This is a genomic window from Kribbella sp. NPDC054772 (assembly GCF_053611945.1).
In genome coordinates this window covers 37,084-92,456 of sequence record NZ_JBSHBJ010000010.1, presented here as the reverse complement: position 1 = coordinate 92,456, position 55,373 = coordinate 37,084, and the positions used below count along the sequence as shown (strand labels likewise).

Sequence of the window (55,373 nt, the reverse complement as noted above, 5' to 3'; positions counted from 1 at the left end):
GGTGTTCCCCCGGCCGCGGGCGGCGCCGCCCCCCCCCCGCCCCCCCCCCCCCCCGCGCCCCCCCCGCCCCCCCCCCGCCCCCCCCCCGGGCCCCCCCTCGACGGGGTCGTCGTACGGCTGCTGGACGCCGCGCTGCGGCCGGTTCCGATCGGTGCAGTCGGCGAGATCCACCTCGGTGGTGCCGCCGTTGCGCAGGGTTACATCGGGCGGCCGGACGAGACCGAGCACGCGTTCGTCGCGGACCCGGGACACCCGGGCGCACGGCTGTACCGCAGCCGGGACCTCGGTCGCTGGCGCGCCGATGGCACCTTGGAGTACCTCGGCCGCGCGGACGACCAGGTGAAGATTCGCGGTCACCGGGTGGAGCCCGGCGAGACCGAGCACGTGCTCGCGGACCAGGCCGGTGTGGTCGACGCGGTCGTGGTGGCCTGCTCTGACCCGGCCGGTGACACCTGCCTGATCGGGTACGTCGTTCTGGAGGACAGCGATCCCGCCGTACTGGCGCGGCTGATGCTCGACCTGGGCAAGGAACTGCCGATCTACCTGGTGCCGGCGGACCTGATCCCGATCGAGGAACTCCCGCTCGACGACAACGGCCGGCTCGATCGTGCCCGGCTGCCCGAGCCGGAGTGGCTCAGGCCTTGACCGGCTGGGCAGGGTCCGGGCCCAGATCATCCGATCTGCACCGTGGGCGGGGATCACGCCGGTAGCAGCCCCCCTGCGACCACCTCCGCCGTCCACGATGCAGAGCTCGCTCGATCCCATCCCTCCGAGAGATCGAACGCTGCCGAGTCGATCGGACGGCGCCGGATGTGTTCTGGTTCCTGCCTGGTGCGGACCTGCGGGTTCACACGATTGCGGCGGGAGAGTGCCCTCGCCCGCCGCTCACGTGTGCCGGTTGATCCGAAGCCCCCTCCGATCAACCATTGCCGACCGTTCCGAGCCCCCCTCGACCGGTCGGGGATGACGGTGCCCCCACCCCATCCATCCGTTGCATCGCGTGGAATGCGGCAGTCGTTACACAGATTCCTGAGATTCGTAAAAATTGAGCAAAGATGCGCGAGAGTGCGCTTTCCCTGCCACAAGACCAGGCAAAAGATCAGGCAGGCCTGTCCAAGGATCTGAACAGGCCTGCCCGAGGGTCTGAAGAGTCGAGCTCAGGCGAGGGCGGCCCAGGCCTGGTGGGCGGCGCCGAGCAGGCCGGCGTTGTCCAGCTGCGCGGGTTCCACGGTCAGCTCGGTCACGAACGGCAGCTGCGCCAGCCGCTTGACCCACGCCTGCACCGGGTCGAAGAGCACCGGCCCGGCCTTCGCAACACCGCCGCCGATCACGACCGTCGTCAGGTCGACGGTCACCGCGGTAGCGACGATCCCGGCGGCCAGCGCCTGCGCGCCGTCGTCGAACGCCGCCAGGGCGAGCTCGTCCCCGGCCGCCGCGTCCGCCGCCAGCACTTCGGCGTCCACGTCCTCGTCCGCCCGCCAGCCGTTGCGCTGCGCGCGGGCGACCATCCGCGGGCCGCTCGCGTACGCCTCGACACAGCCGTACGACCCGCAGGCGCACGCCTCGCCGTCCTGGTCGACCACGACGTGACCGATGTGCGCGGCGTTGCCGGACTGCCCGATCAACGGCCTGCCGTCGACCACCAGACCGCCGCCGACGCCGGTCGACACCACGATCCCGAGGAGGGTCTTCGCGTCCCGCCCGGCGCCGCTCCAGTACTCACCGAGCGCGAAACAGTGCCCGTCGAGCCCGAGCGCCACCGGTACGTCGCCGGTCAGTTCGCGGACCCGGTCGATCAGCGGGAAGTTGCGCCAGCCGACGATGTTCACCGGTGACACCAGGCCGTGCTGCTGGTCGAGCGGACCGGCGGAGCCGATCCCGACGGCGAGGGGAGTGGCGTCGCCGCGGACGCGGGTGATCAGCTCACCGAGCGCGGCGAACACCTGGTCGGCGCCGCCGGGTGGGGTGCGGATCCGGTCACCGGTGAGAATCGTGCCGTCGGCAGACACCAGAGCGGCGGCCATCTTCGTGCCGCCGATGTCGATTCCCAGCACGGTTTCCCGCGCGGTCGTTGCGTCGTCGCTCATCATCCCCCCGTCAGGGCGGTCAAGGTCGGGAGACAACGTTATCCGTAGTCGGCCAGAACAGACAGGGGTCATCCAAAGTAATCCGGGCAAACCCGCAGGAAGACGGCAGTTAACTGCCATGACAGCCCTTGACAACGATACCCCTCAAGGCCGTATGAGGCGGCTAATTATTAGCTGTCCGTGAGGGCCGTCACGGGTGGCGCACGAACCCGGGGTCGCGAGAGGCTTGGGGGATGAGTGATCAACTGGATCGTGACGCGGCCGGCTCCCTGGTGGTCGGCTTCACCGGGACCACCGCACCGGACGACCTGCGGCGGGCCGTCGCCGGCGGTCTCGGCGCCGTCATCCTGTTCACCCGGAACGTGGCGGACGCTGACCAGGTCGAGGCCCTGACCGCGACCCTGCGGGCCGAGCGGCCGGACCTGATCGTCGCGATCGACCACGAGGGCGGCGAGTTCAGCCACCTGGCGCCGGCCAACCCGTGGCCGCTCGCCTCACCGCGGCTGCTCGGCGACCTGGACGACGTGGAGCTGACCCGGGCGGCGGCGCGCGACGCGGCCGCCACGCTCGGTGCGCTCGGCATCGACCTGATGCTCGCCCCGTCGGTCGACGTGAACAGCAACCCCGGCAACCCGATCATCTCGACCCGCTCCTTCGGCCGGACGGCGGACGTCGTCTCGCGCCACGGCGTCGCGTTCATCAAGGGCGTACACGACGCCGGGATCGCGGCCTGCCCGAAGCACTTCCCTGGCCACGGCGACGTCGCCGTCGACTCGCACACCGACCTGCCGCGGGTCGACCGTTCGATCGAGGAGGTCAGGGATGTCGAGCTGGCCCCGTTCCGGGCGACGATCGCGGCGGGCGCGGACGTCGTGATGAGCGCGCACATCGTGTTCTCGGCGTACGACGACCAGCCGGCCACGCTGTCGCACCGGGTACTGACCGGACTGCTCCGCGAGGAGCTCGGCTTCGGCGGCGTGATCACCACCGACGCGCTCGAGATGCAGGCGATCACCAGGCACCGCTCGATCGAGGACGCCGCGGTCGCGTCGATCGGAGCGGGTGCCGACCTCGCGATGATTGCGGTCGGTACGGCGGACCCGCAGGCGCTGACCGCCCGGGTGGTCGACGCGGTCCGCACCGGGACGCTCCCCGCCGAGCGCGTCGCCGACGCCGCTGCCCGGGTCCGTGCGCTCGCGGCGAGTCTCGGCCGGCGCAGCCGTCAGCCGGGTCTCGACGGCGCGCCGATCCGTGAGGTCGCCGCCCGCGTGGTGGCGCGGCAGTCGTTCCCCGCGCTCGGCGCCACGCCGTACGTCATCGACCTGACGCAGGGCCTGCACCCGGCGTGGAACCCGTACTTCTCCGGCCTCCCGGAGATCTTCACCCGCGTCGCCCCGGGCGCGGACGGCGTCGTACTGCGCGGCGAACACCACCTCACCCAGTCGGGCGAACCGCAGAACGACGCGATCGCCCAGGCCGCTCAGGCAGCGCAGGGCCGACCGTTGGTAGTCGCGATCCAGGACGCCATCCGTACGCCGTGGATGCGCGAAGCCCTCACGCACCTCGTCAAGGTCCACCCCGACGACGTCTTCGTGCTCTGTACCGGGATCCCCGAGGACCAGGCCCTCGTCCCCGAAGGCATCCCGTCCGCCACGACCTCGGGCCGCAACGTCGTCGTGCTCGAGACGATTGCGAAAGAGCTGACCCGCTAGCGGCGGACCGCCAGGCCATCACAATCGGCCGCGAGGGTCGCGTTCCAGCGCGACACCCTGCGGCCTGAGGCGATTGTGATGGCCTGGGCGTCCGCGTGTCAGCTCAGGCGGCAGCCGAGCTCCAGGTCGAGGGCGTGTTGCTCGACGTAGTTGAGGGCGTGCCGGACCGCGCCGACCGACACGATCGCGTCGCCTAGTGACGACACGGCGACGCGTGGCGGGGTTGTGGTGTAGCCGGCCAGCTGTTGCTCGAGGTCGGGGAGGAGCGCGGCGGCGCCCTCGGCGACCGCGCCGCCGAGCACCACCAGCTCCGGGTTGAACAGGATGCCGAGCGTCGCGACCACGCGGGCGGTCCGGCAGGTGATGTCCTGAAGGATGTCCCGGGCGACTTCGTCACCCTCGCCGGCCGCGTTGAACACCTGCTCGGCGGTCACCGCTCCGTCCGTCGCGACCTTCCGCAAGGACGTCTCCACGGCCGGGTCGGCGACGGCCGCCGTGCCGTTCTCACGAGCGATGCGGGCGATGCCGTGGGTGTCGCCAACGCCCTCGACGAGTTTCAGGAACACCATCTCGCCGGCGCCGCCGCGGCTGCCGTGCAGCAACCGGCCGGAGTCCATCAGGCCCGATCCGAAGCGCTCACCGGCCAGCAGTACGACGAGGTCGTCGACGTTGCGCGCCTCACCCCGCCAGTGCTCGCCGAGGGCGGCCAGGTTGGCGTCGTTCTCCAGCAGTACCGGCCAGCCGTGCAGGTCGGTCAGCCGCTGGGAGAGGCCCGCGTCGAAGCGCCGCCAGAACTCGTCGTCGACCAGGATGTTGCCCTCCCGGTCGACCGGAGCGGCGACTCCGGCACCGGCAGCGAGGATCTGCGCGTCCGACACCCCCGCGGACGCCAGGGCCTCGACCACCGTCTCGTGCACGATCGCGGTCCGGTCGCCGGGGGTCTTCACCTCGGCCGCCGACCGGCCGGCCTTGGCGACCGTCTCGCCGCGCAGGTCGGAGACCAGCACCGTCGTCTTGGCCGCCCCGATGTCGATGCCGAGCACGTACCCCGCGTGGCCGTTGAACTCGAACCGTCGCGACGGGCGGCCGACCGACGTCCGGCCGGGGTCGAGCTCGACCACCCAGCCCATCGAGATCAGGTCGTTGCAGACCGCGTGCACGGTCGCCCGGGTGAGGCCGGTGGCCTCGATCAGGCCGGTTCCTGTCATCACCCGTGCGCGGTTGAGCACGCCGAGTACCTTGCCCGCGTTCACCCGGCGCAGCATCGTCGGCGTGGCCGTGGGCGGGGTAGTCGGTGGTTTCGCCATGAAAGCCCCTTGACCTCGTCGTCGTACCCACCGCAGAATACATGCAGATTCTAAATTTAGAGCCTATATATAAACTCCGGGTACCAACCAGACTCACAGTGAGGCGATCGTGACGACCCCGCAGACGACCGATCCCGACTGGTGGCGGCAGGCCGTCGTCTACCAGATCTATCCGCGCAGCTTCGCCGATGCCAACGGCGACGGCGTCGGCGACCTGGCCGGCATCATCGATCGAGTCCCGTACCTGGTGGCGCTGGGCATCGACGCGGTCTGGCTGAGCCCGTTCTACCCCTCCGCGCTGGCCGACGGCGGGTACGACGTCGACGACTACCGGAACGTCGATCCCCGGCTCGGCACCCTCGAGGACTTCGACCAGCTGGTCGCGTCGCTGCACACCGAGGGCATCAAGCTGATCGTCGACATCGTCCCGAACCACACCTCGAACCGGCACGAATGGTTCGTCGAGGCGCTGGAGGCCGCCAAGGGGCACCCGGCTCGGGACCGCTACATCTTCCGCGACGGTCCCGACGGTGCGCCCGACCAGCCGCCGTCCGACTGGGACTCGGTGTTCGGTGGGTCCGCGTGGGCGCAGACCGACGACGGCCAGTGGTACCTGCACCTGTTCGCGGCCGAGCAGCCCGACCTGAACTGGCAGCACCCGGAGGTCCGCGAGGACTTCCTGGAGACGCTGAAGTTCTGGTCCGACCGCGGCGTCGACGGCTTCCGCGTCGACGTGGCGCACGCGCTCGTGAAGGACCTGTCCGAGCCGTTCCCGTCGAAGACCACGCTGCCGCGGCAGTCGGAGTCCAACGGGAAGCACCCGCTCTGGGACCAGGACGGCGTCCACGAGATCTACAAGGACTGGCGCACGCTGCTGAACACCTACGACCCGCCGCGGTCCGCGGTCGCCGAGGCGTTCGTGCCGGCCGCGCGCCGGGCGCGGTACGCGAGTGCCGACGGGCTCGGGCAGGCGTTCAACTTCGACCTGCTGCAGGCCGACTTCGAGTACGAGAAGTTCCGCAAGGTGATCGAGGAGAACCTCGCGCTGGCCGCGGAGAACGGCTCCTCGTCGACCTGGGTGTTCTCGAACCACGACGTGGTCCGGCATGCCACGCGGTACGGCCTGCCGAAGAACCCGAAGGGCGGCTGGCAGGACGGTAAGGACTGGCTGCTCAGCAACGGCACCGAGCCGACCGTCGACGTCGCGCTCGGCCTGCGCCGGGCCCGCGCCGCGACGCTGCTGATGCTCGCGCTGCCCGGGTCGGCGTACCTGTACCAGGGTGAGGAGCTCGGTCTGCAGGAGGTCGGCGAGCTGCCGGCCGCGAATCTGCAGGACCCGGCGTACTTCCGGTCGAAGGGTGCCGAGAAGGGCCGCGACGGCTGCCGGGTGCCGCTGCCGTGGACCGTGGGCGGGCTGTCGTTCGGCTTCGGTACGGGCGGTTCGCACCTGCTGCAGCCGAAGTGGTTCGGCGCGTACTCGGTCGAGGCGCAGCAGGACGACGTGGAGTCGACGCTGAGCCTGTACCGCAAGGCGCTCGCCGTACGGCGGGGGCTGCGCACCGGTAGCTCGCTCACCTGGGTCGACACCACCGAGGATGTCCTGCACTTCGTCCGCTCCGGCGGCTGGCAGTGCGTGACGAACTTCGGTGCGGCTCCGATTGAGCTGCCCGATGCCGCGGTCGTGCTGTCCAGCGGCCCGCTCGAGGGCGACAAGCTCCCGAGCGACACGACGGCCTGGCTGATCTAGACACGAGCCAGGCCCTTCCAGACTCGCTCCGGTCAAGCCGTCCCGAGACGGCCCTCCCCCTGTGGCCGGGGCGATCCCGCCGGAGCGGGTGCTGTGGTGGATGCGGCGGGGCGGTCGCACCACCACGTCGGCATCCGATCCGGCGGACATGGTTGTGGCGGGGGCACCGGGCGGTTGCCCCCGTCACAATCCATGAGACCCGTCACGATCCATGACACCTGCAGGGAACTGTCAGGATAGGCCCGTGACGACGCTCGCGGATGTGCTCGCAGTACTCGACCGGCTCTACAACCCCGCATGGGCGGAGTCCTGGGACGCGGTCGGTCTGGTGACCGGCGACCCGGACCAGGAGGTACGGCGGGTCCTGTTCGCGGTGGACCCGATGCGCGAAGTGATCGACGAAGCGATCGACGGTGAGTTCGATCTGCTCGTCACGCACCACCCGCTGTTGCTGCGCGGGGTGAACAGTGTCGCCGCGACGACACCGAAGGGCCGGGTCATTCACGACCTGATCCGCCACAACGTCGCGCTGCACGTCTGCCACACGAACGCCGACAACGCGAACCCTGGCGTGAGTGACGCGCTCGCCGCCGCCATCGGACTGCGGGACACGCGCCCGTTGAAGGCGATGCCGGACGAGCCGATGGACAAGGTCGTCGTGTTCGTCCCGGTCGCGGAGACGCAGGCGATGCTCGACGCACTGGCGAAGGCCGGTGCCGGCCGGATCGGCGACTACGAACGGGCCGCATGGAGCGGGGCCGGCGAGGGCACCTTCCGTCCGCTCGACGGCGCGAACCCGACGATCGGCAGCGTAGGCGACATCGAGGTCGTCCCGGAGAACCGGATCGAGATGATCCTGCCGCGCCGCAAACGCCGCGCGGTCCTCGAGGCGCTGATCGCCACGCACTCCTACGAGGAGCCCGCGTACGACGTCTACGAGCTGGTGCAACTCCCGAGCGAACGTGGTGGCGGGCGGGTCGGCGTGCTCGCGGAGCCGTTGCCGTTGGCCGACTTCGCGCGGCTGGTCGCGGAGAGTCTGCCGCGGACCGAGCACGGGGTTCGCGTCTCCGGCGACCTGGGCCGGATGATCGAGACCGTCGCGGTGGTCGGGGGAGCGGGCGATTCCGAGTTCGACCGGGTCCGCGCGGCCGGCGTCGACGCCTACCTGACCGCGGACCTGCGGCACCACCCCGCGACCGAGGCCCGCGCGTACGGCGATCCCGCGCTGGTCGACGTCGCGCACTGGGCCAGTGAGTGGCCCTGGCTCGCGGACGCGGACCGCCTCCTGCGCAACGGACTGGCGGAGCGAGGCAGTACCGTGGACACTCACATCTCAACGCTCTGCACGGACGCATGGACCCTGCGGATCTGAGCGCGCCGACACGATCTAAGGAGCCGACTCTGAACGCCGAGCCCGCCGTCCAACGCCGGTTGCTGGACCTGCAGGATCTTGACCTGCAGCTGGATGTGGTCGCGCACAAGCGCGCGTCGCTGCCCGAGCACCAGGCGCTCAAGGACCTGGCCGCCGAGAAGTCCGTGGTCGACCGTGAGCTGGTCACCGCCGACACCGAGGTCAGCGATCTGCAGCGTGAGCAGAAGAAGGCCGACAGTGACGTCGAGCAGGTCCGGCAGCGCCGGGCCCGCAACCAGCAGCGGCTCGACTCGGGTCAGGTCACCTCGCCGCGCGACCTGGAGAACCTGCAGCACGAGATCGGTTCCCTGGACCGGCGGATCTCCGACCTGGAGGACGCCGAGCTCGAGGTGATGGAGAAGCTCGAGGCCGCCGAGGTGGTGCAGACCGATCTGCGCGGCCGATCCGTGACGTTCACCGGCCGGCAGTCCGAGCTCGAGACCACGCGGGATGCCGCGCTCAAGGAGCTCGACGACCAGCGCGCCGAGGTCGGCGAGAAGCGCACCGCGGTGGCCGCCGAGCTGCCGACGGCGCTGATCGCGCAGTACCAGCGGCTCCGTGAGCACAACGGCGGGATCGGCGCCGCGGCGCTGGTCGGCAAGCGCTGCATGGGTTGCCGGATGGAGCTTGCGCCGTCGGACATCAACGCGATCAAGGCCGCCCCGCCGGACGCCGTACTGCGCTGTGAGGAGTGCGGCCGCATTCTCGTGCGGACGTCGGAGAGCGTGGCATGAGTTATTCGCACGTCATCGTCGAGGCTGACGGTGGATCGCGCGGGAACCCGGGACCGGCGTCGTACGGCGCACTCGTTCGCGACCCCGTGTCCGGCAAGGTGATCGTTCAGCAGGGCAAGACGATCGGGATCGCGACCAACAACGTCGCGGAGTACTCCGGCCTGATCGCGGGTCTCGAGCTCGCCGCGGAGTACACGCCGAATGCGTCGATCGAGGTCCGGATGGACTCGAAGCTGGTCATCGAGCAGATGGCCGGCCGGTGGAAGATCAAGCACCAGGACCTGAAACCGCTGGCGATCAAGGCGCAGAGCCTGGCGCCGTTCGGGACCGAGTGGACGTGGGTGCCGCGGGCGAAGAACGCTGCGGCGGATGCGCTCGCGAACAACGCGCTCGACGGCGTACCGATCCCGTTGCAGCCGGCCGAGGCTCCGGTGGCAGCGGCCAAGCCGGCCGCGCAACCGACCGATCAGCAGAAGGCGATGCGTGGTTGGGGCGCGGAGGCGGAGCCGCCGACGCACCTCATCTTCTTGCGGCACGGCGAGACCCCGCACACGGCGGAGAAGCGGTTCTCCGGTTCCGGTGGTGACGATCCGGCGCTGAGCGAGAACGGTCGCGCGCAGGCGGCGGCCGCGGCGGCGTACCTGGCTCGGCTCGGTGGGATCGACGCGGTGGTGACGTCGCCGATGCGGCGGGCGCGCGAGACCGCGGACGTGGTCGGCGAGGAGCTCGGGCTGAACGTCGCGGTCGACGACGGGTGGGTCGAGTGCTCGTTCGGCGACTGGGACGGGCACACGTTCGCCGAGGTCCAGGAGAAGTGGCCGGACGCGCTGAACGCGTGGCTGGAGTCGACGACGGTCGCGCCGCCCGGTGGCGAGTCGTTCGACACCTGCGCGCGGCGGGCCCGCTCGGCACGCGACGGTCTGCTGACCCGGTACCCGGGCAAAACGGTCGTCGTGGTCACCCACGTGACACCGATCAAGCTGATGGTCCGATCGGTGCTACAGGCCCCGATGGCCTCCATCTTCCGAATGGAACTCCGCCCGGCGACGATCACCGAAGCCCACTGGTACGCCGACGGCCTGGCGTCCTTGCGCTCATTCAATGTGGAGCCCCCGCTACTCTGAGCCCATGCCGCTGCAGAGGGTCTACTTCGCTGAAGCTGTGCCGGAGGTGTTCCGGGCGTCGTTGCAGGACATTCGCCGGGAGCAGGAGGTGCCGGCGGAGTTCCCGCCCGAGGTGACTGCCGCAGCGGTGGCCGCGGCGGCGAATGCTCGGCTGCCGGAGCTGGACCGGACCGACATCGAGTTCGTCACGATCGACCCGCCGGACTCGATGGACCTCGACCAGGCATTGCACATCGAACGCAGCAGCGACGGCTTCACGGTGTACTACGCGATCGCCGACGTCGCCGCGTTTGTGCAGCCCGGCGACCCGATCGACGCTGAGGCCCGGCGCCGCGGCGAGACGCTCTACGCGCCGGACAAGCGGACCCCGCTGCACCCGCCGGAGCTGTCCGAGGGCGCGGCGTCGCTGCTGCCCGACCAGGTCAGTCCCGCGTTGCTGTGGACAATCACCGTCGATGCCACTGGCGACGGAACGGGCGTCACCTGCGAGCGCGCGCTGGTGAAGTCGCGGGCCAAGCTCAACTACGCCGGCGTGCAGAAGGACCTGGACGCGGGTACGGCGTCGGAGTCGCTGCAACTGTTGCGTGAGGTCGGCAAGCTCCGCGAGCAGCGCGAACTGGCCCGCGGCGGCGTGAACCTGCCGATCCCGGACCAGGAGGTCGTCACCTCCAATCACGGCTGGGGTCTGGAGTTCCGCGCGCCGCTGCCGGTCGAGGGCTGGAACGCGCAGATCTCGCTGCTCACCGGGATGGCGGCCGCGCAGCTGATGACGAAGGGCAAGATCGGCATCCTGCGGACGCTGCCGGAGTCCCACGACGACCTGCGCCGCAAGCTCGGCAACACCGCCAAGGCGCTCGGGCTCGATTGGCCCGCGGAGACGACGTACGCCGAGTTCATCCACGGGCTGGACCCGAAGGTGCCGGCGCACGCGGCGATGCTCGCGGCCTGCACGGTGCTGTTCCGCGGGGCCGGGTACACGGCCTTCGACGGGAGCGTGCCGGAGCAGCCGCTGCATGCCGCGATGAAGGCGGAGTACGCCCATGTCACGGCGCCGCTGCGGCGGCTCGTCGACCGGTGGACCGGTGAGATCTGCGTCGCGCTGTCGGCGGGTGCCGAGGTGCCGGCCTGGGTGCGCGAGTCGATGGACGAGATCCCGAAGATCATGGACGACGCGGACCGGCGCGCGCACGCCTACGAGCGGTCGATCGTCAGCATGGTGGAGGCCGGGCTGGTCGCCGATCAGATCGGCGCCGAGTTCGACGGCGTGATCACCGACGTCGACGAGAAGGACAACGGTCGCGGCATCGTCGCGCTGACCACGGTCGCGATCGAAGGCCGCGTCACCGGTACGTCGCTTCCGCTAGGCCAGCAGGTCCGCGTGAAACTCGTCGACGCCGACATCGCCAAGCGCACGGTGGCCTTCGAGCTAGTCGGTTAGTGTCCTGAGTTGGATGTTCGGCGGCGCTTTCGGCGCCCAGGCACGCACCTCACGGCACGTGCCCAGCGCCCACGATGCTCCGCATCGAGGCCACTGACCACGCACCGCGATGCACGCACCTGACCACCGAAATCTCTCGCCGAACCTCCGACTCAGGACACTAGGTACCCCTCGACCGCGGCCGTCGTCCGGGCGAGGTCGCCGGTCGCGAGGAGGTCGATCAGGGCGCCGCGGAGCATCGCCAGCACCGCGGTACGCCGGGTCTCGGGCTGTTCCGGCTCACTCGCCTTGAGCAGCTCGAGCCAGTCGTCGACCGTCGACCGCGCGAAATCCGCCCACGGCCCGTCGGGTGCGACGAGCGAGCGCCCGTACGCCTCGACCCAGAACGTCATCAGCGGCCGGCGTTCCGGGGCGGCGAGCCAGGTCCACAGTTCGCGCGCGATCACGGTCAGGCCGGGCGGTTCGTCGTACCGCTGCTCGGTGCGGCGCAGCAGTTCGAGCTCGTCGGCGCGGGCGCGGGCGAGCAGGGCTCGGATCAGGCCGTCCTTGCTGCCGAACAGGAACAGCAGCACCCGAGGGCTGGAACCGATCGCGGTCGCCAGCGGGCGCAGCGACAGGTCGGCCAGCCCGTGGGTGAGCGAGTAGGCGTACGCGCGCTCGAGCAGTTCCTGTTCGCGGGCGGACGGAGCTTCCTTCGTGGTCGGCACCGGGCTAGTATCTCTTACTGAAACAGTCGTGTCAGTAGATCGGGTGGATGGATGACGAAACTGATCAGGAAGCTGGGCCGGCCCGGAGACCTCGGCTGGGTGATCCAGTCGCACGCGGAGATCTACGCCGCGGAGTACGGGTGGGCGGCGGCGTACGAGACGTTGATCGCGCGGATCGTGGCGGAGTTCGCGTCCGACCATGACGACGCGCGCGAGGCCGCGTGGATCGCGGAGGTGGACGGTGAACGGGCCGGCAGCATCTTCTGCGTGCGCGGGCCGGACGAGACGACCGCGCAGTTGCGGTTGTTGCTGGTGACACCCGCGGCGCGCGGCCTGAAGCTCGGCGCGGAGCTGGTGGACACCTGCCTGGAGTTCGCGCGGAGCGCCGGTTACAAGCGGATGGTGTTGTGGACGAACGATCCGCTGGTCGCGGCCAGGCACATCTACCTGTCACGCGGCTTCCGGCTCACGGCGACCGAGACCCACGACATGTGGGGCGATGAACTCGTGGGGCAGACCTACGAACTGGATCTCTAGGACTTGCAGGCGGGCGCGCCCGGCGTCGCTGTCTTGTAGATCGCGTGCGAGAGGAACGTGGTGACGTAGCCGTTCTGGACGGTCAATGCGTGCCGGGGGCCGACGCTGCCGAGCGGCAGGAACCTGCGCAGCGGATACGCGAGGTAGTAGACGCCGTAGTCGGTGAAGTTGAAGTGCCGGCTGCCCGGGATCGTCGCGCACCACGAGGCGCCGCTGCTCGCCTTGAGCAACGAGAGCGCGCGGTTCCGGTCCGTGTCGTTCTTGGCGTCCGGGCCGCAAACGCTGGTGATGCAGGAGTCGTCGGCCCCGAGCAGCATGATCGGCGCCTTCACGCCCTTCGTCACCACGTCGCCGAACTGGCTGCCGTCCAGGTCGACCGCCGCCGCGCACCGCTGGTCGAGCCGGCAGGCCTCGAGCGAGGCCGCGCCGCCGAACGAGTGGCCGACGTACGACGGTCCAACGCCGCCCTCGACCGAGTTCGGGAGTTGCTTCGCGACCATGCCGGCGGCGAACCGCGCGTCCGCGGCCCAGACCGAGACGAGGTGATCGCCGACCTGCTGCGAGCTCTCGGTGCTGTCGCCGAGGTTCGGCGGGTTGGCCTCCGGCTTGCTGTCCACGACCTGCCCGCCGAGCACCGTGAGGTTCGCGCTGTACGTCGGCGTGACGCCGGCGACCAGGTAGCCGTGACTGGCGAGATCCTCCGCGAGGGCGGCGTACATCGGGGCGGACAGGCCCATGCCGGGCATCAGTACGACGACCGGGAAGCGGCCGGGGGCAACGGCGACGCGGTCGAGGGCGCGGTCCTGCAGGGTGTCGAACGGGCCCTGGAACACCGAGACCGGGGACTTGAGGTGCAGGCCGCTCCACAGGCCCGGCGCGTACTCGGCGTGCCGGCCGGTGGTGTCCTTCGCGACCGGGTACCAGAGCCAGACCGCGAGTCGGCGCGGGCCGTTGGAGTACGGGTCGCGGCGCGGGGTGTCCGTCCACTCGAACGTGCGGCGGCCGACCTGGAAGTTTCCGGTCGGCTCCGGCAGCGAGACCGGTTCGGATCGTTGCACCAGCACCCAGCCGACGTACCCGGCGCCGCCGAGCAGGACGACCAGGAGCAGGATCACGATCCCGGTACGCACCCGTCTCCGCATACCTTCAAGTTTCGCACCTTCACTGGGTCGAATCCCGTTCCGACCCACAGGCGCCTAGCATCTGCGCATGCCTCTGCTCGTGGATCCGGCCTTACCCGAGGGAACACTGCGGGACGCCTCGCAGCCGCGTCTGGCGACCGCCGACGGATTGGTACTGCGGCCTTGGCGGGGGAGCGATGCCGTGATGGTGCAAGGGGCGTTCGCCGGTGCTGACATCCAGCGCTGGCACGTTCGGCGGCTCGACACGCTCGACGAGGCGGGTGAGTGGGTCCGGCAGTGGGTCGATCGCTGGGACGCCGAGACCGCCGCGAGTTGGGCTGTCGTCGACGAGTACGACCAGCCGCTCGGTCAGGTCGGACTGCGTGACGTGTCGCTCGCCGAGGGATCAGCTGGGTTGTCCTACTGGGTGGTGCCTGAGGCTCGCGGTAAGGCAGTTGCCGCGCGGTCCGTGGATGCATTGTCGGCCTGGGCCTTCGGACTGATCGGGTTCAACCGGCTGAGCATCCACCACTCCACGGCCAACACCGCGTCCTGCCGGGTCGCCGAGCGGACCGGATACCGGCTCGAAGGAACGCTGCGGGGGGCGATCAAGCACGCCGACGGCTGGCACGACTGGCACCTTCACGGCCGCCTGCACTCGGATATCTGAGCCTGATGTCGAATTGTGGGTACCGGCTCCGACGTCCCTGCTGATCGGTGCCGATCGCCGTTGACAGAGGAGTAGCGATGAACTTGCCGGACGTCGTGTCCCGGGACGAGTGGCTGGAGGCCCGCCGGGCGTTGCTGGCGGAGGAGAAGGCGTTCACGAAGCAGTACGACGCGCTCAACACGCGCCGTCGGGAACTGCCGATGGTGCTGGTGGACAAACCGTACGTGTTCGCCGGCCCTGACCGCGCGGACGGATCGGCCAGTCTGCTGGAGCTTTTCGAGGGGCGTGACCAGTTGGTCGTGTACCACTTCATGTTCCAGCCCGAGTGGGAGGCGGGCTGCCCGAACTGCACCGGGTTCGTCGACGAGATCGGGTCGGTGGACGCGATGCACGGGGTGAACACCACGTTCGCGATGGTCTCGCGGGCGCCGTACGACAAGCTCGCGGCGTACCGGACGGAGCGGGGGTGGAGCTACCCGTGGTACTCGTCGCACGGGAACGACTTCAACTACGACTACCACGTGACACTCGACGAGTCGGTGCAGCCGTTCGAGTACAACTACCGCTCGAAGGCCGAGTGGGACGTGCTGCCGAACAACGGCCACACCCAGGGGCAGCAGCCGTTCGACCTGCACGGTCTGAGCTGCTTCCTTCGCGTCGGGACGGACGTCTTCCATACGTACTCGACGTACGGTCGCGGGCCGGACTCGATGACCTTCACCGTCACGGCCCTCGACCGCACCGCCCTCGGCCGGCAGGAGCCCTGGGAGAAGCCCGCGGGCCGCATCCCAGGGCCGCCGGCCGAGGAGCACTGTCACTAGCTACATCAGGTACCGCGGGCGAAGTCGCCGATCAGACCCGGGACCGCGCTGTCGAACCCGGAGACGTCGAGCATGCCCGGATCGGACGGGTCGGCGATCGTGCTGCCGTTCGCGGTCATCGCGACCACGACCAGGCGAGCGTCGATCCCCATCCGCTGCCGGTACTGCTGCAGGGCCTGGTGCGGGTGGATCTGCCCGTGCCAGGTCTCGTTGTCGGTGTAGATCACGAACGTGTCGATCGCGAGCTTCCGCTGCAGCGCGTACTGCATCGGCAGCGAGCAGTCCGTCCCGCCGAACGGCAGGCGCGACACCGCCCGGATCGCCGTCTCGAGCCGCAGCCGCGGTGAGATCGGCAGCGACGTCAGCGCGGTCTTCCGGTAGTCGCCCTTGCTGGTGAAGCCGACGATCTCGTACGACGACTCGGTCGCGGCCGTGACGAGAGCCAGCGCGGCCGACGCCTCGCGGCAACTGATCGGCAGCCCCGACACCTGCGCCGCCATCGACCCCGACACGTCGAGGGAGAGCAGCATCCGCTTGCCGGTCGGCTCGACCGCGTCGTACGCGAGGTAGAACGCGGCGTCGAGCGCGTCGACGATCGGCTGTGACGGCGTCCACTGCCCACCGCCGCGGACACCGTGCCCGGACGAATAGGTGCGCTGGGCAACGAGTACGTTGACCGGGTGCACCCGTGCCTTCCGCAGCCGGGTCGCGTCCGCGAGCTGGTCCGCGACGACCCGCGCCCACGAACCGAGCGGCTCGAGCAGTCCCAGCCGGGTGAGGCGGGGGAGCTGCCGGAGCAGTGCGGTCTGCGGGAGTCCGTTCGCGAGCAGGGCCTCCCAGACCCGCGGCTCGTTCAGGAACCGGTCCGGGATCATCTCCCACGACAGTCCACGGTTGAGGGCGATGACGTCGGCCACCTCGGTGACGTCGGTCGCGGCCTGGAGCCGCTCGAAGGCGGTCAGCAGTGGCAGTCCCGACAGATCCGCCGGCCGACCGTGGATCCAGTCGAACAGCTCCCGACGTACCGGCTCTGTCGTCTTCGGGTGCGACAGGCGGAGCAGGTCCGCGTGCGACCAGCCGTTGCGCTGACGGTACTTGAGCACCTGGAACGCGACCGAGTCCACGGTGCGATCCGGGTCGACGTACCAGTTGCCGATCGCTCGTCGCGTGCCACGGCCCCAGCCACCGAACTGCTCCAGGTAACCGGCGAGGCGGAACAGGTGCGTGCCGGTCCGCGCCACCAGCGGTACGGCGGCCAGCGCGGCGCGACGTCCGTCGTCGTCACCGAGCTTCGCCGCGGCCGCGAGTGCGAACAGCGCCGGGTCCTGCTTCGGTGCGCGACCGGCGAGGGAGATGTCCAGTACGGCGGCCACGACCTCGGCCGAGCGCTTCGTCGCGAGCTCCAGGACCAGTCCGGCGTTCTCCCTCGTCAGTTCGCGTTCGGAGGCGTAGTAGGTGCCTCCGGTCGTCCCGAGCGTGAGGAACCGGTGCAGCCGGGCGAGGTCGTCCTGGACGAAGGTGTACCCACCGGCGCGGTTCTTCTGCTGCCGCGGGTCGGCGTGCTCGTCCTGTCGTGTCTCCCGAGTGCTGATCAGAGCCAGCGGGTCTGTGGACATGTCCTTTCTCTCCTGACGTTTTCGGGCATGGAAAAGACAGGCCTGAGCGGACGTGGTGCGTCGACCGGCGTTTAGCTGCTCTGCCATCTGAGCTACGTCGGGCTCTCACCCGGCGGCCGGACTCGAACCGGCGACCCGCCCATGAGAAGTGGTAACCGATCGACTCCGGCCCACTCAGGTCTGTCTTGCTCTCGACTGTAAGGCGTCGCAGTCGCCGGCCACCAACGAATTACGCCCGCGCGACGGCGGGCGGGTTGGGGGGAACGGGCCGGTCCGTAAGCCGGATTCTGTTGTGGCGATCATCCATCTACGGTGACCGTTGCCGGCCACCTCCAGCAGCCTACCCGCGAGCTCGGGCGGGCAGCCCTCGAACGCTCGCGCGGGCAGTGGTCTCCCGCCGCCCTTCTTGGCCTTGCTCCACGTGGGGTTTACCGAGCCTCCGCAGTCACCTGCGGAGCTGGTGGTCTCTTACACCACCGTTTCACCCTCACCCGCACTCCTCAGAACCACGGGGTTCGTCGGAGCCGCTGGCGGTCTGTTCTCTGTGGCACTGTCCCGCGGGTTGCCCCGGGTGGGCGTTACCCACCACGCTGCCCTGTGGAGTCCGGACTTTCCTCGGCGCCCGCTGACGCGGACGACGCGATCGCCCGACCGACCCGTTCCGTCACCTCAGGATACGGCCTCGGCGGTCGCATCACGAACGGAGCGAGTGATCGGCCGGTACCTCCGGCCAGAGCCCGTCGGCACCGCGCCGGTACGGGCGTACCTCGACCACCGCGTCCAGGTTCAGCGGACCGTAGATGTGCGGGAAGCTGATCCCGGTGCCCTCCAGGTCCTCGTCGCACAGCGCGGACACCAGTCGCGCGGGGTCGATCACCAGCAGGCACAGCGGCACGTCCACGTCGTCGTACGCGAAGTTCGCCACCATCGCGACCTGCTCGGGGCGGGAGGCGTGGATGAACGTGGCGCCGTCGTCGAGGCTCTTGCCGCGGGTCGACCACCGGTAGCAGCCGGCCTCGACCGCCGCCTCCCACTGGTCCACGAACGCGATGTGCAGAATCGTCGCCATAACCCAAAGCTAGCCGCTGCCGGGGTGGATTAAGGTGCTCGACATGGCGAACGACGAGCACACCGAATCGAAGCCGGGGTCCGAAGCGAAGACCGAGGCGGGCGCGACTACCGAGACGAAGCCGGCTGCGCCGGTCGACGATCTGGTGACGACTCAGCACACGGTGACCGTCGACGGGCAGGAGCTGCGGTACACGGCGACCACGGGACGGATCGTGCTCCGCCAGGAGGTTGTCACCGACGGTACGTTCGACGGGCTGAAGCCGAAGGCGGAGGTGTTCCTGACCGCGTACACGCTGGACGGTGCGGATGCCAAGGACCGTCCGGTGACGTTCGCGTTCAACGGTGGTCCGGGCTCGTCGAGCATCTGGTTGCACCTCGGTCTGCTCGGTCCGCGCCGCGTCGTGTCCGGTGACGTCGGCGACCTCGCGCCGCCGCCGTACGCGATCGTCGACAACGCCGAGACGTTGCTGAAGTACAGCGACGTGGTGTTCATCGACCCGGTGTCGACCGGGTTCTCGCGGGCCGCCGAGGGGGAGAAGCCGGGGGACTACCACGGGTTCACCCGCGACCTGGAGTCCGTCGGCGAGGTGATCCGGCTGTGGACGTCGCGGAACGGGCGGTGGATGTCGCCGAAGTTCCTGGCCGGCGAGTCGTACGGTACGACGCGGGCGGCGGGGCTCGCCGCGCACCTGCAGGAGCGGTACGGGATGTACCTGAACGGCATCATACTGATCTCGATGGTGCTGGAATTCGGCACCCTCGACTTCTCGCCCGGCAACGACCTGCCGTACACGCTGTTCCTGCCGACGTACGCCGCGATCGCGCACTACCACGGCCTGATCCCGGACCGGTCGCTCGAGGACGTGCTCGCGGACGCCGAACGGTTCGCGGCCGGGCGGTACCCGAATGCGCTTGCCCAGGGCAACCGGATCCCGGCGGACTACCGCGCCGAGGTGGTCACCCGGCTGGCGGCGCTGACCGGGCTGAGCGAGGACTACATCGACCGGGTCAACCTGCGGATCGAGCACGAGCGGTTCTACGGCGAACTGCTGCGCTCGCGCCGGCAGACCGTCGGGCGGCTCGACGGGCGGTTCACCGGATGGAACGCGGACTACGGCTCGGAGAAGCCGGAGCGGGACCCGTCGATGAACGCGATCACCGGTCCGTACTCCGCGGCGCTCAACCACTACGTGCGCGTCGAGCTCGGGTACGAGAACGACCTGCCGTACGAGATCCTCAACATGGACGCCGCGCGCGGCTGGTCCTTCAAGGAGTTCGAAGGCCAGCAGATCACCGTCGCGGACAAACTCGCCGAGGCGATGCGCGTCAACCCACACCTCAAGGTCCACGTCGCCTCCGGCCACTACGACGGCGCCACGCCGTACTTCGCCACCGAACACACGCTGGCTCGCCTGCAGATCCCGTCCGAACTCACAACCAACATCGAGACGAAGTACTACCCGGCCGGCCACATGATGTACATCCACGAACAGTCCCGCATCCAGCAGTCCGCCGACCTCGGCACCTTCATCACCGCGTCTTCCAACCGATGATCCTCATCCGCCACCCCGGCGCGACGGAGCCGATCGCCGTACCAGTTCTTGCTCGCCTGCTGTGCTGCGACAACCGTTGCTTTGCGAGTCGATGACGACAACGTGCCCGCACTCTCACTGTACCGTGATCTGGGCTTCCGCGACGGATGATCTTTCCATCTGTTGACAACCGAATCTCCTTCAAAACAAGAGGATTCTGGTTCGAGAACTGTCGGTGGCTATGTCTATCGTTGTGGGCATGGAACCTCTGGGCGAGCGGCCGGTGTGGTCGATGGGCGACAGCGAGCTGCTGCCGACTCTCGACCAGGTCGACGCTGCCGTCGCCTGGTTGCTCACCTACCGCCTGCAGTTGGTTGCCCGCATCGACGAGACCGGTCTTGCCGAAGAACTTGGCGCTCGCGACACTGCCGAGTTGCTTGCCATGCGCCACCGCATCGACCGCCGCGAGGCCCACCGCGACCTGAAGCTCGCCCGGAGACTGCCGAAGTACGGCGCCGTGTCGAAAGCCCTGACCGACGAGACCCGGCCGCTGCGTCCGGCCCAGGCGAACGCGATCGTCACCGCGCTGGAGCGGGTTCGGTCCAGAGTCCCGGTAGCAGACCTCGACGTCGCAGAGGAACAGTTGGTCAACCTCGCCGGACACCTGTGCCCAGGCGAGCTTGCCAAGGCCGCCAAAGAGATCTGTGACCTGCTGGACTCCGACGGCCCCGAGCCCGACGAGAACGCGGCGTACGAGCGCGAGTCACTGACCCTGATCGAGGCCGAGAACGGCGTGAAGTTTCGCGGCTACCTGGCCAACGAGCACGCCGAGCTACTCCGATCCCGCGTCCACGCGGTGGCTCGACCGCACAAGACCGTCGACGGTGAGCTCGACCCGCGATCCCGCGAGAAGCGCCAAGCGGACGCGCTCACGTCCACCCTGACGATCGCCGCGGCAGCCACCGACACTGACTTCAAAGCCCGCGCCGGCATGGGCCTCCAGCCACCCACCGCCGATACGCGTCCCACGGGTGCCGAGGTCCTTCCCTTCGATGGTGTAGCCGATGACCGGGCCGCATCCGACCTGGAAAGGTGGGTGCCCGGATTCGGTGCGAAGGCGAACATCACCGTCACCATCGATTTCGAGGACCTGAAGTCTGCCGCCGCCGGCGCGACCGGCGACCTGGTGTACGGCGATGGTCTTTCAGCCGCGGCGATCCGTCGAATGGCCTGCGACGCGAAGATCATCCCGCTGGTGCTCGGCTCGAACTCCGAACCTCTCGACGTCGGGCGGGCCGAACGCCTGGTGACACGGGCGATGCGCCGCGCCTTGAACGTCCGCGACAAGGGCTGCGTGGTCTGCGGTGCGCCGCCGATCCACTGCGACGCGCACCATCTCAGGTCGTGGATCGACGGCGGCGAGACTGCGATCCACAACCTGGTTCTCCTCTGCCGCGGACACCATAGGTCCCTCCACGACGGCCACTGGATCATCACCATCATCGATGGACACGTCCAGGTGTCCCGGCCGAGCTGGGCCGACCCACCACCCCAACCGAGACCAACAGTGTCAGCTCTCCTCGCGGCAACCGCTGCCCCGCGGCCAGCTGCCAATGCCGCCACGGGACCTGCTGTGCGCGGTCGGCGTTCGGGTCGGTGGTCCGCAGACGAAGCCACGATGCAGGAAGCCGCCCGCTTCGCAGTCCGGGGCGATCCCTCGACTGATCCACCACCCACCCAGGATTCTCTGATATCCGAGGACCTCCCCGTTGGGCTCCGGTGAGGGGTACGGCGCTATGCGCTGCCGATGGCGAGGTCGGCGCGCAACATCTAGCCCCCCCACGATCTCGCCCTGGCCGTAGCTTGGCGGCGCGGGAACGGCTACGGATAGATACGGAAGCCCGAGAGGGTTCGGTGCTCGAAGGATGCGTAGAAGTCTTCCGCGGTGTCGGTGACGAGGCTTGGCCAACCCTCAGCGTCGGACAGTGCGATCACGCCGGCCAGGCGGGCGCGGTCGTACTGCGTGACGGTCACGGGAGGGTGAGGATCTCGGCGCCGGTGTCGGTGACTACCAGGGTGTGTTCGAACTGGGCGGTGCGGGACTTGTCCTTCGTGGTGGCGGTCCAGCCGTCGTCCCACAGGTCGTACTCGTAGGTGCCCAGTGTCAGCATCGGCTCGATGGTGAACGTCATCCCGGGCTCGATCAGGTCGTCGAAGCGCTCGTCGTCGTAGTGCGGGATGATCAGCCCGGAGTGGAACGACGTGGAGATGCCGTGACCGGTGAAGTCGCGCACCACGCCGTACCCGAAGCGCTTCGCGTAGGACTCGATTACCCGGCCGATGATGCTCACCCGGCGACCGGGCTTGACCGCCTTGATGCCGCGGCTCAGCGCCTCGTGGGTGCGCTCGACCAGCAGCCGGCTCTCCTCGTCGACGTCGCCGACCAGGAACGTCCCGTTGGTGTCACCGTGCACACCGTCCAGGTACGCCGTGATGTCGACGTTCACGATGTCGCCGTCCTCGAGCGGACGGTCGTCGGGGATGCCGTGGCAGATCACCTCGTTCACCGACGTGCACAGCGACTTCGGGTATCCGCGGTAGCCGAGCGTCGACGGGTACGCGTCCCGCTCGATCAGGTACTGATGCCCGACCGCGTCCAGCTCGTCGGTCGTCACGCCCGGCTTCGCGGCCGCACCGACGGCCTGCAACGCCTGCGCGGCGAGCTTGCTCGCGACCCGCATCTTGTCGATCAACTCCGGCGGCGTCACGTACGACCCGTCGAACGGCGTCGGCGCCGGCTTGTCGACGTACTCCGGTCGCGGGATGGATGCAGGTACGTCGCGGCGCGGCGAAATGACGCCAGCAGTAAGGACAGACATGGTGGCATCATTCTAGTGAGCTGCGACAAGACTCCCAGGAGGTGGTCATCCAGATGAGTGACGATCACAGCAACGAGTGGTACTACAACACGAAGACAGGCAAGGTCGAGCCGTACCAAGGTGCGAAGTCCGGCGACCGGCTCGGGCCGTACAGCTCGCCGGAAGAAGCCGCGCGCGCGATGGACAAGGTCCAGGAACGCAACGAGAACTGGGACAACGACCCGAAATGGGACGACGACTGAGTCCGGCTGCAGTGACGAACCGAGGGGCACCACCGAAGCCGGTGGTGCCCCTCAGGTTTGGTACGCCGTGACGTCGCGCGGACAGACGCCCGGATCAACGAGCGACGCGCTTGGCCGCGGTCTTGCGGGCCGGGGCCTTACGCGCCGGTGCCTTCTTCGCGGCGGTCTTGCGGACCGCCGTCTTCTTCGCAGCGACGCGCTTCGCGGGCGCCTTCTTCGCGGCGGTCCGCGCCGGTGACTTCTTGGCGGCGACCTTCTTCGCCGGCGCCTTCTTGGCAACGGTCTTCTTCGCCGGAGCCTTCTTCGCCGCGACCTTCTTGGCTGCGGTGGCGCGCTTCGCCGGTGCCTTCTTGGCGACGGTCTTCTTCGCGGCCGTCGTCTTCTTGGCGGCGGTGGTCCGCTTCGCGGTCGTCGTCTTCTTCGCGGCGGTCTTCGTGGCCGTGGTCTTCTTGGCCGCGGTCGTGCGCTTCGCCGGGGCCTTCTTGGCAACGGTCTTCTTCGCCGCGACCCTCTTGGCGGGGGCCTTCTTCGCGACGGTCTTCTTCGCGGTCGCCTTCTTGGCCGGCGCCTTCTTCGCCACCGTCTTCGTGGCGGCGGTCTTCTTGGCCGCACTCACCTTCTTCGTCGCTGTCTTCTTTGCTGCGCTGACCTTGCGCGCGGTCGTCGTCTTCGCGGCGCTGGTCTTCTTCGCGACAGTCTTCTTGGCGGGAGAAGCCTTTTTGGCTGTCGCCTTCCCTGCGGCTGCCTTCTTGGCTGGCACTCTGCCTCCTTGGTGCGGCTGAGGAAAACCACGGTGGATTCCTCGTCGTCATGATGATGACAACAGTTGTGGCCCACGTAAAGCACCCGAAACGTTCGCAGGTTAAGGCGAACTGGCGGCAAAGCGGCGGGCAAATGCCGAGAATCCTTGTGCAGAAGGGATTCCGCCGAGGCCCGAGCATGCCGGATACTCTTCAGAAATTCTTGGCGACACGCGCTCAATCCGGCGTCGAACTGCCCCGATCGGCGAGTGTTGTCCTCGGCAACGTCCTGCGAACAGGAGGTGCGAAGAGCCGATGAAGAGCGCGTACGACGACCTCCACAGCGTCGTCGAACTACCCGACGAAGTGCATCGCGTGGTGAGCATCGTGCCGTCGTTGACGGAGTCGATCGCTGTCACGCATCCGGCGAAAATCGTTGGTGCGACCGACTGGTGTACGCATCCCGCGGACCTCGATGTGACGCGTGTTCGCGGTACCAAGAACCCGGACATCGAGCGCATCCGTGAAATGCTGCCGGACGTCGTCGTCGCGAACGCCGAAGAGAATCGCGCGGTCGATCTCGACACGTTGCGGCGTAGTGGAATCGCGGTCTGGGTGACGGCGCCGACGACGGTGCCCGAATCACTCGACTCACTCGGTCGCATGCTGTCCGCGATCATCGGCACCGAACCGTCCTGGCTGACCGATGCGCGCGAGGTGTGGAGCACGCCGTACGCCGGAATGCGGCGGCGGGCCGTGATACCGATCTGGCGACGGCCGTGGATGACGTTGGGACGGGACACGTTCGCCGGCGATCTGCTGTCCCGGATCGGCATCGACAACGTGTTCCAAGAATCCGGCGAACGTTATCCGCGATTCGATCCCGACGCGTTACCGGAGTACGACGTGGTGGTGTTGCCGGACGAGCCTTATGCGTTTTCTCCCGATGACGGCCCGGAGGCGTTCGGTAAACCCGCGCGCTGTGTATCGGGCCGGCACCTCACCTGGTACGGCCCGTCACTGGTCGAAGCGCGGGAACTGCTGACCGGACAGCTGGAGTGACGTCCGCCACGATCGCTGCCGTGTCATCTAGACGGTTAGGTATGCCTCACCTACTCTTGCCGGGTGCCGTCGATGACCGCGAAGAAGAAGTGCTGCAAGGACAAGCCGAGGTGCAAGAAGTGCCCGGTGGTCCTGCTGCGCCTGTCCAAGGCCGGGTGCGCCGAGCGGATCGATCGCGTGCACTACGAGGTCGACAAGAAGGTGCCGAAGAAGGTGCTCAAAGAAGCGCGAGCGCGCTGACTCAGGAGGCCCGGCGCAGCGTGATCGCGTCGGCGGCCTGACGGAGCAGACCGGGGATCGTCACGTGCGCGGCCTGACCGGTCGCCTCGAGATCGTCGCCGTACCACCAGCCGTGCGCGCTGATCGTCTGCTGCTCGAGCTCCTCCTGGTTCGCGAACGTCACGTCGACGCGGTCCACCGCGACCGCGAAGAACGTCTGGCGCTGGATGATCTGGCATCCGCCCCACTCGAACTCGATCGTGTTCGTCGCGACCGGTGTACCGAGAGCTTCCGTCGGCAACACGATGCCGACCTCTTCACGCAGCTCACGGGTCGCGGCTTCGAGAACCGTCTCGCCGGCTTCGACGCCACCGCCGATCGTGAACCAGTACGGCGTCTGCGGTTTCAGCGGGTCCCAGCCGTGCAGCAGCAGCACCCTGCCGTCCGGACGCACCGGCAGCACGCGGGCCGTCGTACGGTGCCGGACCGTTCCTGGTGGTGGCAACTGGGATTCGCTCACACCACAAAACGCTAAGGGACAGAGCCGTCGCTGTGTCGAGTCGTGCGGCGAGTCTCACTCTGTCGGACATGGTTGCTGAGGACATCTACGATCGATGGCATGGCACGTATTGGTCTCGGATTGGCCGCGGTCGGGCGGCCCGGTTACATCAACCTCGGGCACGACGAGGACCTACCGGCCGGGCGCGCGGTCGAGGATCTGCGGGTGCGGACCCATGAGCTGCTGGAGCAGGCCTGGCAGGCCGGTGTTCGGTACTTCGACGCCGCACGTTCGTACGGGCTTGCCGAGAAGTTCCTCGGCGAGTGGGTGACCCCGGAGCGACGTACCGAACTGACCATCGGCTCCAAGTGGGGCTACACGTACGTCGCCGACTGGCGGCACGACGTCGACACGCACGAGGTGAAGGACCACAGCCTCGAAACCTTCGAACGGCAGTGGCCCGAGACCTTGGAGGCGCTCGGGGGACCGCCGGACTTCTACCTGGTGCACAGCCTCACCGCCGACAGCCCCGCCCTCGCGGACAAGCGCTTGCTCGACCGACTGCGTGAGCTCGCTGATTCGGGTGTCCGCGTCGGCCTGTCCACCAGCGGACCGCGCCAGGCCGAGACGCTCCGCAAGGCGCTGTCCGGCAGTACGCCGTTCTCCGCCGTACAGGCCACGTGGAACGTCCTCGACCCGTCGGCCGGCCCGGCGCTCGCGGAAGCGCACGACGCCGGGTGGTTCGTCGTCGTCAAGGAAGCGGTCGCCAACGGTCGCCTGACGGCCCGTGCTGGTGAGACCCCGTTCAACGAGTTTGCTCACCAGCACGGCGTCGCTCCCGACGCCTTGGCCATCGGCGCCGCGGTGGCTCAGCCCTGGACCGACATCGTCCTCAGCGGAGCCACCACCGCCGCTCAACTGTCCAGCAACCTCGCGTATCGGGTGGACGGCCCGCTCAGCGAGTTCGCCCAGCAACCCGAGGAGTACTGGACCGAGCGCTCAGCCCTGCCGTGGATTTGACAGGCCGAGCGCCTTCCGCGCCGCTGCCTTGGTACTGCCGGAAGAAGTCGCCGCCGCGGCTGCACTCGGCGGCTGCGGAGCAGGAACCGGCGGGCACTGTACGTCGGAGCGGTTCCCCGGCCGCCGCGGTGGCAGTGCACCGGTCTGCAGGTACGCCGCGATGCGGTTGTCGGTGCACGCCACGCCGGACAGCGATCCCGCGTGCGTGGTTCCGTCGACACCTTCGATCAGCACCGAGTTCGGGAACGTCTTACGGGTCTGCAGAGCACCGGAGTACGGCGTCGCCGCGTCCAGCGTCTCGTTGATCAGCAAGAGGCTCTTGACCCGGCTGCCGTTGACCTTCACCGGGTGACTCGCCTTCGCGGGCCAGTACTGGCACGGTGCGTTGAACCAGGCGTTCGCCCAGGTCAGGAACGGCGCCTTGAAGTAGACCTGCCAGTTCTGGCGGCGCACTGCCGGCCAGTTGGTCGGCCACTGGGTGTCGGTGCACTGCACGCCGAGGTAGATGGCGTACCCGTTGTCGTCGAACGGCGGCGTACCGTACAGCGCGATCAGTCCGGCCGCGTCCTTCTTGTGAACCCACGCCGCGAACGCGTCCGCGATGTCGACCCAGCCGTAGACGTAGTACCCCGCACCCGTGAAGATGTCGGTCCACTCGGCCGGTCCGATCTTGCCGCCGGCCGGATGACCGTTGAGCTTGTGCAGCTGCGCGTAGTAGAGCCGCTCGACCGCGGCCTCGGTGGTGCCGAGGTGCCACGTCGAGTTGTGCGCGGCGACGTACGCGAAGAAGACCTTGACGCTCTTGTTGAAGGCGAAGTCCTGGTCGATGTTGGCCTGGTACCAGATGCGCTTCGCGTCCACGACGCCGTCGAACACTGCGCGGCGCAGACGGTTCGGGTACAGCGTGCCGTACACCTGGCCGATGTACGTGCCGTAGGAGAACCCGTAGTAGTTGATCTGCGGGGCGCGGAGCGCCTTCCGGATGCTTTCCATGTCGCGCACGGTGTCGAGACTGGTGAGGTGCTTGAGCAACGCGGGCTGGGCCTTGCCACACGCCTTGGCGTACGCCTTGGAGCGCTGCAGCCAGACCTTCTCGATCTGCCGCGTCACCGGGACGTACGGCGGACGGTTGTACCCGGCGTAGTCCGGGATGCAGCTCAGCGACGGCTTGCTCGAGCCGACACCGCGCGGGTCGAAACCGATCCAGTCGTACGCGTCGCCGGCGTGGTTGGGCACGAACTCACCGAGGACCGCGAGCGTCAGACCGGACCCACCCGGTCCACCCGGGTTCACCAGCATCGGACCCTGCGGCTTGACCCCGGCCTTGTGCGCGATCCGCGACACCGCCAGCTGGATCTTCTGGCCACCCGGCCGGCTGTAGTCGAGTGGCACTTCGACGAACCCACATTGAGCCTTACGCTTCACCAGGCTCGGCGCCGTACACGGACCCCACTTGATCGGATGTGGGGTGTAGCTCGCCGGCTGTGGAGCAGCTGGTGCCGCGGTAGCGGTCGGGAACGTAGTCAACGCTCCGGCGACCAGCGCGAACGAAACCCCTGTGGCAACAACGAATCGACGGATCATCAGTGGCCTCCCCTTGCCGCCAACATCGTGAACCCACGACATCGGTCGGACAAGGGGTCGGCGCGTTGCCCCGGAACAGTTCTCGGACAGCTACCGGGGCGGTACGGGGAGTCGTGTCAGAAGGTGTGCTCGTCTCCCGGGAAAGCACCCGAGGCCACCTCGGCGGCGTACGTCGCGGCCGCGCTGGTGAGGATTCCGCGCAGATCGGCGTACTGCTTGACGAAGCGCGGCATGGTGCCGGATCGCAGGCCGGCCATGTCCTGCCAGACCAGCACCTGGGCGTCGGTGTCGCGTCCCGCGCCGATACCGATCGTCGGGATCGGGACCCGCTTGGTGATCTCGGCGGCCACGTCCCCAGGGACCATCTCGAGCACGACGGAGAACGCACCGGCCTCGGCGAGCGCGACGGCATCGTCGATCAGAGCCGCGGCCTGATCGCCACGCCCCTGGACCCGGTATCCGCCGAGACTGTGCTCACTCTGCGGCGTGAAGCCGATGTGCGCCATCACCGGGATACCGGACTGCGTCAGCTTCTCCACCATCGGTACGACGGTGCGCCCGCCTTCCAGCTTCACCGCGTGCACGCCGGCTTCCTTCATGAACCGCACCGCGGTGTGGAAGGCCTGCTCGGGCGACGCCTGGTACGAACCGAACGGCAGATCCGCGACGACGAGCGCCCGGTCGACCGCACCGGCCACAGCCCGCGCCAACGGAATGAGCTCGTCGACGGTGACCCGCAGCGTCGTGTCGTACCCGTACACGTTGTTGGCGGCGGAGTCGCCGACCAGCAGCACCGGAATACCGGCCTGGTCGAAGATCTCGGCGGAGTACTGGTCGTACGCCGTCAGCATCGCCCACTTCTCGCCACGGTTCTTGAAGTCCCGCAAATGATGAACCCGATACCGCCGCGGCCGCTTCGGCCCCTCACCCGCAGCACCCTGACCAGCACTCGGCCCGGCAACGGGTGCGGTTGTCCCGGCAGCGGTCGCGCCCTGAACGACGGGTGCGCTCGGTCCGGCAGCGGGTGCGCTCGGAGTGCTGGCGGCAGGTCCGCCTGGGGTGCCGGCGGCTGCGGTTGGAACCTCGGCGGCTGTCTCAGCCGCGGGGTTCGTGGACGCTTGGGCCCGTCGGGCCGCGCGATGCGAGGTGACCTGCTCGGTCGGTACCTGACTCGGCGCATCCTGCTGCACGCCCGCGCGCCGACGAGCACCCACCGAGCGCCTCGGCGTACCGGCTCCTTCGGTCATCGGCGCGTTGCTCTCGTACTCCGCACTCGGGTCGGACGGATACCCGCTGTCCTGCCCCGGCGCCTGCTGATACGCGTCGATCATGTCCGGCAGGTACGCCGTAATCGTCGGCGACTCGACCGGCCCAGCCGGCGCCTCCCCACCTTCATGGGCCGACCGCCCCTCAGCCCCAACCTCCTGCCGCCGAGCCTCTTCCCGCCGCCGCAAATCCCCCTGCCGCTGCGCTTCTTCCTGCCGCACACCATCACGCCCCAGCGCCTCGTCGCGCGGCTGCACACCGTCCCGCCGCTGCACGCCGTCGCCCCGCTGCGCTTCTTCGTGCCGCTGCAGCTCTTCGCGCCGCTGTCCATCCGCGCGCTGCTGCGCGCCGTCCTGCCGCCCGGCATCGTCCCGCTGCTGCAGGTCGTCTCGACCCTGGACGTTGCCGCGCCACTGTCCGTCCTCAAGCCGCTGTCCCTCATCGCGGCGCGGTGCATCCTCGCGGCGAAGCAGCTCTTCGCGGCGCTGAGCGTCCTCGCGGGCCTGCCGTTCGTCCCGCGCCCGACCGCTCTCGTGCGCCCGTGCAGTCTCCTGCCCACGGTCCGGTTCGTGGCCCCAGACGGGCTCGGGGCCTGGGCCTGGCTCGTGCCGGCGTACGGGGTCCTGCCCGCGCCCCGGCTCTTGCTCGCGTCCCGCATCGTGGCCGTGGGTGGCGTTCGGGGGCTGCAGGCGCTGTGGCGGCCGCGGCGGCTGCTGCGAGCTCAAGCCGTTGCTCACCCCGTGACCCAACCCATTACTCAGCCCGTTGCTCGACCCGCCACTCATCCCATTGCTCAGGCCGTTACTCGACCCACCGGTCAACCCCTTGCTCGACCCGCTGCTCGACCCAGCACCCAGCCCATTGTTCGAACCACTACCGAGCCCGTTGCTCGAGCTCTTGCCCAGCCCGTTGCTCGACCCGTGGCTCAGGCCATTGCTGGAGCCGCTGCCCAGCCCGTTGCTCGAACCGCTGCCCAACCCGTTGCTCGAGCTATTGCCGAGCCCGTTGCTCGAACCACTGCCCAGACCGTTGCTGGAGCTATTGCCGGGCCCGTTGCTCGACCCATGGCTCAAGCCGTTGCTGTGTTCGTGGCTTAGCCCGTTGCTCGACGACGACTGCGACGGCGAGGACGGCGACGGCGAGGACGGCGATGGCGACGGGGGTTGTGACGGCGGCTGGCTGCCTGCCTGGGAAGGCGTGCCGGACTGTGGTGCCGGGCTGCCCCAGTTGGTGCTGCCGTTCGACGACTGTTGCGGCCGCTGAGTCACGCCGTTGCTCGACGGCGGCGCCGGCGGCCGAAGCGGCGGCTGACCGGGCGACTGCTGCCCAGGCTGAGAACCACCTTGCGAACCACCCTGCGGCCGACCGTCAACCTGACCGCCCTGCCGACCCTCAGCCTGACCGCCTACCTGTCCGGCCTGCTGACTCCCTTGCTGGCCGCCCTGCTGGCTGCTCTGTTGACCGGGCGGCTGCTGCCGCCCACCCGGCGCACCATTGCTCCCCGACCCAGGACCGAACGGACTCGGCCGACCCTGCTGCGGCGGCTGCGACCCTGGTGCGGGCTGCTGCGCCGGCGGCTGGGGCCGGAACGGGCTCTGCTCCTGGTACCCGTACGACTCCTCGCGCGACTCTCCGTAGTACTCCGGCCGCTCACTCCGCGCCGGCGGTTGTCCCGGCGGCGGTGGTGCGCTCGGCAGGAACGGTGGCTTCGGGACATACGGCTGCTGCGGTACCGGCCCGCGCTCGTACGTGCGGGGTGCGTTCGGCAGCGACGGCGACGGGTCGAGGCCTAGACCGGAGCCGCGCTCGTGCCAGGGGTCGTTGTCGTAGTCCGAGCGGCGGTGCTCCTCGGTTGCCCGGTTCTTCGGTCCGGTCCCGTACGGCGACGGCAGCTCCTCGTCATCACCCTGGGTACCGGCCGACGTGAAGTTGTCAACCATGTCTTCATCGTCCCACCGATGCGGAGGGTGAGCGCCACCGCCTGTAGGTGAGCGATCGCTCACATCCTCCCGGTAACTGTCGCCATAACTGTCCCGGTAACCGTCACCGCGACTGTCCCGGTAACTGTCACCGCGACTCTCGCCGTAACTTTCTTTGGGCAGGCCGGAACGGTCGTGCAGGTCCTCGGGGGAACCCCACGCGGATTCTTGGACCCCATTGTCGGGTTGGGTTGGGCGGTACCGCCAGGAGTCGCTCAGTGCTCGGCTGCCTTCCGTGCGTCCTCACGCCATGCATTGGTGATCGGCAACCGGCGGTCCCGTCCGAAGGCCTTGTGCGTGATCTTCGGGCCCGGTGGGTACTGCCGGCGCTTGTACTCCGCTCGGTCGACGAGCTGGATCACCTTGGTGACCAGCTCGGTATCGAATCCGGCCGCGACCAGTTCGGCGCTGCCGCGGTCCTGCTCGACGTAGTCGTCCAGCATGTCGTCGAGCAGGTCGTACGGCGGCAGCGAGTCGGTGTCCTGCTGCCCCGGGCGAAGCTCGGCCGACGGGGGTTTGGCGATCGAGTTCTCCGGGATCGGGGGCTGCTGCCCCTTCTCCTTGGCGTCCGCGTTGCGCCACTTCGCGAGCCGCCAGACCAGGGTCTTCGGGACGTCCTTCAACGGTGCGTAGCCGCCGACCGCGTCGCCGTAGATCGTCGAGTACCCGACCGACAGCTCCGACTTGTTGCCGCAAGCAAGTACCAGGTGACCGTCGGCGTTCGACAATCCCATCCACACCACGGCGCGGACCCGGGCCTGCAGGTTCTCCTCGGCCAGCCCGGTCAACCCGAGTGTGTCGAGGAACGGCTGCACCATCGGCTGGATCGGTATGACGCGGTAGTTCAGGCCGGTGCGCGCGGCGAGTTCGGCGGCGTCGTCCTTGGAGTGGTCGCTGGAGTAGACGCTCGGGTTGGAGATCCCGAAGACGTTCTCGCGGCCGACCGCGTCGCAGGCGATCGCGGCGACCAGCGAGGAGTCGATGCCGCCGGACAGTCCGAGCAGGACGGACTTGAAGCCGTTCTTCTGCACATAGTCGCGCAGGCCGGTGACGATCGCGCCGTACATCTCGGCCTCGTCGCTGAGTCGCGGCGCGATGTTCGGCGGCATCGCGTCGTACTCCGGGAGTGGTTCCTCCTGCAGGACGGTGTGCACGATCTCGATGCCTTCGTGCGTACCGGACGGAGTACCTGATGCGGCAGGGAGATCGAGGTCGACGATCATGCTGCCCTGCTCGAACTGCGGAGCCCGCGCGAACACGGTGCCTTCGGCGTCAGCGATCAGCGAGTCGCCGTCGAAGACCAGTTCGTCCTGGCCGCCGACGAGGTTGACGTAGGCGAGCGCGCAGCCGGCCTCGCGGGCGCGGCGGCGTACGAGGTCTCCGCGGACGTCGTCCTTGTTGGCCTCGTACGGCGAACTGTTGACGACCATGAGCAGACCGGCGCCTGCCGCGCGGGTGACCGCGACCGGGCCGCCGTCCTGCCAGAGGTCCTCGCAGATCACGAGCGCGACGTCGACGCCGTGGATCCGGACGACCTGCAGGGTGTTGCCGGGGACGAAGTGCCGGAACTCGTCGAACACGCCGTAGTTCGGCAGGTGGTGCTTGACGGCACTCGTCACCACGCGGCCCTGGTGGATGACGGCCGCGGAGTTGGTGGGGGAGCCCTTCGGGCGGCCGAGGCGGTCGATACCCATCGCCGTACCGCTGGCGCGATCGAGGTACCCGCAGATCACCACGATGTCGCCGAGTCCTTCGTCGGCGAGTCGCTTCGCGAGGCTGTGGATCCGGGTCTGCGAGGCGTCCACGAACGAGGCCCGCAGCGCCAGGTCCTCCACCGGGTAACCGGTCAGCCCGAGCTCCGGGAACGCGACCACGTGCGCGCCTCGCTCGACCGCGTTCCGGGTCCACGCGACGATCTTGTCGGTGTTCCCGTCGATATCACCCACGGTCACATTGAGCTGAGCAAGAGCTACCCGAAGCTGAGGCACGGGAGCACATTACTGGTTCCAGCCCCGCGACCCCACGCCCCTCACCAACGTCTTACGTACGCCGAATGAACTCGCCCACCCGCGAGACGTTCGCAACTACGGTTTCATGGGGTTGGGGTTGTTGCGGTTCGGGCTACCAGTAGGGGGGTGATGGTGGTCCAGCCGAGGGACTCGTAGAGGGGGCGGCCTTCGGGGGAGGCTGCTAGGTGGGCTTGCGGGACGCCGTGGGTGATGGCGGTTTCGGCGAGGGCTGTCATGACGGCGCGGGCGAGGCCGCGGCGGCGGTGGGCCGGGTCGGTCTGGATCATGTCGGCGACGGCGCCGGTGTGGAGGAGCGACATCCTGCCAGTGGCCGCGAGTTCGCCGTACCCGTACACGTGGACGTCGATGATCGACGGCGCCGTGGTGATCTCGAGTTTGTACGGCGCGGGCACCGGCGCGCTCGCGTGCTCGGACAGCGCGACCGACATCAGCCACTCGGTGCGGACGAACTCCAGCGGCACCAGATCACCCGCCACCCGCTGCGGATCGTCGGTCGCGATCGTGAGCCACGACGTACCGGGCGGGTTGCAATCGGTCAACGCGAGGCGCGCCGCGGCGCGCGCGTTCGACTCGGTGGCGATGTATTCGACCCGTCGTTGCGGTTCGCCGATCCGTACGACGATGACGTCGTCGACGTGCTGGTAGTCGGTCCACCCACGCGACGCCGACCACCCCCGCTGCCACTGGGTCAGGACTTCGTCGTACATGCGCCTATCGAACAGCGACGAAGGTTCACCGGTCAGGCACTTTCGTCGGATGAACGTCCGCGCCGCAGTCGGTTGAATGACACCATGAGCACCCCCAGCGGACCGACCGGCCTGAGCGAACGCGCCCTGGGTCCGGATCTCGCCCGCGGCTTCATGCTGCTGTTCATTGCCTTCGCCAACTCGCATTACTTCATCGACAGCGACCACGTGCTCGGCGGCTTCCCGACCGACGGCTCGGTCGTCGACCGCGTAGTCGCCACGGTGATTGCCACGTTCGTCGACGGTCGCGCCTTCCCGATGTTCGGTGTGCTCTTCGGGTACGGCGTCGCGCAGATCGTCCGCCGCCAACGCGAGGCCGGCCGCGACTGGGGTCAGATCCGCAAACTCCTCTGGCGCCGCTCGCTGTTCCTCGTCGTACTCGGCTTCCTGCACGCGATGCTGCTCTACGTCGGCGACATCCTCGCGGCGTACGGCGTCCTGCTGTTCCTCGGTGTCTGCGTGCTGCGTTGGGAGGACCGCTGGCTCTTCGTCGTCGCCGGGTTCGTCCTGATCATGACCGCGCTGCCGACCGATGACGCGTTGGCGGTGTCCGCCGACCGCCCCGATCCGTCGATGCTCCCGACGGACCTCCTCGGTCAGTTCGCGGACCGCATCACCGTGCAGCCGTTCATCGCCGGCCTCGGCTGGATCGGCTTCGTCACACCGTTCATGGTCGGACTGTGGGCCGGCCGCCGCCGCATCCTCGAGCGCCCGGCGCAGTACCTCACCCTGCTCCGTACGACGGCCCTCCTCGGACTCACGGTCGCGATCGCCGGCGCCCTCCCGGTCTCCCTGGTCATCGGCGGCGTACTGAACCGGCCGAGCGATCACGCACTCACGATCCTCGGTCCACTGCACGACGCGACCGGGGTCCTCGGGGGTTTCGGGTACGCCGCCTTGATCGTGCTGATCGCACACCGACTGGGCGACCGCCGAGGTCCGATCACCTTGGCGGTCGCCGCGGTCGGGCAACGATCGCTGACCTGCTACCTGTCCCAGTCGGTGGTGTGGGCCGTCGCGTTCACGCCATACCTGCTCGACCTGTCGCGCGCCCTCACCACGACCACGACGGCGCTGCTGGCCGTCGCGACCTGGCTGGCGACTGTCGTGCTTGCGGACCAGATGCGCCGGGCCGACTACCGCGGGCCGTTCGAGCTCCTGATCCGCAAGGTCACGTATCAGCCGAAGAGGACCGCCGCGACGCGGTCACGCAGCTCCGGCAGTCTCGCGTAGAACACGTCACCCGGGCACTGCGTGGTGTTGTAGTCGCGGTGCCCGACGATCGCCGCGTGCGGATCGAGCCCGTACTTCGTGCACAGCCAGGCGCAGGTCAGCACGGACATGTCGAACAGGGCGGTCGTCACGTTCTCGGTGACGTAGATGCCCTCGTGCTCGATGCCGATGGTGTGACTGTTCTGGTTGGCGGTCTGCGCACCGAGCACGTTCTGCCCGTTGTTGATCGCCGACAACGATTTGCTGCGGCCCTCCATCAGGTAGCCGCCGCGGCTGATCGTGAGCTGGTTGCCCATGTCGATCCAGCCGTTGGTGTCCATGTGCAGGTCCTGGATCCAGTGCTGGACCTTGTACGCCGCGGCGAGCGAGTAGTCGGTGACGTTCGCGCTCGCGGTGTGGTGGATGACGATGTGGTCGGGCTTGCCGATCACCTGGGTGGCGGACTTGGGCGGGCGCGCCGACCACTCGGTGCGCGTGTAGCAGCGCGGCGCGGGGGCCGCATGGGCTGCTGTGGGCAGTGCGAGTCCCCCGAGCAGTACGCCGCCGGCGCTCGCGCCGAGCAGGGTACGCCGGGACACCCGGGTACGTTGGATATTTTCTGGGGCGGTCATACTTGAGAAAATTCCCTACCGTCAAGACCGTCAAACCAGAATGATGTAATGGCGGGCGTGACTGAAGGTGAGCGGCCGGGGGCCGTCCGGCTGGGACGGGTCGGCAAGGGGATACGGGTCCTCGTCGCGGTCGCGGGCATCGCGCTGCTGATCAACGGATCGGTCCGGGCCTCCGACGACGCCTGGCCGTTCGGGCCGATGTCGCAGTACGCGATGTCGGTGCCGGACGACGCCTCGATCGACTACACCCGGATCAGTGCCGTGACCGACGCCGGTACGACGGTCGACGTACCGCTGAACATCGAGGGCGCCGGCGTGGCGCGGGCCGAGATCGAGGCGCGGGCGGGGGAGATCACCAAGGACCCGTCGCTGCTCCAGCAGGTCGCGGACGGGTGGGCGCGCAAGCACCCCGACCAGCCGAAGTACGTGAAGCTCCAACTGATCCGGGACACCACTCAACTGGTGAAGGGGCGCGTCGAAGGACCGCCCACGTCCCAGGTGCTGGCGACCTGGGAGGTCCGTCGATGAAGGTCGCGAACTGGTTCACCCCCACGATCGCTTTGGCGCGGATCGCGTGGTTGCGCACGATTCTGTATCTGTTCGTCATCCTCGACATGCACGCGTTCGTCCGGGACACCCGCGACAAGGGCGAGCACCCGGGGCTGTACCAGCCGTTGCTGCTGGCCCGGCTCCTCGACCTCCCGAAGCCGACGGTCGCGAACACCACCGCGCTCTACATCGTGCTGATCGTCGCCTGCCTGATCGGTGCGACGAACTACTTCCCGCGGATCGCCGGCTGGATCGTCGCGCCGGCATTCACCTGGTGGGTGCTGATCGGGATGAGCGACGGGAAGGTTGACCACGACCATCTCGCCCTCGTCATCGCGCTCTGGGTGCTGCCGACCGTCGCGGCGGGTCGTCGCGGACCGTCGTCGTACGGCGATCAGACCGCGTCGGAGGCGGCCGGGTGGGCGATCCGGTGCATCCAGATCTGCGTGATCGCGACGTACTTCCTGTCCGCGGTCGCGAAACTGCGCAGTGCCGGATGGGCGCTGACCTGGCCCGGGAGCGCCGTACTGACGTGGGCGATCGTACGGCGGCCGCACCCGGTCGGGGAGTGGCTGCTCAACTACCCGTGGGTGCTGCACGTGATGCAGTGGGTCGGCATCATCGGGGAGTTCTGCTCGCCGGTGATCCTCTGGCTGAAGGGCCGCTGGCAGTTGCTCGGGGCGCTGTTCTTCCTCGGGTTCCACGCCGCGAACACGGCGATCCTGCTGATCCATTTCCTGCCGACCGTGGTCTGCTGGCTGGCGTTCGCTCCGCTGGAGCGGATCGTGCCCTGGTTCCGTGCGCGCCGGGCCGCGAAGTCGGCGAGCTCGGACCGCTCAGACCGCGATGCCCGAGAGGCCGAAGACCAGGCCGAACACGGCCGGCAGACCGAGCAGCAGGCCGGCGCGTAGCTTGAACCGGCGGCCACCGGGTCCCGGCGTCCGGACGACCCGGGACAGCACGGCACCGGCGTACCCGAAGACCAGCGCGGCGAGCAGGATCTGGACGGTCGGCAGATCGTGGGCGTTCTGATGCCTCAGCCCGAGCGTGACGAGCCCCGGGCAGCAGAACGCGCACATGCCGAACCCGAGCTCCGGGATCGGCAGCCAGCGGCGCCCGAGGACGTCCCGCTCGGCCGGTCGCCGGTGCCGCAGTGACTGCACGAATCGCGCCGTACTGACGATCAGGTCGCTGAGGCAGAGGACCGCCGCCACGATCAGGGCGGCATGGAAGATCGTCTGCACAAAGGGACACGCTAGGCCCTGATCGCCACGATGTCCGCCCTGGCACGTAACGTCTGCTTAACAAGGGCGGGGCACACTGTGAGAAGTTCCGAAGACTCGGGTGAGAGGTGGACCGGATGGACAAGCAGCAGGAATTCGTGCTGCGCGCGCTGGAGGAGCGCGATGTGCGCTTCGTGCGGCTCTGGTTCACCGACGTGCTCGGGTTCCTGAAGTCGGTCGCGGTGGCGCCGGCGGAGCTGGAGAGCGCGTTCGCGGAGGGCCTCGGGTTCGACGGCTCGGCGATCGAGGGATTCGCCCGGGTGACCGAGGCGGACATGCTCGCCAAGCCGGACCCGTCGACGTTCCAGATCCTGCCGTGGCGCGGCGAGACCATGGGCACCGCGCGGATGTTCTGCGACATCAACATGCCCGACGGGTCCTCGTCGTTCGCCGACCCGCGGCACGTGCTGAAGCGGACGCTGTCGAAGGCCGCCGACCTCGGGTTCACCTTCTACACCCATCCCGAGATCGAGTTCTACCTGTTCAGGTCGCTCACCGGCGCGCCCGGGACGTATCCGGAGCCGGTCGACTCCTCCGGGTACTTCGACCACACGCCGCAGGGCATCGGCAACGACTTCCGCCGCGAGGCGATCACGATGCTCGAGTCGATGGGGATCTCGGTCGAGTTCAGCCACCACGAGGGCGGCCCCGGCCAGCAGGAGATCGACCTGCGGTACGCCGACGCGCTGTCGACAGCCGACAACATCATGACGTTCCGCGTCGTGGTGAAGGAGGTGGCGCTGTCGCAGGGCATCTACGCGTCGTTCATGCCGAAGCCGTTGTCGGACCACCCCGGTTCCGGGATGCACACCCACATGTCGCTGTTCGAGGGTGACCGGAACGCGTTCTTCGAGGGCGGGGCGCAGTACCAGCTGTCGAAGACCGGGCGGGCGTTCATCGCCGGGCTGCTGCAGCACGCGGCGGAGATCACCGCGGTCACCAACCAGTGGGTGAACTCCTACAAGCGGCTGGCCGTCGGCGACGAAGCGCCGTCGTTCATCTCGTGGGGTCACAACAACCGGTCCGCGCTGGTGCGGGTGCCGATGTACAAGCCGCACAAGGGGCAGTCGAGCCGCGTCGAGTTCCGGTCGCTGGACTCGGCCGCCAACCCGTACCTCGCCTTCGCGCTGATGCTCGCCGCCGGTCTCAAGGGGATCGAGGAAGGCTACGAGCTGCCGGCCGAGGTCGAGGAGGACATCTGGTCGCTCACCGCCCGCGAACGCAAGGCCCTCGGCATCAAGCCGCTCCCCGGCAGCCTCGCCGAAGCCATCAGCGCGATGGAGGACAGCGAACTCGTCGCCGAAACCCTCGGCGAACACGTCTTCGACTTCTTCCTCCGCAACAAACGCGCCGAATGGCAGGACTACCGCCGCCAGGTCACCCCCTTCGAACTCAACAAACTCCTCCCGGTCCTGTAGCCCGCGCCCAAACCCAAGCCAACCGCGGCCCGGGTCGGGACCCGGGGCGGACGGTCGTCGGGCAAGGTGTGCGCCCGCGCAGCGTTCTCCCGGCGTGCTGACGCAGGGCTGCGGTGCAGCGGTGGTTGTCCGCCGGGTCGTGGGTTGGGGTTGGTGAAACGCCGCCGTTCTTCACGAGTCGCGGTACGAGGGGCGGACCTTTTGGCACGAGTGGATGGGGATCTTGGTGGTTGATAGTCAGGTCGTCGCGTTGGGTGGTGGTGGGTTCTCGATGGAGCCGGAGAACCTGTTGCTTGACGACTATGTGCTCTCGTTGGTGCCGAAGGGGCGTAAGCCGCGGGTTTGCTTTGTTCCGACTGCGAGTGGTGACTCCGAGGGGTACAGCGATCGGTTCCTGGCGGCGTTCGGGCCGGAGCGGGCGGAGGCGACGGTGTTGTCGCTGTTCAAGCGGTCGGTGGGTGATCTGGACGCCTTCGTGCTGGAACAAGATGTTGTGTACGTCGGTGGCGGGAACACCGCGAACCTGCTGGCGATCTGGCGACTGCACGGGCTCGACGTCGCGTTGGAGAAGGCCTACCGCGCAGGTGTGGTCATGGCTGGGATCAGCGCTGGGATGAACTGCTGGTTCGAGGCCTCGGTGACGGACTCGTTCGACACCAACGGCTGTGGTCCGCTGGACGACGGGCTTGGGCTCTTGCCGGGTAGCGCGTGTCCGCACTACGACGGCGAGGCGTTGCGGCGTGACACCTTCCTCGGTCTGGTCGAGTCCGGCTTCCCGGAAGGTTATGCCGCCGAGGACGGCGTGGCCTTGCACTTCACGAACGGCCGCCTCGCGAACGTCGTCAGCTCCCGTCCCGACACGGCCGCCTACTCGGTACGCCGTAGCGACGCCGGCGTGTCCGAGGAACGCCTGCCTGCCAGGTACCTCGGCGCTCCCCGGTGACCCGCGTCAGCTGTCGACTCTGAAGGGGTCGTGGTCGGTGAGGAGTTTGTCGAGGCGGGCCTGGTCCACGCGGCTGGTGACCTCGGTGATTTCCTGGCGGTCGCGGACGACCTTGCACAGGACGACGGTCGACGTGACGACGTAGAGCAGGCCGAGCGCGAGGAACGCCCGTACCCAAGGTTGGGCCGGTAGGTAGACCAGGGCGATCGACATCGCCGTGATCGAGATGCCGAAGGATGCGACGGCTTGCGCGTAGAAGGCGGCGGTTTGTTGCGGCTGGATCTTCTTCGTCATGCCGAGATCTTCAGGCCGCCGCCACCTCGCCCGCATGAGCAAAACCACTCAATCAGCCGACGAAGACTTCCAGGAGCGTGGCGGGCGCGGAGGTGGTGAGCCGGTCCAGCACCGGTTGGCCGGTGGTGACTCGACCCAGCACCGTCGACGTGGGGGAGAGCGGCGCATCCGCAGGCGTGATGAAGAACTCGCTGGAGTTGCCGCGTCCCGGGGTGTTGCTGAGGGCAATCGCGTTGGCGCGGTCGAGGGTCAGCACCAGGTCGCCCCGGTTCGTGCGGAGGGTGACCTTGACCAGCCCGAGCGTCGGCGCCAGCGAGTACGGCGGTTGCCCGTGCTCGCCCGCGGTCCGGGTGTAGGTGCAGTTCTTGAACAGCGTCGGCGTGGCCTGGGCGCGGGCCACCCAGCCTTCGACGACGAGTGCTACCGCGGCGACGGCGAGGACTGCGACAACCCGTTTCCAGTGACGCATGCTTCTGAAGGTAACACTGGGTAGCCGGATTACAACAGGCTGTGTTCAGACGTTGGCTGGCTCGGCTGGCGTGCTGTCAGAGCCGTGCTTGGAGGCCCACCGAGCAGCAGCCGTCGAGTGCCGGTACGGCGGAACCTCCAGCGCGACCGGCGCCTCGACCACCGAAGCCGCCGACTCGACTGATGGAGCCGGCGCGACCACCGGCGTACCGTCGTCCGCCAGCGCGTGTACCTCGTCGACGGTGAACAGCCCGACCGGGCGGACCCCTTCGGTGACGATCACGATGCACCCGGGGATCACCTGCTGGGCCCGATGACCCTTGGGAGGAACGAGAATCCCCTCGGCGGGCGTGCGCCAGGCGCCGGGGGCGAACCGGCTCAGCGCGAGCCCGGCCTGGCCGTCCTCCGGGGTGCGTGGTGGGAGGTAAGCGGTCGCCGTGTAGTCGTAGTCGTAGTCCGGTTCCGGCGGTCCGGACACTCGCCCGCCCTGCTGGGGTGTCAACCAGACAACCGTGCCTCGCACGGCGAGCGACCCCGTCATCATGACCATGGAACGCCATCATGCCGACTACTGAGCGAATCCGCTACACGACACCGTGTATTCCCCGCAATCCAGTTGAGACTTTGCGGACGCACCGGCCGCTGCTCGGTCCGCGGCCCGGGTTGGATAGCCTTCTGAGGTGGCTGAGGGTCGGAGAGGGTCGTGGGAGGGACGCCTGGTTCGGCTCGGGTTCGAGGACCCGCAGCGGGCGGCGGGGAGGCTCGAGGAGCTGGACGCGCTGGACTCGCACAGTCCGATGGCGACCGAGCAGCTGATCACGACGCTGTCGGAGTCGGCCGACCCGGATCTCGCGCTGCACAGCCTGTGCGGGATGGCGGAGGCGCTGCACAAACACGGGTACGACGTGGCCGCGTTCGCCCGCACGCTCGAGATGGATGCCGACTTCCGGCGCCGGCTGGTGTTCGTGCTCGGCGCGAGCGAGGCGTTCGGGCGGCACCTCTGCCTGCACCCGCGGCACTGGTACGACCTGGCCGACCCGTCGCTGACCGGGAACCGGCCGTCGGTCGAGGACGTGGCGCTCAAGCTCGCCGGCGCGGTGAACGCGGACAACCCGGTCGACGCGCTGCGGGTCGAGTACCGGCGGCTGCTGCTCCGGCTGGCCGCTCGGGACCTGGCCGAGGGGCTGCTCGTCGACGAAGTCGCCGCCGTCCTCGCTGATCTCGCGGGTGGGGCGCTGGAGACCGCGCTGCACATCGCCCGCAACGAGTACTTCGCCGCGCACCCCGGTGCCGCCGACTGCCGGCTCGCGATCATTGCCATGGGCAAATGCGGCGGCCGGGAGCTGAACTACGTCAGCGACGTCGACGTGCTGTTCGTCGCCGAGCCGCACGACGGTGAGCCCGAGGCACCGGCGCTGCGAACTGCGACGTACCTCGCGGCCGCCACGATGCGGATCTGCTCGGCGCACACCGGCGAGGGCACGCTTTGGCCGGTCGACGCGGCGCTGCGTCCGGAAGGTAAATCCGGTCCGCTGGTCCGCACCCTCGACAGCCACCTGGCCTACTACCAGCGCTGGGCCAAGACCTGGGAGTTCCAGGCGCTGCTCAAGGCTCGCCCGGTCGCGGGCGACGTGGCGCTCGGTGATGAGTACGCCCAGAAAGTCGGGCTGCTGGCGTGGTCGGCGGCGGACCGCGATGGCTTCGTCAGCGACGTCCAGGCGATGCGGCGGCGGGTCATCGACCACATCCCGGCCGCGGACATGGACCGGCAGCTGAAGCTCGGTCCCGGTGGCCTGCGCGATGTCGAGTTCGCCGTACAACTCCTGCAGCTCGTCCATGGTCGCAGTGACGAGTCCGTCCGCAGCGGTACGACGCTGGTCGCGCTCGAGGCCCTGACCTACAACGGGTACGTCGGCCGCACGGACGGCGCCGTACTCGCGGATGCGTACCGCTTCCTGCGGTCGATGGAGCACCGCATCCAGCTGTACCGCCTACGCCGTACTCACCAGGTGCCGGACGACGAGGAGGACATGCGGCGGCTCGGCCGCTCGCTCGGGTTCACCAAGAACCCGGTCACCGACCTCACCGCGGCGTGGAAGAAGCATGCGCTCGAGGTCCGGCGGCTGCACGAGAAGCTGTTCTACCGGCCGCTGCTCGCCGCGGTCGCGCGGATCCCGGGCGGCGAGGTGCGGCTGACTCCGGAGGCGGCGAAGCAACGGCTGACCGCGCTCGGGTACGCCGATCCCGCGTCCGCGCTGCGGCACATCGAGGCACTGTCCGAGGGGGTCTCGCGGCGGTCGTCGATCCAGAAGGCCTTGCTGCCGGCGATGCTCGGCTGGTTCGCCGAGTCGCCCGCGCCGGACGCCGGCCTGCTCGCGTTCCGGACGATCTCGGACGCGCTCGGTTCGACCCCGTGGTACCTGCGCCAGCTACGCGACGAGGGCGCGTCGGCCGAGCGACTCGCGCACCTGCTCGCCAGCGGCCGGTACGCCGTCGACCTGCTGCAACGCGCGCCCGAGGCGACCGCGATGCTCGCCGACGAACGCGAGCTGACGCCGCGGACCCAGGAAGCCCTGCTGACCGAGATGTCCGCGGCCGGCCGCCGTCAGGACGCGCCGGAGGCCGCGGTGGCGGCGATCCGCGCGGTACGGCGCCGCGAGTTGTTCCGGATCGCGGCAGCGGACCTGTCCGGTCTGCTCGACGTGGAGACCGTCGGCGCGGCGCTCACCACGGTCTCGGTCGGCACCTTGACGACGGCGCTCGAGGTGGCCCGGAAGGCGGTCGCGAAGGGTGAGCCGGAGCCGACCCGGATGTCGATCGTCGCGATGGGCCGGTTCGGCGGGCACGAGCTCGGGTACGGCAGCGACGCGGACGTGATGTTCGTGCACGACCCGATCCCCGGCGCCGACGAGAAGAAGGCGACGGACTTCGCGACCCAGGCGGCGACCGAGCTGCGGCGGATGCTGGCGCTGCCCGGTGCCGATCCGGCGGTCGCGATCGATGCGGACCTGCGGCCGGAGGGACGGCAGGGTCCGCTGGTCCGGACGCTGGCGTCGTACGCGCAGTACTACGCGCGCTGGTCGGCGGTGTGGGAGGCGCAGGCACTGCTGCGGGCGGACCCGCTGTGTGGCGATGCTGACCTGTGTCAGTCGTTCCGTGACCTGATCGACCCGTTGCGCTATCCGGAGCAGGGGATCAGCGAGCGCGAGGTGATGGAGATCCGGCGCATCAAGGCGCGGGTCGACGCCGAGCGGTTGCCGCGTGGCGCCGATCCGAGCACGCACACGAAGCTCGGCCGCGGCGGTCTGGCCGACATCGAGTGGACCGTCCAGCTCCTCCAGCTGCGGGAAGCCCACCGGGTCCCGACCCTCAAGACCACGCGGACGCTGACGGCGCTGCGCGCCGGCGTGAACGCCGGTCTCGTCGACCCGACCGAGGCGGACACGTTGAGCGCCGCCTGGGAGATGGCCAGCCGGATCCGGAACGCGATCATGCTGGTCCGCGGCCGGGCGAGCGACTCGCTGCCGCGGGATCCCCGGGACCTCGCCGCGGTCGCGCACATCTGCGGCTACCCGCCGGGCGAGTCCGGCCGGTTCTCCGACGACTATCTGCGCACCACCCGCCGCGCCCACAACACGGTGGCGCGACTGTTCTGGGACGACTAATACACTCCTGCTGGTGGAAGCTGTGGATCAGGTCAGGCAGGCGGGTGTCTTCAGCACCGTCCGGCGCAGTGTGCGGATGACGGTGGGGCAGAAGCGGGTCTGGGCGACGCGCTGGGCGGAGCTCGGTCGGACGCAGGAGGACCTGCCGCCTGGTGAGCTGGACCTGGGCGAGTGGTTCGGGCGTACCGCGCCGACCGTGCTGGAGATCGGCTCCGGGATGGGGGAGGCGACCGCGCAGCTCGCCGTCGCCGCGCCGGAGGTGAACCATGTCGCCGCGGAGGTCTACCCGGCCGGTCTCGGCCAGCTGATGCTGTGGGTGGAGAAGTACGACCTCGACAACGTCCGGCTGCTACAGGGTGACGCGCTGGACTTCCTCCGCGACCACGTCGCTCCCGGTGCGCTGGCCGGCGTCCGCATCTACTTCCCGGACCCGTGGCCGAAGAAACGGCACCACAAGCGCCGCCTGGTCACGCTGCCGTTTGTCGGGCTGATCGCGTCCCGGCTCGAGCCCGGCGGGACGTTGCACCTGGCAACGGACTGGGCGGACTACGCGGACCGGATGCTCGAGGTCTGCGAGGCCGAGCCGTCGCTGCGCAACCAGTACGACGGCTGGGCCCCGCGGCCCGAGTGGCGCCCGGTCACCAAGTTCGAGTCCCGCGCACAGGCCGAGGGCCGCGAGGTCCGCGACCTGATCTACCGCAAGGTCACGCCGACCGACTCGTGAACGCCCACTGCCCGGCGCCGACCGTGTAGACGGTGTAGCCCTCGCTGTACGTCGGCGAGCCCGCGAACGACCGCGGTACGGCGTCGACGTGCTCGGCCGACTCGGACGGGACATGGACCTCCGCCGTCGCGCCGACCGGGACCTGCACCTCCAGGGTGAGCACCCGGCCGTTCTGCTTCCAGGACACCGACACCCGGCCGCGGATCGTCTCGGTGCGGATGCCCGCCGAGTTCACCTCGTCGCGCGCGTCCGGCCGCACCACGATCCGCTCGGCGCCCGCGTCGATCACCCGCAGGCCGGCGACGTTCTCGAAGATCCACTGCACGACCGTGCCCTGGAAGTAGTGGTTCCGCGACCGCGAGTCGTCCTCCCACTTCTCCCACATGGTGTCCGCGCCGAGCTCGAACCAGTACCCCCAGCTCGGGAAGGTCCGCTGCAGCGCGACCTTCGTCGCCACGTCGCCGTACCCGTGCTTCGTCAGCACCGGCAGCAGGACGCCGACGCCCAGGCAGCCGGTGTTGAGGTGGAACCCGCGCGCCTCGACGTCCGCGGCGAGATTGGCCGCGACGCGATCGACCATGTCCTCCGGGACGATCCCGAAAGCCAGCGGTACGGCGTTGGACGTCTGCCGGTAGTCCGGGTCCTTCTCGGTGCGGTACCGGCCTTCGGTGCGATCCAGGAACGCCCGGTTCAGCCCGTCCGCGAGCTCCCGCGACGCCTTGCGATACTCGTTGGGCTGTCCAATCACATCGCCGATCTCGGCGGCGACGACGAGCGCGCGATAGAGGTACGCCGTACCCGTCAGGCGCCGGTCCTCCGGGGCCGGGCCGCTGCCGAAACCGGGTGGCAGCCAGTCGCCGAGAACACTCACCGACAGTCCGTCCTCGACCCGGTCCAGTTCCCAGGCGAGGTAGCGGGTGAGAGAGTCCCAGTGCTCGCGGAGCAGTCGCTCGTCGCCGTACCAGCGGTACATCTCGCGGAGCAGGAACGGGTAGACGGTCGGCCACTCGGTCGCGGGGGAGAGGTCGGTGAAGCCCCAGCCGCTGGACGGCACGATCACCGGCAACTGTCCGGACTCCGCCTGACTGTCCCGGATGTCGCCGAGCCACTTGGTGAAGAACCGGGCCAGGCCGAGCGTCGCGAGCATCGTCGGCGCCCCGACCTGCGCGTCCCCGGTCCACCCGTTCTTCTCGAAGTACGGCGTGTCCGTCGGGATCCCGTGCAGATTGCCGAGGATCGTCCGCCGCATCGCCCGCTCGTACTGTTCGTACGGCGCCTGCGTCGAGGTGAACCGGGTCACCGACGGGACGTCGGAGTTCACGACGCGCATCTGGACGTCGGCCGGCGCGCCCTCGACCTGCACGTAGCGGAACCCCTTGTACGAGAACTTGGGCTCCCAGATCTCCACGCCGGTGCCGGCCGCGACGTACTCGTCGCGCTGGATCCGGTCGCCGTCGACGTGCACGTTCCACGCCGCCACGTTGCCGTCAGCAACCGTCTCGCCGTGCGTGAGGGTGACGGTCGTCCCGGCCTCGGCCGTGACCGCCAGCCGCGTCCACCCGGCGACCGTCCGTCCGAAGTCCACGATCCAGACCCCCGGTCGGACCTCGGTGACCTCGACCGGGTCGACGGTCTCGATCACCCGGATCGGCTCGTGCGCCTGGGCCGTCACCGTGCCGCGCGGCGCCTCGACGAGACTCGCCGGCGACCAGGCCGAGCCGTCGAAGCCGGGCGCGTCCCAGCCCGGGAGCGCGCGCCGGGCGTCGTACGTCTCGCCGAGGTACAGCGAGTCGGACAGGGTCGGTCCGCCGGTGATGCGCCACGACTCGTCGGTGACCACCTCGGCCACGCGACCGTCGTCGTACTCGACGATCAGGCGGGCGATCAGTCGCGGGTCGGCGGTCCAGGGCGTGTCGTGCCAGCGCCAGACGTTCACCGAGGTCATCCCGAAGAACCCGCGGCCGAGTTCGGCGCCGACCACGTTGCCGCCGGAGCGCAGCAGGTCGGTCACGTCGTGCGTCGTATACAGAACAGTGCGGTCGTACGCAGTGAAACCCGGGTCGAGTACGGCATCACTCACCGCGTGACCGTTGAGCCGCAGATCGGCGTACCCGAGGCCGCTCGCGTACAGCCGCGCGCGCCGGACGGTCCCGTCGACGGTGAACGCGCGGCGCAGCAGGGGAGCGCTGTCGGTCGTGCCGCCGATCCACTGCGCACTATGGAAGCCCTCGTTGAGCAGGCCGGTCTCGAACGACGACGGTTCGGCCCACTGATCCGACTGGTCCAGACCGTCCCAGAGCAGCACGGTCCAGTGGTACCGCGTCCGCGCCGCGACCGGGCCGTCGTACTCGATCCCGAAGGTCCGCGCCGACTCGACCTTCCCCGAGTCCCAGACGTCGGCCTGTTCCGGTGTCAGCAGCTCCGGCGCCGAGGCGACGAGGATCCGGTACGCCGTCTGGGTCGCGCCGTACCCGGGGGAGTCGGCGACCCAGCTGAACCGGGGCTTCGGGACGTCGACGCCGACCGGACGGACGGCGTACTCGGTCTGGAGAGATCGAGGTGTCAGCACCCCACGACCCTAGGGAGGCGCCGCGCGCGCGATCAACCTTCTGACCAGAACCGGTCGATGATCACATCTGATCGCTTGTCTCGGTTGATGATTGACAGGTCCAGATGCTGAAACCTGAGCATCTTGCTCGACTTTGTCCGCTTTCATAGTCCTATGCAGATCGTCGCGAACGCGCCCGGAGACGCCCTCACCCGGCGTCGGCACGTCGATCTGCTGCGCGTGAACTCCTCGGGTTGTTGATCCCCCAGCGTCGTCTCCCGACCTGACCGGCCCTTCTCGGCCGTGATCGACACCGCCCCGACTCCTTCCGACCCGTAGGAGCAGTTCTGTGCGTCGTCTCATCCTGATCGCGTTGCTGGGCTCGATCGCCCAACTCGTCGACGGCACCCTCGGCATGGCGTACGGCGTCACCGCCAGTACCGCCCTGCTGATCACCGGGATCACCCCGGCCGTCGCCTCCGCCTCGGTGCACCTGGCCGAGGTCGGTACGACGCTCGCGTCCGGCCTGTCGCACTGGCGCTTCGGCAACGTCGACTGGCGCGTCGTCGCGCTGATCGGTGCGCCCGGCGCGGTCGGTGCGTTCGCCGGTGCGACGTTCCTGTCGAGTCTGTCGACCGAGTCGGCGTCGCTGTGGGTCGCTGGTCTGCTGCTCCTGCTCGGCGTCTACATCCTGGTCCGCTTCGGTACCGGGAAGGTCCGGGCGGTGATCGAGGGTCGCCCGGCGGGCAAGTTCCTCGGCCCGCTGGGTCTGGTTGCCGGCTTCATCGACGCCACCGGCGGTGGCGGCTGGGGTCCGGTCGCGAACTCCGCGCTGCTGTCCAGCGGCAAGCTCGCGCCACGGCGCGCCGTCGGCTCGGTGAACGCTGCGGAGTTCCTGGTCTCGATCGCCGCCAGCCTCGGCTTCCTGTTCGGCCTCGGCCGCGAACACCTGCCGTTCGACCTCGTCGCCGCGCTGCTGATCGGTGGCGTGATCGCCGCTCCGCTGGCCGCCTGGCTGGTGTCCCGACTCGCCACCCGCTGGCTCGGTGTCGGCGTCGGTCTGGTGCTGATCCTGACCAACGCCCGCACGGTCCTGAACGGTCTCGACGTCACCACCGGCCCGCGGTACGCCGTCTACGCCGCGCTCGTCCTCGGCTGGGCCGCGATCGTCGCGTACGGGATCCGCGCCGCGGCCCGCCGTACCGTCTCCGAGGCCGAAAGCCTTCTCGACGACCGCGAGCTCGAACCCACTTCCTGAGCTGCTTCTTCCTTCAAGACAAAGGCTTTTCCTGTGAGCATCTCCGCCATCCGTCCGTTCCGCCTGCTCGCTGCAGCTCTTGCCCTGACCGTCGCCGCCGCGGGCTGCTCGCGCGCCGGCGGCAGCGAGGACACCGCCGCCGCCACGTCCGACAAGGGCCCCGCCACCGAGCTGCGGCTCGGGTACTTCCCGAACGTCACCCACGCCGCCGCGCTGGTCGGGCTCGGCAAGGGCCTGTTCGCCAAGGACCTCGGCAGCACCAAGCTGGTGCCGACCAAGTTCAACGCCGGCCCCGAGGCCGTCGGCGCACTGCTCGGCGGCTCGCTGGACGCGTCGTTCATCGGCTCCGGCCCCGCCATCAACGCCTACGCGAAGTCCAACGGCGAGGCGGTCCGGCTGATCGCCGGTGCGACGTCCGGCGGCGCGCAGTTGGTCGTCAAGCCGACGATCACCAAGCCCGAGGACCTGATCGGCAAGACCGTCGTCACGCCGCAGCTCGGCAACACCCAGGACGTGTCGCTGAAGAAGTGGCTCGCCGAGAAGAACCTGACCGGCAAGGTCAAGGTGACCAACCTGGAGAACGCGCAAACCCTCGATGCGTTCAAGAAGGGCGACGTGGACGCGGCCTGGCTGCCCGAGCCGTGGTCGTCGCGACTGGTCCTGGACGCCGGCGCGAAGGTACTGCTCGACGAGGCGTCACTGTGGCCGGACGGGAAGTTCCCGACCACGGTGCTGATCGTCCGCACGCAGTTCCTGAAGGAGCACCCGGAGACCGTGAAGGCGCTGCTGTCCGGCCTGGTCGCGGCGATCGACTTCAGTACGGCGAACACCGCCGACGCGAAGACCGTGGTGAACGACCAGCTGAAGGCGGCGACCGGCAAGGCACTCAAGCCCGCCGTCATCGACCGGGCGTTCGAGCACATCCAGATCACCGCGGACCCGATCGCGTCCACGTTCCCGCAGCTGGCCAAGGACCAGGTCACGGCGGGTATCGCCAAGGAAGCGCCGGCGGTGGCCGGCTTCGCGGACCTGGGGCCGCTGAACGAGGTACTCGGCAAGGCCGGCAAGCCGACGGTCGACGCCGCCGGCCTGGACGCCAAGTAAATAAGGAGACTCCCATGACCGCCATCGTGGACGCGCCGCCGAACCAACTCAGCCCGGTGCGGTTTCATCAAGTAGGCAAGGCGTTCGGGACCGGCAGCAAGGCAGTGGTCGCGCTCGACGGTGTCGACCTCGAGGTCGGCGCGGGTGAGTTCGTCTGCCTGCTCGGCGCTTCGGGCTGCGGCAAGACCACGCTGCTGAACCTGGTCGCTGGACTGGACCGGCCGACCAGCGGGCGCATCGAGATCAACTCCTCACGTCCGGCCGTCGTCTTCCAGGAGGCTGCGCTGATGCCGTGGCTGACGGCTGCCGGGAATGTCGAGTTGCCGCTGCGAATGGCCGGCGTACCGAAAGCAGAACGACGGGCGAAGGCAGCCGAGCTGCTCGAACTCGTCCGGCTCGGCGGGCTCGGCGACAAGCGCCCGCACGAGCTGTCCGGCGGGATGCGCCAGCGTGTCGCCCTCGCCCGGGCACTCGCGTCCACGACCGACTCCCGTGACGCGGGCAAGCCGTCGTTGCTGTTGATGGACGAGCCGTTCTCCGCGCTCGACGCGATCACGCGCGACGTCCTCCAGGGCGAGCTGCTGCGCATTTGGGAAGCGACCGGTACGGCGATCCTCTTCGTCACGCACGACGTCCGAGAGGCGGTGCGGCTCGGGCAACGCGTCGTACTGCTGTCGTCTCGGCCGGGGCGGGTCGTGCGCGAGTGGGACGTCGAGGACGCGCCGAACGCGGTGGACGAGATCAACACGGCGCTGCGAAAGGTGATCAGTAGTCATGCCGCAGCTTGAGGTCCAGGAAGGATCGGTCGAGGCCGGCCTGGATGCCCTCGACACCCCGGTCCACGCGCCCGAAGGATCACGGGTACGGCGGATCGCCGCGCGCGTGCTGCCGCCCGTTGGGGCGATCGTCGTCCTGGTGGCGATCTGGCAGGCGTTGTGGGCGGCGGCGTTCTGGCCCGAGTTCAAGCTGCCCGCGCCGGTCGACGTCTGGGGCCAGATCTGGCAACTGGTGACCACCGGCCAGATCCTCGAGCTGTTCTGGGTGTCGGTGCACCGCGCCGTGATCGGGTTCGCGATCTCGCTGCTGATCGCCGTACCGCTGGGGCTCGCGATCGCGAACATCCAGGTCGTCCGGCGGGGGATCGGGCCGCTGATCTCGGGACTGCAGAGCCTGCCGTCGGTGGCCTGGGTGCCGGCCGCGATCCTCTGGTTCGGGCTGAACGACCGGGCGATCTACTGGGTCGTCCTGCTCGGCGCGGTGCCGTCGATCGCGAACGGGCTGGTGTCCGGACTCGACCAGGTGCCGCCGATCCTGCCGCGGGTCGGCAAGGCACTCGGCGCCGGTCGGTTGAGCGGCATCCGGTACATCCTGCTGCCCGCGGCGCTGCCCGGGTTCCTCGGCGGGCTCAAGCAGGGCTGGGCGTTCTCGTGGCGGTCGCTGATGGCGGCCGAGCTGATCGCGACCTCACCGGAGCTCGGTGAGGGCCTCGGACAGTTCCTGCACAACGGCATGTCGCTGTCGGACATCTCGATGGTGTTCGCCGGGATCGTGCTGATCTTCGTGGTCGGCGTCGGCATCGAACTGCTCGTGTTCCGGCCGCTGGAGAACAGCGTGCTGCGCGCGCGGGGACTCACCGCCTCCGCCCGCTGATCGGGTCCGCACCGTACTGTTGGAACGTGGTTCGATTTCTGCCGTTCCTGATCAGCCTCGTGCTCACCGTGTACGCGCTGTTCTCCTGCATCCAGACACCCGACGAAGACGTGCCGCACCTGCCCAAGCTGGTGTGGATCGTCCTGATCGTGTTCGTCCCGTTCGCCGGGCCGATCATCTGGCTGCTGATCTCGCGGACCCACGGCGGTCGCGCCGAGCCCGTCGTACGACGACCCTCGGCGCAGCCGCTCAGTCGGCCGCTGGCGCCCGACGACGATCCGGACTTCCTCAAGTCTCTGGACCGCTACCGGGACCCGCGCACGACCGTGAAGCCACCGGAGCCCGAGGACCCGAAGGACTCACCGAAGCCGAAGGACTCCAACGGCTCCGGTGACTCACCGACCGAGGACGACGGGTCTGCCTGAGATCAGCTAGGCCGACTTGCGGTGCTCGGGGAGGACGGGGTTGTCGCGCTCCGACTCGGTGGTGCCGCCCCAGACGCCGTACGGCTCACCGACCGACAGCGCGTGCTGCCGGCACTCGGGCTGAACGGGGCAGGTGCCGCAGAGCGACTTGGCCACCATCTCGCGTGCGCGTTTGCGAACGCCACGCTCCGATTCGGGTGAGAAGAAGAGCTCCGGGTTGACGTCCCGGCAGGCAGCTTGTGACTGCCAGTCCCACAGATCCATGAGCGGGCGGGGCAGGCGAGGCATCCCTCTCGACATGGCAACCTCCTTGACTCACCGTAAGCGCGGACGGGCGCTCGGTGAAAACTATGCTCATCTCTTACGTAGTTCAACCCTTGTTGTCTCGAAGTTCGGGCGCATTGTTATCGGCGCGCGCCGTCGCGGGCCGTGATCGGCCCTTTTCAGGCGGCGAGCGTGTTCACGTCACCACCAGGTGTGACATGAGTCACTTCAGCGATGCACAATCAGCTGCACGTGCAGATGCGTCAGGCGCCGTTTGAAGGGTCGTAGCGGTAGTACTCGTGGGCCCCGTGCGCGGTGTTCTTCTCGCCGGTCAACGCCCGGATCACGGTCGTGTGCGTGATCGCCAGCACCGGTCCGTCGGTGCTCGCGGTGTGCCGGGCGAGAGCGGCGCGGGCCCGCTCGCGAACGCGCGAGAGCGGCTCCCAAGGCCGCTGGATGCCGTTCGGCCACTCGCCGTCGTACGCCTCGAACTCGGCCTGCGCGGCGCGCACGTCGGCGGCGCCGCGCCAGAGTCCGTTGTGGTTCGGCAGCCAGTCGCGCAGGTCGTGGTCGACCTTCACGCCGAGGGCGAGCCGGTGGCCGATGATCGCGGCACTGTGCAGGGCCCGCGTGAACGGGGAGCTGACCAGGTACGTCGCGCGGATGCCGCCGAGCAGGTCGGCAAGCTCTTCGGCCTGCTTCATCCCGACGGCGGTGAGGGGGGCGGAGTCGGCCGCCGTTCCCGGCCAGCCCCGGGAATCGATCGGCGCGTAGTCCGGCTCACCGTGCCGGACCAGATAGATCTGCGTCACGGGCATGTTCTACCGGAGATGCCGGGCCGCCGCCCATCCGCGCGGGTGACCGGGCGGCGTGAGCGGGTCGGTGGCAGAGGGCGGGCGGATCTGGTGCAGCTCGTCGAAGAGGTTGTCGAGACAAGCCCGCGGCGCGGTTGGCGTCGCCTGCGCGTCGATCCAGCGGATCTCGGTCGCGCCCTGGTGGCCGTGCACGGCGAGGATTGCCTCGACGTTCGGCCAGACGGCTGTCGCCGGGTTGTCGCCGCGCCAGCGCAGGGCCACCGATCCGTCGGTGAACTCACATCCCTCCGCCACCACGCCGGTCCCCGACACACCGCTGGGATCCCGATACCGAACCAACTCAAAGGTCCGTGGCCTCACCACCTGCAGCACTCCCCGCTGTCTAGACCGTCTTGCAGCCCTCAACGAGCCCACACCACTCGTGGTTACTGCCCAGCAACCTCTCGCCGCATGAACATCCGCTGCACAGGGACTTGACCCAGGGTCCAGCCCGAACCCGGTTTCCTTCGCCCGAATCACCAGCAGCCCAGGCGTGAGCTCATAACCTCCACGAACCCGAGCCGCGCGCAGTACGGCCCGTTCCACGGGACACTCCGGAAGGTGCTGAGCGTCAGCGCCGGAAACCCCTGGTCGCCCGCCCACCGATCGACGTGATCGATCAGCCGCCGCCCGATCCCGTTGCCTTGGTACGCCGGATGCACGCTCACCTGCTCGACGGAAATCGTCTTGGTGGGCGGGACGGATGTTCATGGGTGCTATTGTCTGTCTCGTGAAGCGTTGCTATTGGCGATTTTTTGAGTGGCCGGCCTTGGTGCCGGGCGACTCAGCCGATTGCTGACGCCCACCCGCAGACACCAGAGCCGGCACGAAGGCAAGGACATCCGTCCTTGCCTTTTCTCGTTCCCAGCCGGCTGACTGCGATGCTTCGTGGCGACCGGCGGAAAGGTCCACCATGAACACCCTCCCCCGACCGAGCGAACAGACGCGCGTCGTCGACCGACGGATCGAGAAGACCGTCCCGCTGGTCACCCCGCAGGCCCTGCACGACGAGTACCCCCTCGACGACGACCTGGCCGGCACCGTCGCCGGCGGTCGCCAGGCAGTGGCCGACGTACTGAACGGCGTCGACGACCGGCTCGTGGTCGTGGTCGGCCCGTGCTCGGTGCACGACGCCGACGCTGCCCTCGAGTACGCCGGACGCCTCGCACCGGTCGCCGAGCGCCTCTCCGACGGCCTCCTGGTCGTGATGCGGGTGTACTTCGAGAAACCGCGCTCGACCCTCGGGTGGAAGGGCCTGATCAACGACCCGGGCCTGGACGGCTCCGGTGACGTGAACCGCGGGCTGCGGATCGCCCGGCAGCTCCTCGTCCAGGTCACCGAACTCGGACTCCCGGTCGGGTGCGAGTTCCTCGACCCGATCACCCCGCAGTACATCGCCGACACCGTCGGCTGGGGCGCGATCGGCGCCCGCACCGTCGAGAGCCAGGTGCACCGTCAGCTGTCCTCCGGCCTGTCGATGCCGATCGGGATGAAGAACCGCCCCGACGGTTCGGTCGCCACCGCGGTCGACGCCGTCAAGGCCGCCGCCGTACCGCACGTCTTCACCGGTATCGACCACGACGGCGCCCCCGCGATCCTGCACACCCGCGGCAACCCGGACTGCCATCTGGTACTGCGTGGCTCGGACAGCGGCCCGAACTACGACGCTGAGTCGGTCGCCGGTGCGGTCGAACTCCTCGGCAAGGCGGGCCTGCCCGAGCGGGTCGTCGTCGACGCCAGCCACGGAAACAGCCGCAAGGACCACCGCCGGCAGCCGGTCGTCGCCGAGGAGATCGGCGCGCAGGTCGCGGCCGGTAACAAGGCGATCGTCGGCGTGATGCTGGAGTCGTTCCTGCAGGAGGGCCGCCAGGAGCTCGACCCGACCCGCGAGCTGACCTACGGCCAGTCGATCACGGACGCCTGCATGGGTTGGGACACGACGGTAGAGACCCTGGAGAAGCTCCGGGACGCGGCAATCGCTCGACGCGGCTAGCTGTTCATCTGCAGGCCGCACAGCGGCTACAGGGCGATCCTAAGGTCCGGACCATGACTGTCTTGAATTCCGCGACTCCGTCGCGGGGGGGGGTTTGGGTGAGAAATCCCCCCCCGCCCCCGCGGCGCGGGGCCGGAGGGGCCGGCGCGCCCCCGACCCCCAGGGGGGGGGCCCCCACGCCCGCTGAA

Annotated in this window: 54 protein-coding genes and 1 other RNA gene; 30 read left to right on the top strand and 25 right to left on the bottom strand. The window is 69.0% G+C overall.

Annotated features, from left to right (window positions below; genetic code table 11):
* Positions 1–309 precede the first annotated feature (309 nt).
* Entirely contained in the window at positions 310–645 is a 336-nt protein-coding gene (locus ACWGID_RS18480) for an AMP-binding enzyme (RefSeq protein WP_452198003.1), read from the top strand.
* Between the two features lie 512 nt (positions 646–1,157).
* On the opposite strand, the gene ACWGID_RS18475 is transcribed toward ACWGID_RS18480, so the two are convergent.
* A complete protein-coding gene (locus tag ACWGID_RS18475; protein ID WP_452198001.1) occupies positions 1,158–2,087 on the bottom strand; it encodes an ROK family protein in 930 nt (309 codons plus the stop codon).
* A 233-nt stretch (positions 2,088–2,320) separates the two neighbouring features.
* On the opposite strand from ACWGID_RS18475, the gene nagZ reads away from it, so the two are divergent.
* Positions 2,321–3,799, top strand: coding sequence for a beta-N-acetylhexosaminidase (nagZ, locus tag ACWGID_RS18470; protein WP_452197999.1), 1,479 nt, complete (start codon positions 2,321–2,323; stop codon positions 3,797–3,799).
* 98 nt (positions 3,800–3,897) lie between these two features.
* Here the strand turns inward: nagZ and ACWGID_RS18465 are convergent, their stop codons facing one another.
* Positions 3,898–5,106 carry an ROK family transcriptional regulator gene (locus ACWGID_RS18465; protein WP_452197998.1) on the bottom strand — a complete coding sequence of 403 codons (1,209 nt, stop codon included), beginning with the start codon at positions 5,104–5,106 and terminating at the stop codon, positions 3,898–3,900.
* A gap of 109 nt (positions 5,107–5,215) precedes the next feature.
* Here ACWGID_RS18465 and ACWGID_RS18460 point away from each other — a divergent pair, with 109 nt between their 5' ends.
* The 5 genes from ACWGID_RS18460 to ACWGID_RS18440 all read left to right on the top strand — a co-directional run bounded on the left by ACWGID_RS18460 (position 5,216) and on the right by ACWGID_RS18440 (position 11,560).
* On the top strand, positions 5,216–6,853 hold the full coding sequence (locus tag ACWGID_RS18460) for a glycoside hydrolase family 13 protein (RefSeq protein WP_452197996.1): 1,638 nt from the start codon (positions 5,216–5,218) through the stop codon (positions 6,851–6,853).
* A 244-nt stretch (positions 6,854–7,097) separates the two neighbouring features.
* Positions 7,098–8,225 (top strand): Nif3-like dinuclear metal center hexameric protein, encoded by a 1,128-nt coding sequence (locus tag ACWGID_RS18455; RefSeq protein ID WP_452197994.1) that lies wholly within the window; start codon positions 7,098–7,100, stop codon positions 8,223–8,225.
* Positions 8,207–8,998 carry a zinc ribbon domain-containing protein gene (locus tag ACWGID_RS18450; protein WP_452197992.1) on the top strand — a complete coding sequence of 264 codons (792 nt, stop codon included), beginning with the start codon at positions 8,207–8,209 and terminating at the stop codon, positions 8,996–8,998. Before ACWGID_RS18455 ends, ACWGID_RS18450 begins: the two co-directional genes overlap by 19 nt.
* Positions 8,995–10,122 (top strand): bifunctional RNase H/acid phosphatase, encoded by a 1,128-nt coding sequence (locus ACWGID_RS18445; RefSeq protein WP_452197990.1) that lies wholly within the window; start codon positions 8,995–8,997, stop codon positions 10,120–10,122. The genes ACWGID_RS18450 and ACWGID_RS18445 overlap by 4 nt, the downstream gene beginning before the upstream one ends.
* A 4-nt stretch (positions 10,123–10,126) precedes the next feature.
* Positions 10,127–11,560 carry an RNB domain-containing ribonuclease gene (locus tag ACWGID_RS18440; RefSeq protein ID WP_452197989.1) on the top strand — a complete coding sequence of 478 codons (1,434 nt, stop codon included), beginning with the start codon at positions 10,127–10,129 and terminating at the stop codon, positions 11,558–11,560.
* A gap of 152 nt (positions 11,561–11,712) precedes the next feature.
* Here ACWGID_RS18440 and ACWGID_RS18435 read toward each other — a convergent pair whose 3' ends face one another.
* Complete coding sequence (locus tag ACWGID_RS18435; RefSeq protein ID WP_452197987.1) at positions 11,713–12,267, bottom strand: TetR/AcrR family transcriptional regulator; 555 nt, start codon at positions 12,265–12,267, stop codon at positions 11,713–11,715.
* Between the two features lie 51 nt (positions 12,268–12,318).
* Between ACWGID_RS18435 and ACWGID_RS18430 the strand changes: the two genes are divergently transcribed.
* Entirely contained in the window at positions 12,319–12,804 is a 486-nt protein-coding gene (locus ACWGID_RS18430) for a GNAT family N-acetyltransferase (RefSeq protein WP_452197985.1), read from the top strand.
* Here the strand turns inward: ACWGID_RS18430 and ACWGID_RS18425 are convergent.
* Complete coding sequence (locus ACWGID_RS18425; protein ID WP_452197983.1) at positions 12,801–13,946, bottom strand: alpha/beta hydrolase family protein; 1,146 nt, start codon at positions 13,944–13,946, stop codon at positions 12,801–12,803. The genes ACWGID_RS18430 and ACWGID_RS18425 overlap by 4 nt on opposite strands.
* Before the next feature lie 67 nt (positions 13,947–14,013).
* Between ACWGID_RS18425 and ACWGID_RS18420 the strand changes: the two genes are divergently transcribed.
* Both ACWGID_RS18420 and ACWGID_RS18415 read left to right on the top strand, forming a co-directional pair.
* The gene (locus ACWGID_RS18420; protein ID WP_452197981.1) at positions 14,014–14,595 is read left to right on the top strand and encodes a GNAT family N-acetyltransferase; all 582 of its coding nucleotides are present in this window, start codon (positions 14,014–14,016) and stop codon (positions 14,593–14,595) included.
* A 77-nt stretch (positions 14,596–14,672) separates the two neighbouring features.
* Positions 14,673–15,416: a DUF899 domain-containing protein gene (locus tag ACWGID_RS18415; protein ID WP_452197979.1), complete on the top strand. Its 744-nt coding sequence runs from the start codon at positions 14,673–14,675 to the stop codon at positions 15,414–15,416.
* A gap of 5 nt (positions 15,417–15,421) precedes the next feature.
* Here ACWGID_RS18415 and ACWGID_RS18410 read toward each other — a convergent pair whose 3' ends face one another.
* From ACWGID_RS18410 to ACWGID_RS18400, 3 genes are all read right to left on the bottom strand, one after another.
* Positions 15,422–17,032, bottom strand: a complete 1,611-nt coding sequence (locus tag ACWGID_RS18410) for a TROVE domain-containing protein (RefSeq protein ID WP_452197977.1) — start codon at positions 17,030–17,032, stop codon at positions 15,422–15,424.
* A gap of 260 nt (positions 17,033–17,292) precedes the next feature.
* Positions 17,293–17,691: RNase P RNA component class A (rnpB, locus tag ACWGID_RS18405), an RNA gene on the bottom strand.
* 35 nt (positions 17,692–17,726) lie between these two features.
* Positions 17,727–18,101 carry a DUF952 domain-containing protein gene (locus tag ACWGID_RS18400; RefSeq protein ID WP_452197975.1) on the bottom strand — a complete coding sequence of 125 codons (375 nt, stop codon included), beginning with the start codon at positions 18,099–18,101 and terminating at the stop codon, positions 17,727–17,729.
* Positions 18,102–18,144: 43 nt separating this feature from the next.
* On the opposite strand from ACWGID_RS18400, the gene ACWGID_RS18395 reads away from it, so the two are divergent.
* Together ACWGID_RS18395 and ACWGID_RS18390 are read left to right on the top strand one after the other, a co-directional pair.
* Positions 18,145–19,656 (top strand): S10 family peptidase, encoded by a 1,512-nt coding sequence (locus ACWGID_RS18395; RefSeq protein ID WP_452197973.1) that lies wholly within the window; start codon positions 18,145–18,147, stop codon positions 19,654–19,656.
* A gap of 238 nt (positions 19,657–19,894) precedes the next feature.
* The gene (locus tag ACWGID_RS18390; protein WP_452197971.1) at positions 19,895–21,418 is read left to right on the top strand and encodes a DUF222 domain-containing protein; all 1,524 of its coding nucleotides are present in this window, start codon (positions 19,895–19,897) and stop codon (positions 21,416–21,418) included.
* 98 nt (positions 21,419–21,516) lie between these two features.
* Here the strand turns inward: ACWGID_RS18390 and ACWGID_RS18385 are convergent, their stop codons facing one another.
* Complete coding sequence (locus ACWGID_RS18385) at positions 21,517–21,669, bottom strand: hypothetical protein (protein ID WP_452197969.1); 153 nt, start codon at positions 21,667–21,669, stop codon at positions 21,517–21,519.
* Positions 21,666–22,514 carry a type I methionyl aminopeptidase gene (map, locus tag ACWGID_RS18380; protein ID WP_452197967.1) on the bottom strand — a complete coding sequence of 283 codons (849 nt, stop codon included), beginning with the start codon at positions 22,512–22,514 and terminating at the stop codon, positions 21,666–21,668. Before map ends, ACWGID_RS18385 begins: the two co-directional genes overlap by 4 nt.
* 53 nt (positions 22,515–22,567) lie before the next feature.
* Between map and ACWGID_RS18375 the strand changes: the two genes are divergently transcribed.
* Complete coding sequence (locus tag ACWGID_RS18375) at positions 22,568–22,756, top strand: hypothetical protein (protein ID WP_452197965.1); 189 nt, start codon at positions 22,568–22,570, stop codon at positions 22,754–22,756.
* A gap of 94 nt (positions 22,757–22,850) precedes the next feature.
* Here ACWGID_RS18375 and ACWGID_RS18370 read toward each other — a convergent pair whose 3' ends face one another.
* Positions 22,851–23,516, bottom strand: a complete 666-nt coding sequence (locus ACWGID_RS18370; RefSeq protein ID WP_452197963.1) for a histone H1-like repetitive region-containing protein — start codon at positions 23,514–23,516, stop codon at positions 22,851–22,853.
* A gap of 295 nt (positions 23,517–23,811) precedes the next feature.
* Here ACWGID_RS18370 and ACWGID_RS18365 point away from each other — a divergent pair, with 295 nt between their 5' ends.
* Both ACWGID_RS18365 and ACWGID_RS18360 read left to right on the top strand, forming a co-directional pair.
* Positions 23,812–24,558, top strand: coding sequence for a helical backbone metal receptor (locus tag ACWGID_RS18365; RefSeq protein WP_452197961.1), 747 nt, complete (start codon positions 23,812–23,814; stop codon positions 24,556–24,558).
* Between the two features lie 63 nt (positions 24,559–24,621).
* A complete protein-coding gene (locus ACWGID_RS18360; RefSeq protein WP_452198255.1) occupies positions 24,622–24,798 on the top strand; it encodes a hypothetical protein in 177 nt (58 codons plus the stop codon).
* A gap of 1 nt (position 24,799) precedes the next feature.
* On the opposite strand, the gene ACWGID_RS18355 is transcribed toward ACWGID_RS18360, so the two are convergent.
* Positions 24,800–25,297: an NUDIX hydrolase gene (locus ACWGID_RS18355; RefSeq protein ID WP_452197959.1), complete on the bottom strand. Its 498-nt coding sequence runs from the start codon at positions 25,295–25,297 to the stop codon at positions 24,800–24,802.
* 99 nt (positions 25,298–25,396) lie between these two features.
* On the opposite strand from ACWGID_RS18355, the gene ACWGID_RS18350 reads away from it, so the two are divergent.
* Positions 25,397–26,296 carry an aldo/keto reductase gene (locus ACWGID_RS18350; protein WP_452197957.1) on the top strand — a complete coding sequence of 300 codons (900 nt, stop codon included), beginning with the start codon at positions 25,397–25,399 and terminating at the stop codon, positions 26,294–26,296.
* Here ACWGID_RS18350 and ACWGID_RS18345 read toward each other — a convergent pair.
* The 4 genes from ACWGID_RS18345 to ACWGID_RS18330 form a co-directional block, all read right to left on the bottom strand.
* On the bottom strand, positions 26,276–27,880 hold the full coding sequence (locus tag ACWGID_RS18345) for an alpha/beta hydrolase (protein WP_452197955.1): 1,605 nt from the start codon (positions 27,878–27,880) through the stop codon (positions 26,276–26,278). The genes ACWGID_RS18350 and ACWGID_RS18345 overlap by 21 nt on opposite strands.
* Before the next feature lie 116 nt (positions 27,881–27,996).
* Complete coding sequence (gene panB, locus ACWGID_RS18340; protein ID WP_452197953.1) at positions 27,997–31,086, bottom strand: 3-methyl-2-oxobutanoate hydroxymethyltransferase; 3,090 nt, start codon at positions 31,084–31,086, stop codon at positions 27,997–27,999.
* A 254-nt stretch (positions 31,087–31,340) separates the two neighbouring features.
* Complete coding sequence (locus ACWGID_RS18335; RefSeq protein ID WP_452197951.1) at positions 31,341–33,113, bottom strand: NAD+ synthase; 1,773 nt, start codon at positions 33,111–33,113, stop codon at positions 31,341–31,343.
* Positions 33,114–33,217: 104 nt separating this feature from the next.
* On the bottom strand, positions 33,218–33,862 hold the full coding sequence (locus ACWGID_RS18330) for a GNAT family N-acetyltransferase (RefSeq protein ID WP_452197949.1): 645 nt from the start codon (positions 33,860–33,862) through the stop codon (positions 33,218–33,220).
* Between the two features lie 84 nt (positions 33,863–33,946).
* Here ACWGID_RS18330 and ACWGID_RS18325 point away from each other — a divergent pair, with 84 nt between their 5' ends.
* Entirely contained in the window at positions 33,947–35,134 is a 1,188-nt protein-coding gene (locus ACWGID_RS18325; protein WP_452197947.1) for a DUF418 domain-containing protein, read from the top strand.
* Here the strand turns inward: ACWGID_RS18325 and ACWGID_RS18320 are convergent.
* On the bottom strand, positions 35,080–35,712 hold the full coding sequence (locus ACWGID_RS18320) for a peptidoglycan recognition protein family protein (protein ID WP_452197945.1): 633 nt from the start codon (positions 35,710–35,712) through the stop codon (positions 35,080–35,082). The two genes, ACWGID_RS18325 and ACWGID_RS18320, sit on opposite strands and share 55 nt — an antisense overlap.
* An 81-nt stretch (positions 35,713–35,793) precedes the next feature.
* On the opposite strand from ACWGID_RS18320, the gene ACWGID_RS18315 reads away from it, so the two are divergent.
* Positions 35,794–36,273 carry a hypothetical protein gene (locus ACWGID_RS18315; protein ID WP_452197943.1) on the top strand — a complete coding sequence of 160 codons (480 nt, stop codon included), beginning with the start codon at positions 35,794–35,796 and terminating at the stop codon, positions 36,271–36,273.
* Positions 36,270–37,205, top strand: a complete 936-nt coding sequence (locus ACWGID_RS18310; protein WP_452197941.1) for a hypothetical protein — start codon at positions 36,270–36,272, stop codon at positions 37,203–37,205. Before ACWGID_RS18315 ends, ACWGID_RS18310 begins: the two co-directional genes overlap by 4 nt.
* Here ACWGID_RS18310 and ACWGID_RS18305 read toward each other — a convergent pair.
* The gene (locus ACWGID_RS18305; protein ID WP_452197939.1) at positions 37,131–37,538 is read right to left on the bottom strand and encodes a hypothetical protein; all 408 of its coding nucleotides are present in this window, start codon (positions 37,536–37,538) and stop codon (positions 37,131–37,133) included. The genes ACWGID_RS18310 and ACWGID_RS18305 overlap by 75 nt on opposite strands.
* 116 nt (positions 37,539–37,654) lie before the next feature.
* Between ACWGID_RS18305 and glnA the strand changes: the two genes are divergently transcribed.
* Together glnA and ACWGID_RS18295 are read left to right on the top strand one after the other, a co-directional pair.
* The gene (gene glnA, locus ACWGID_RS18300; RefSeq protein ID WP_452197937.1) at positions 37,655–38,995 is read left to right on the top strand and encodes a type I glutamate--ammonia ligase; all 1,341 of its coding nucleotides are present in this window, start codon (positions 37,655–37,657) and stop codon (positions 38,993–38,995) included.
* A gap of 226 nt (positions 38,996–39,221) precedes the next feature.
* Positions 39,222–39,938, top strand: a complete 717-nt coding sequence (locus tag ACWGID_RS18295; RefSeq protein WP_452197935.1) for a Type 1 glutamine amidotransferase-like domain-containing protein — start codon at positions 39,222–39,224, stop codon at positions 39,936–39,938.
* 6 nt (positions 39,939–39,944) lie between these two features.
* On the opposite strand, the gene ACWGID_RS18290 is transcribed toward ACWGID_RS18295, so the two are convergent.
* The 3 genes from ACWGID_RS18290 to ACWGID_RS18280 are packed head-to-tail and all read right to left on the bottom strand — an operon-like array spanning position 39,945 to position 41,250.
* The gene (locus tag ACWGID_RS18290; RefSeq protein WP_452197933.1) at positions 39,945–40,232 is read right to left on the bottom strand and encodes a YiaA/YiaB family inner membrane protein; all 288 of its coding nucleotides are present in this window, start codon (positions 40,230–40,232) and stop codon (positions 39,945–39,947) included.
* A 52-nt stretch (positions 40,233–40,284) separates the two neighbouring features.
* Positions 40,285–40,701, bottom strand: coding sequence for a hypothetical protein (locus ACWGID_RS18285; RefSeq protein ID WP_452197931.1), 417 nt, complete (start codon positions 40,699–40,701; stop codon positions 40,285–40,287).
* A gap of 45 nt (positions 40,702–40,746) precedes the next feature.
* A complete protein-coding gene (locus ACWGID_RS18280; RefSeq protein WP_452197929.1) occupies positions 40,747–41,250 on the bottom strand; it encodes a hypothetical protein in 504 nt (167 codons plus the stop codon).
* A gap of 130 nt (positions 41,251–41,380) precedes the next feature.
* On the opposite strand from ACWGID_RS18280, the gene ACWGID_RS18275 reads away from it, so the two are divergent.
* Together ACWGID_RS18275 and trmB are read left to right on the top strand one after the other, a co-directional pair.
* Positions 41,381–44,365, top strand: coding sequence for a bifunctional [glutamine synthetase] adenylyltransferase/[glutamine synthetase]-adenylyl-L-tyrosine phosphorylase (locus ACWGID_RS18275; protein WP_452197927.1), 2,985 nt, complete (start codon positions 41,381–41,383; stop codon positions 44,363–44,365).
* 13 nt (positions 44,366–44,378) lie between these two features.
* The gene (gene trmB / locus ACWGID_RS18270; protein WP_452197925.1) at positions 44,379–45,089 is read left to right on the top strand and encodes a tRNA (guanosine(46)-N7)-methyltransferase TrmB; all 711 of its coding nucleotides are present in this window, start codon (positions 44,379–44,381) and stop codon (positions 45,087–45,089) included.
* On the opposite strand, the gene ACWGID_RS18265 is transcribed toward trmB, so the two are convergent.
* A complete protein-coding gene (locus ACWGID_RS18265) occupies positions 45,070–47,658 on the bottom strand; it encodes a family 78 glycoside hydrolase catalytic domain (protein WP_452197923.1) in 2,589 nt (862 codons plus the stop codon). The genes trmB and ACWGID_RS18265 overlap by 20 nt on opposite strands.
* A gap of 153 nt (positions 47,659–47,811) precedes the next feature.
* Here ACWGID_RS18265 and ACWGID_RS18260 point away from each other — a divergent pair, with 153 nt between their 5' ends.
* The 6 genes from ACWGID_RS18260 (at position 47,812) to ACWGID_RS18235 (ending at position 52,074) form a co-directional block, all read left to right on the top strand.
* Positions 47,812–47,898: a putative leader peptide gene (locus tag ACWGID_RS18260; protein ID WP_387775242.1), complete on the top strand. Its 87-nt coding sequence runs from the start codon at positions 47,812–47,814 to the stop codon at positions 47,896–47,898.
* An 88-nt stretch (positions 47,899–47,986) separates the two neighbouring features.
* Complete coding sequence (locus tag ACWGID_RS18255; RefSeq protein WP_452197921.1) at positions 47,987–48,895, top strand: sulfite exporter TauE/SafE family protein; 909 nt, start codon at positions 47,987–47,989, stop codon at positions 48,893–48,895.
* Positions 48,896–48,928: 33 nt separating this feature from the next.
* On the top strand, positions 48,929–49,999 hold the full coding sequence (locus ACWGID_RS18250; RefSeq protein WP_452197919.1) for an ABC transporter substrate-binding protein: 1,071 nt from the start codon (positions 48,929–48,931) through the stop codon (positions 49,997–49,999).
* A 14-nt stretch (positions 50,000–50,013) separates the two neighbouring features.
* A complete protein-coding gene (locus ACWGID_RS18245) occupies positions 50,014–50,787 on the top strand; it encodes an ABC transporter ATP-binding protein (protein ID WP_452197917.1) in 774 nt (257 codons plus the stop codon).
* Positions 50,774–51,649: an ABC transporter permease gene (locus ACWGID_RS18240; RefSeq protein ID WP_452197915.1), complete on the top strand. Its 876-nt coding sequence runs from the start codon at positions 50,774–50,776 to the stop codon at positions 51,647–51,649. Before ACWGID_RS18245 ends, ACWGID_RS18240 begins: the two co-directional genes overlap by 14 nt.
* Before the next feature lie 26 nt (positions 51,650–51,675).
* Positions 51,676–52,074 carry a PLD nuclease N-terminal domain-containing protein gene (locus ACWGID_RS18235; protein ID WP_452197913.1) on the top strand — a complete coding sequence of 133 codons (399 nt, stop codon included), beginning with the start codon at positions 51,676–51,678 and terminating at the stop codon, positions 52,072–52,074.
* A gap of 6 nt (positions 52,075–52,080) precedes the next feature.
* On the opposite strand, the gene ACWGID_RS18230 is transcribed toward ACWGID_RS18235, so the two are convergent.
* The 4 genes from ACWGID_RS18230 to ACWGID_RS18215 all read right to left on the bottom strand — a co-directional run bounded on the left by ACWGID_RS18230 (position 52,081) and on the right by ACWGID_RS18215 (position 53,860).
* Positions 52,081–52,374 (bottom strand): WhiB family transcriptional regulator, encoded by a 294-nt coding sequence (locus tag ACWGID_RS18230; protein WP_141862871.1) that lies wholly within the window; start codon positions 52,372–52,374, stop codon positions 52,081–52,083.
* A gap of 227 nt (positions 52,375–52,601) precedes the next feature.
* On the bottom strand, positions 52,602–53,156 hold the full coding sequence (locus ACWGID_RS18225) for a histidine phosphatase family protein (RefSeq protein WP_452197911.1): 555 nt from the start codon (positions 53,154–53,156) through the stop codon (positions 52,602–52,604).
* A 3-nt stretch (positions 53,157–53,159) separates the two neighbouring features.
* On the bottom strand, positions 53,160–53,447 hold the full coding sequence (locus ACWGID_RS18220; RefSeq protein WP_452197909.1) for a hypothetical protein: 288 nt from the start codon (positions 53,445–53,447) through the stop codon (positions 53,160–53,162).
* Positions 53,448–53,668: 221 nt separating this feature from the next.
* Positions 53,669–53,860 carry a GNAT family N-acetyltransferase gene (locus tag ACWGID_RS18215; RefSeq protein WP_452197908.1) on the bottom strand — a complete coding sequence of 64 codons (192 nt, stop codon included), beginning with the start codon at positions 53,858–53,860 and terminating at the stop codon, positions 53,669–53,671.
* Between the two features lie 245 nt (positions 53,861–54,105).
* Here ACWGID_RS18215 and ACWGID_RS18210 point away from each other — a divergent pair, with 245 nt between their 5' ends.
* Positions 54,106–55,185, top strand: coding sequence for a 3-deoxy-7-phosphoheptulonate synthase (locus ACWGID_RS18210; RefSeq protein WP_452197906.1), 1,080 nt, complete (start codon positions 54,106–54,108; stop codon positions 55,183–55,185).
* The last annotated feature ends 188 nt before the right edge of the window (positions 55,186–55,373 follow it).

Coding starts and splice junctions, on each gene's coding strand:
- ACWGID_RS18475 (WP_452198001.1), bottom strand. CDS start 2,087: ATGAGCGACGACGCAACGACCGCGCGGGAAACCGTGCTGGGAATCGAC.
- nagZ (WP_452197999.1), top strand. CDS start 2,321: ATGAGTGATCAACTGGATCGTGACGCGGCCGGCTCCCTGGTGGTCGGC.
- ACWGID_RS18465 (WP_452197998.1), bottom strand. CDS start 5,106: ATGGCGAAACCACCGACTACCCCGCCCACGGCCACGCCGACGATGCTG.
- ACWGID_RS18450 (WP_452197992.1), top strand. CDS start 8,207: ATGGACCCTGCGGATCTGAGCGCGCCGACACGATCTAAGGAGCCGACT.
- ACWGID_RS18445 (WP_452197990.1), top strand. CDS start 8,995: ATGAGTTATTCGCACGTCATCGTCGAGGCTGACGGTGGATCGCGCGGG.
- ACWGID_RS18440 (WP_452197989.1), top strand. CDS start 10,127: ATGCCGCTGCAGAGGGTCTACTTCGCTGAAGCTGTGCCGGAGGTGTTC.
- ACWGID_RS18430 (WP_452197985.1), top strand. CDS start 12,319: ATGACGAAACTGATCAGGAAGCTGGGCCGGCCCGGAGACCTCGGCTGG.
- ACWGID_RS18425 (WP_452197983.1), bottom strand. CDS start 13,946: ATGCGGAGACGGGTGCGTACCGGGATCGTGATCCTGCTCCTGGTCGTC.
- ACWGID_RS18420 (WP_452197981.1), top strand. CDS start 14,014: ATGCCTCTGCTCGTGGATCCGGCCTTACCCGAGGGAACACTGCGGGAC.
- ACWGID_RS18415 (WP_452197979.1), top strand. CDS start 14,673: ATGAACTTGCCGGACGTCGTGTCCCGGGACGAGTGGCTGGAGGCCCGC.
- ACWGID_RS18410 (WP_452197977.1), bottom strand. CDS start 17,032: ATGTCCACAGACCCGCTGGCTCTGATCAGCACTCGGGAGACACGACAG.
- ACWGID_RS18400 (WP_452197975.1), bottom strand. CDS start 18,101: ATGGCGACGATTCTGCACATCGCGTTCGTGGACCAGTGGGAGGCGGCG.
- ACWGID_RS18395 (WP_452197973.1), top strand. CDS start 18,145: ATGGCGAACGACGAGCACACCGAATCGAAGCCGGGGTCCGAAGCGAAG.
- ACWGID_RS18390 (WP_452197971.1), top strand. CDS start 19,895: ATGGAACCTCTGGGCGAGCGGCCGGTGTGGTCGATGGGCGACAGCGAG.
- map (WP_452197967.1), bottom strand. CDS start 22,514: ATGTCTGTCCTTACTGCTGGCGTCATTTCGCCGCGCCGCGACGTACCT.
- ACWGID_RS18375 (WP_452197965.1), top strand. CDS start 22,568: ATGAGTGACGATCACAGCAACGAGTGGTACTACAACACGAAGACAGGC.
- ACWGID_RS18365 (WP_452197961.1), top strand. CDS start 23,812: ATGAAGAGCGCGTACGACGACCTCCACAGCGTCGTCGAACTACCCGAC.
- ACWGID_RS18350 (WP_452197957.1), top strand. CDS start 25,397: ATGGCACGTATTGGTCTCGGATTGGCCGCGGTCGGGCGGCCCGGTTAC.
- ACWGID_RS18345 (WP_452197955.1), bottom strand. CDS start 27,880: ATGATCCGTCGATTCGTTGTTGCCACAGGGGTTTCGTTCGCGCTGGTC.
- panB (WP_452197953.1), bottom strand. CDS start 31,086: ATGGTTGACAACTTCACGTCGGCCGGTACCCAGGGTGATGACGAGGAG.
- ACWGID_RS18330 (WP_452197949.1), bottom strand. CDS start 33,862: ATGTACGACGAAGTCCTGACCCAGTGGCAGCGGGGGTGGTCGGCGTCG.
- ACWGID_RS18325 (WP_452197947.1), top strand. CDS start 33,947: ATGAGCACCCCCAGCGGACCGACCGGCCTGAGCGAACGCGCCCTGGGT.
- ACWGID_RS18315 (WP_452197943.1), top strand. CDS start 35,794: ATGGCGGGCGTGACTGAAGGTGAGCGGCCGGGGGCCGTCCGGCTGGGA.
- ACWGID_RS18310 (WP_452197941.1), top strand. CDS start 36,270: ATGAAGGTCGCGAACTGGTTCACCCCCACGATCGCTTTGGCGCGGATC.
- glnA (WP_452197937.1), top strand. CDS start 37,655: ATGGACAAGCAGCAGGAATTCGTGCTGCGCGCGCTGGAGGAGCGCGAT.
- ACWGID_RS18290 (WP_452197933.1), bottom strand. CDS start 40,232: ATGACGAAGAAGATCCAGCCGCAACAAACCGCCGCCTTCTACGCGCAA.
- ACWGID_RS18285 (WP_452197931.1), bottom strand. CDS start 40,701: ATGCGTCACTGGAAACGGGTTGTCGCAGTCCTCGCCGTCGCCGCGGTA.
- ACWGID_RS18280 (WP_452197929.1), bottom strand. CDS start 41,250: ATGGTCATGATGACGGGGTCGCTCGCCGTGCGAGGCACGGTTGTCTGG.
- ACWGID_RS18260 (WP_387775242.1), top strand. CDS start 47,812: ATGCAGATCGTCGCGAACGCGCCCGGAGACGCCCTCACCCGGCGTCGG.
- ACWGID_RS18245 (WP_452197917.1), top strand. CDS start 50,014: ATGACCGCCATCGTGGACGCGCCGCCGAACCAACTCAGCCCGGTGCGG.
- ACWGID_RS18240 (WP_452197915.1), top strand. CDS start 50,774: ATGCCGCAGCTTGAGGTCCAGGAAGGATCGGTCGAGGCCGGCCTGGAT.
- ACWGID_RS18230 (WP_141862871.1), bottom strand. CDS start 52,374: ATGTCGAGAGGGATGCCTCGCCTGCCCCGCCCGCTCATGGATCTGTGG.
- ACWGID_RS18225 (WP_452197911.1), bottom strand. CDS start 53,156: ATGCCCGTGACGCAGATCTATCTGGTCCGGCACGGTGAGCCGGACTAC.
- ACWGID_RS18210 (WP_452197906.1), top strand. CDS start 54,106: ATGAACACCCTCCCCCGACCGAGCGAACAGACGCGCGTCGTCGACCGA.